Consider the following 42,692-nt stretch of genomic DNA (forward strand, 5'->3'; position numbering starts at 1 on the left):
GCCGCAATCAGGATGAGCACCTGATCGAGGTTGGCAGCAAATGACTTGGTGCGGATCTCGTCCTGTCGGTAAAACAGGTTGCGCCGCTCCTTGACCTTTTCGATGGTACCTTCTTCGCCTTGGCCGGGCGGCGGTGCTTGCCACAGCACATGGTCGCCGACGACGGCCTGGCTTTTTTTACCACGGGGGTGGCAGATGCGGCGCTCCCCATCGGGGGTCTCGACCATGCAGTGGCGGCCATGGCTGGCCACCACGGTGCCTTCCATGAGGGCGCTGCGTTCAGCCATGGTGGGCCTGTGTCACAGCGAGACCAGCGCGTCGAACTGGGTGGCACACTCGAAGTCGGTGCTTGAGATGCCGTGCACGTCGTGCGTGTTCAGTCGCACCACGCAACGGTTGTAGTGCACCGACAGATCAGGGTGGTGGTCTTGCGCGTTGGCGATGAAAGCCAGGGCGTTCACGAACGAGATCGTCTCGTAGTAATTGGCAAAGTGGTAGGTCTTCTCGATGGCGACGTTGGCACCGTCACCACTGAGGCTCCAGCCCTCCAGCTTGGCCAGGTTTGCTACTACTTCTGTAGCTGTCAGGGCCCGGCGTATCAGCGTGGACCAATCTTTTTTCTTCAACATGGTAGTCATGGGTGGACAGGGGTTTGCATGCGCGCCAGTCGTTCAGTGGCGGGCGGATGCGAGTAGTAAAACTTCACGTATACCGGATCGGGTGTCAGCGTGGAGGCATTGTCTTCGTACAGCTTGAGCAAGGCCGACGACAGGTCGGCGCCGCTGGCCTGGGCTACGGCATACGCGTCCGCCTGGAATTCATGGCGACGCGATTGTTGCGAAAACAGCGGCGAGATGAAGAAGGTGAACACCGGCACGACGAGCATGAACAGTAACAGTGCCAGCGCATCATTGGGTGCGGCGGCGATGACAGGGTCGAGCGAGATGTTGGGTCGCACGCCCAGCCCGGTGTAGAACCACACCTGGGTGGAGAGCCAGCCCAGCAACGCAAAGCCCGCCAGGCTCAGTGCGAACAAGGTCACGATGCGCTGGATGATGTGGCGGTGCTTGAAGTGGCCCAGCTCATGGGCGAGCACGGCTTCGACCTCGCCAGGCGCCAGCTGGCGCAGCAGGGTGTCGTAAAACACCACGCGCTTGGCGGCACCAAAACCGGTGAAATAGGCGTTGGCGTGCGCGCTGCGGCGGCTGCCATCCATCACGAACAGCCCCTTGGCCGAGAAGCCGCAACGCTGCATCAGCGCAGTCACGCGGGTCTTGAGCGACTCGTCTTCGAGCGGCTGGAATTTATTGAACAACGGTGCAATGAAGGTGGGGTAGATCACCATCAGCAGCAGGTTGAAACCCATCCAGAAACACCAGGCCCACAGCCACCACAGCGGGCCTGCAGCGCCCATCAACCAGAGGATCAGCGCGGCAATGGGCAGCCCGATGATCGCGCCCACCAGCAGCCCCTTGAGCGCGTCCGCCAACCACAGGCGCCAGGTCATCTTGTTGAAGCCAAACCGTTCTTCCACCACGAAGGTCTGGTACAGCGACAGGGGCAGGTCGATCAGGCCACTGATGGCGGCAAAGGCCACCAGCAATGCTATCTGTTGCCACATGCCGCCGCCCAGTGCGGCAAGCAGTGTCTGGTTCAAAGAGTCCAGACCGCCCAGCAAGGTCCAGCCCAGCAGCACGGCCGCGCCCAGCGCCATCTCCAGCATGCCCAGCCGGGCCTTGGTGATGGTGTAGTCGGCCGCCTTCTGGTGCGCCGCCAGGGCGATGCGCTCGGCAAACGGTACCGGGACCGCAGCGCGATGGCGTGCTACATGCCGGACCTGGCGCGTCGCCAGCCAGAACTTGAGGGCCAGGCCCAGCAGCAGCGCGGCTGCAAAGGCCAGGGTGAACAGCAAAGAGGGGGAAATGTCGTCAGAGGTGGGCATGTGCGGCGAGTTTAGGCCATCGGCGACAATGCGCGCCATGTCAGAAGCCAACAACCCCACCCCTGCCACGCTTGCCAAATCCGACCAGAACCTGGTCTGGCTGGACTGTGAAATGACCGGCCTGGAGCCCGACACCGACCGCCTGCTGGAGATCGCCGTGGTTGTGACCGGTCCGAGCCTGGAACCCCGCGTCGAAGGCCCCGTGTTCGCCATTCACCAGCCGGATGAATTGCTGAACAAGATGGATGCCTGGAACAAAGGCACGCACGGCCGCAGCGGCCTGATCGACAAGGTGAAGGCGTCCACGGTGACGGAGGAGGAAGCGGAGCAGAAGATCCTTGCTTTCCTGGCCCAGTACGTGCCCAAGGGCACCGCGCCCATGTGCGGCAACAGCATTGGCCAGGACCGGCGGTTTCTGGTCCGCTACATGCCCAAGCTCGAACGGTTCTTTCACTATCGCAACGTAGATGTGAGCACGCTCAAGGAGCTGGCCAAGCGCTGGAAGCCTGAGGCTTACACCAGCTTCAAGAAGGCGCAAAAACACACGGCCCTGGCAGATGTCCACGAGTCCATCGACGAGCTGGCGCATTACCGCCAGCACCTATTGGCCGTGGATGTGAAAACGTCCTAAGTTGCTGCTCCTCTTTCTTGGTGGGGAAGGGAGGAGGGCAGTAGTTCCGCGTGATGTCCGCCCCTGGGCGCGCGTGCATTACGAAGGCGCGCGAAAGAATTCGGCGCAATCGAGGTGGTTCCCCCGGTAAAAGCAAAGGGGGTATTGCGGGCAAACCCTTAATCGTGCAATAATCGCTGGCTGCGCAGGAATTCCTCGCAGATTGTGCATCTCCCCTCACACACCGGGCTTGCCAGCCGACTGTCCATCGACAGTGCAGGACTGGCGAATAATGCCCACCCGCTCCGGCCTTTTCTGCGCCAGCGCAGGTTTCGTTTGATGGTTGATGTTTTTTAACCATTTGACGAAGCCAATCGTGGGCTGCGCCCGCGACCGTCTTCGTGAGAGAAAAATCATGACCGACACCTCTTTGGTGCAGGGCGAATTCGCGCCTGCAGATACTTCCTTTGCTGCCGACATTTCCGTGCAGTCTTCCCCCCTGGACGCCGTGGCATCTGCTGTCGAAGCCGACGCTTCCGTGACCGCTGAACCCAACGGCTTCATTGAGCTGGGCCTGGCCCCTGAACTCGTGCAAGCTGTGGCTGACCTCGGCTACACCCAACCCACCAGCGTGCAGCTCAAGGCCATCCCCCTGGCGATGGGCGGTGGCAATGACTCCACCAAGTTCATTGACCTCATGGTCTCCAGCCAGACTGGCAGCGGCAAGACCGCCGCCTTCCTGCTGCCCGTGCTGCACACGCTGATCAACCAGCAAGCCGCTGCCGAAGCCGAAGAGCGCGCCGCTTTTGAACGCGCCGTGGCCGAAGCCGCTGCCCGTGGCGAACCTGCTCCCAAGCGCGCCAAACGCAAGGACCCTACCAGTTCGCGCAACTTCAAGGCTGCCACCCCAGGTGCCCTGATCCTGTGCCCGACCCGTGAACTGGCGCAGCAAGTCGCGCACGATGCCATCGACCTGGTCAAGCATTGCCGTGGCCTGCGTGTGGCCAACGTGGTGGGTGGCATGCCTTACCAGCTGCAGATCGCCAAACTGCAAAACGCTGACCTCGTGGTGGCGACCCCTGGCCGCCTGCTGGACCTGCAGCGCTCGATGCAAATCAAGCTCGACAAGGTGCAGTTCCTGGTCGTTGACGAAGCGGACCGTATGCTCGACCTGGGCTTCTCGGATGACTTGGCTGAACTGAACCAGCTGACCGCGCAGCGCAAGCAGACCATGATGTTCAGCGCCACATTTGCGCCCCGCATCCAGCAACTGGCCATGCGCGTGATGCACGATGGTGGTTCGTCTGTGCAGAAGGTGACCATCGATTCTCCGCAAGAGAAGCACGCCAACATCAAGCAAGTGCTGTACTGGGCCGACAATGCCCAGCACAAGCGCAAGATGCTGGACCACTGGCTGCGTGACACCACGATCAACCAAGCCATCGTATTCGCCAGTACCCAGGTGGAGTGTGACGGTTTGGCCAACGACCTGCAGCAAGAAGGCTTCTCGGCCGTGGCGCTGCACGGCGCCCTGAGCCAGGGCCTGCGCAATCGCCGTTTGATGGCGTTGCGCGCTGGTCAGGTTCAGATCCTGGTGGCCACCGACGTGGCCGCGCGTGGTATCGACGTGCCCACCATCACCCACGTGTTCAATTTCGGCCTGCCCATGAAGGCTGAGGACTACACCCACCGCATTGGTCGTACGGGCCGTGCGGGCCGCGATGGCCTGGCCATCACGTTTGCCGAGTTCCGCGATCGCCGCAAGATCTACGACATTGAGTCGTACAGCCGCCAGCAGTTCAAGGCCGAAGTGATTCCGGGCATGGAGCCCTCGCAGCGCGCGCCGCAGGCACCTCGCGGTGGCGATTTCGGTGGTGGCCGTGGCGCCCCAGGCCGTTCATATGACAACCGTGACAACCAGTCGCGCGGTCGCTTCGGTGGTCCCGCACGTGGTGGCAATGATCGTGGTGGATTCGGTGGTGGCTTTGGCGGCGGCTTTGCTGGTCGTGACAACCGTGGCGCCCCTGCCCGTGGTGAAGGCGGCGGTGGTTTCGCTGGCCGTGATGACCGTGGCGGCGACCGTGGTTTTGCGCCGCGTCGTGACGGTGACGGTTATGGCCGCAAGCCTGGTTTTGGTGACACAGGCCGTGGTGGCTTTGCTCCCCGTGGCGATGCGGGTGCACCGCGCGGCGATTTCGCTCCTCGCAAGCCGGCGTTTGCCAAGCCTGCTGGTGGTGCTGGCAAGCCCTTCGTGGCCCACGACGCCCGCAAGCGTCCTGCACGCCCCGCGCGCTGATCGCTGACAGTTTGGTGGCCTAGCGCCACCGCTGTTGCAAAGGCTGGTACCGCAAGGTGCTGGCCTTTTTTCATGGTAGACGCCTTTTCAGCCGCAGATGCCATCGGCGACTCGTCAATAATGGCCGCCGGAGGAATCTGCTGTGTCGTCTTCTTTATCTTCGGGTGCGGACTTTGAGCACATGTTCGGGCTGGCGCCAGTGTCGCTCTGGTTGGAGGACTACAGTGCGCTCAAGCAGCTTTTTGACCAGTGGCGCGCCGAAGGCGTGACTGATATCCGCACGTATCTGGCCCAAGATCCGGCCCGCCTGCGGGCCTGCAGCTCCGCACTCAAGGTGCTCAAGGTCAATCAGCGCACACTGGACCTGTTTGCCGCCGAGAACCAGCGGGTTCTGGAGGCCAACCTGGACAAGGTGTTCCGTGACGACATGCACGACGCGGTGGCGCATGAGCTGTCACAGCTGTGGGACGGACAGCTGGAGTTTTCCAACCAGACTGTGAACTACGCGCTCGACGGGCGGCGGCTGGATGTGCAGATCCGTGCGCGTATCTTGCCCGGGTATGAGGACAACTGGAGTCGTGTGCTGGTGTCGCTTGAGGATGTGACGGGCACTGTACGCGCTGGTGCTGAACTGCGCCGCAGCGAGCAGTATGCGCGTGACCTGTTCGAGCATTCCCCGGTGTCCTTGTGGGTAGAGGATTTCAGCGCGGTCAAGAACCTGCTCGATGGCGTGCGTGCCCAGGGTATCGACGATTTCAAGACTTTCATCCGGGTGCATCCTGAGTTCGTGACGCGCTGCATGCACGAAATTCGGGTGATCGATGTCAACCAGCAGACACTGCGCATGTTTGGTGCCGCGAGCAAGGAAATGCTGCTGAACAATATCAGTCGAGTGTTTCGCGGAGAGATGCATGAGTCCTTTGCAGAGCAGCTGCTGGACCTGTGGGAAGGCAAGACCTTCCAGCAGCGGGAGGTGGTCAACTACTCCTTGTCTGGCGACGCGGTGCATATACACATGCAGTTCTCGGTGCTGGCCGACCACATGAGCGACTGGGGCCTGGTGCTGCTGTCGCTGGTGGACATCACGGCGCGCAAAAAGGCCGAGGCTTATCTGGAGTACCTGGGCAAGCACGATGTACTCACGCAGTTGCGTAACCGCGCCTTTTACGCGGAAGAGCTCAACCGCCTGACCCGCAAGGGCCCTTGGCCGCTGTCCGTTATCGCCATCGATCTCAATGGTCTCAAGGTCGTGAACGACGAGCAGGGCCACGCAGCGGGGGACTCCATGCTGCGCCGTGCCGGCGAGGTGTTGGCCAAGGCCGTGGATGCCCCGGCCTGCGCAGCCCGCATTGGTGGAGATGAGTTCATGGTGTTGCTGCCTGGAACGGACGAGCGCGGGGCCATGGCATTGCAGGAACGCATTTTGTCGATGCTTGAACTCAACAACCAGTTCTACCCCGGCCAGCATCTGAGCCTGGCCATGGGGATTGCCTGTTGCCAGTCGGGAGATGCGGTGGAGGCAGCGATCCACCGCGCAGACCAGGCGATGTATGCAGAAAAGAACCGGTATTACCAGCAAAAGAACGTGGACCGGCGTCAGTCCGGTCCTTGATCAATGTCCTGATCAGAGGTGGACTGGCGTACGACCTATCTCGGGCCAGCGATGGTGCAGATAGATCCAGGAAAGCATGCCGATGCACAACATCAGCAGCGATGACAGTGCCAGTAAAACGGTGGAGTGCATCACCAGCGGTGCTATGAGGCCCGCCACCAGCCCATTGGCCGAAGAACCGACAAACGCCTGCATGGACGAGGCCATGCCCCGACGCTCCGGGTAGAGGTCCAATACCAGCAAAGTCACCACGGGCACCATCAGCGCCCAGCCAAAAGAGAACATCGCGATGGGTGCCAGTGCCCACCAGGCGTGGGCGGTGAACAGCAGATTGGCTGCCAGGTTCAGTACAGCCACCGAAAACATGATGACAAACCCGTGGCGGATCTGGCGCTTGGGGGGGATACGCCCCGCGAGCCGTCCACTTAGCCACGCGCCGCCCATGATCCCCGAGATGGTGAGCACAAAAAACCAGAAAAATTGCGTGGGTGCCAGCGACAGGTGCTCTCCCAGAAATGCAGGGGCCGAGAGCACGTACAGGAACATGCCATTGAAGGGCACGCCACTGGCCAGAGCTAGCAGCACAAAGCGCGCACTGGTGCCCAGCTGTACGTAGCCGCGCATCAGGTGGCGCACATGAAAGGGCTGGCGCTGCTCCACATGCAGGGTCTCGGGCAGCAGTCGGAAGTTGGCCGTCCACAGCGCAACTCCCACCAGGGTCAGGAACCAGAAGATGCTGTGCCACCCAGTGTGGACAAACAGCCAGCCTCCGATGATGGGAGCAATCGCTGGAGCCACTCCAAAGTAGATGGTCACCTGGCTCATAACCTTCTGCGCTTGTGCAGGAGGGAACATGTCGCGGATCACCGCGCGGGAGACCACGATGCCTGCCCCCGTGGACAAACCTTGCAGGGCGCGAAAAAAGACCAATTGACCAATCGTTTGTGACAGTGCGCACCCGGCGGATGCCAGCGTGAACACGGCAATGCCCCACAAGATCACGGGCCTGCGCCCGAAGCTGTCCGCTAGCGCGCCATGGAACAGACTCATGAACGCAAAGCCGAACAGGTAGGCGGACAGCGTCTGCTGCATTTCCACCGGCGTGGCTCCCAGTGCCGCAGCGATGCCCGAGAAGGCGGGGATGTAGGTATCGATAGAGAAAGGCCCGAGCATGCCCAGCACAGCCAACAGGATCGCGAGCGCCCAGCGGGGTGCTTTCCAGAGCAGATGGGCTTGTGGGTTCATGGGTGGTGGCAGATGGGTGTTAAGGGCACGCGAAAGGACATCGCACCTCCGCAGCATCGCAGGATGGTGCGAGGTGCGGATAGATTATGCGGGACGTATGCGGCCGCTTGTCGAAGAGGGGGGGCTGTTGCGCAACCCCTCGTCACGCGCCCTTCAGGCTTTATGCCAACGCCGTCAATAGTTGTAGGGAACCCATTCGCCGTTCCCCGAGCGCATCAGGTACTTGCCCTCCATGTTGCGCATGACGATCACATCGGCGTTCTCTGACACAAAGGGGGTGGTGACCGGGGCCGCAAGCCGTTCCGCCAACGGGCGTGCGGAGTCGGCGTAAGGGTTATCGCGAATCAGATCGCCCAGCAGGGTGTACAAGCCCAAGTAGCTCATCGGCTGGTTCACGACTAGGGGGCCGGAGGGGGCGGATGCCTCCGACGGCTTCATGCCCACCAGCTTCACTGCCGCAGGGACAAGGGTGATGCGGGGGCCCGGAATCTCCCGCATGCCAGACATCTGGATCTTGTCTCCGCGCAGCGATGCTCCATGCTCGGGGACCAGCACCACGACCACAGGGCGGCCTGCTGCCTCCAGTTCGGCAATGAACTTGTCGAAGTCAGCCAACAGCTGCACCAGACGGGGCTTGAACGTCTCCAGGCTGTTGCGCGAAGCCATGCCAGGCACCCTGTTGCCATCGTGCAGGGATATGGTGTTGTAGTAGAGTGCCACGGGCCCTGCGCTTCGGTCATTGCTGCGCTTCTTCCACCACTGCGCCAGCAGGGCGTGGTCGTTATAGATGGGCGAGCCATCAAAATTCTGCATGTGCACAGGTGCGCCCTGATTGGACTGCAGCTTGCCAGCAAGGCCTCCGCGCTGTTCTAGCGCATGGGCAAACTCTTCGTACACACCGTCGTGGTTGAGCAGCGCAGCGGTCTGGTAACCCACTTTTTCCAGGTTGGGAAACACATAGCACTGCGGATCAATGCCCTCGTACAGCTTGTTGTGCGGCGTTTGCCCGCAGGTGCCGTGCAATACCCGCAGCGAGGCCGGCCCGCTGTAGCTGGCGGCACTGTTGAAGTTGGTGAACAGCACATCAAAACGCTTGAGGAACGGGTTGTCCCGCTGTCCTACAAAGTCCATGTCATCCCACGACAAGGAGCACACATGCAGAAGGATGATGTCGAATGCCGGGGGCGCATTGGGCGCGGTGAACTGGACGCGCCTTTGGCTTTCGCTGGCGTAAAAGCGCAGTAGTAGGGCATCAGGCGAGGTGTCCTGGCTGGCGTTGGGTGCGGCGCCTCGGTTCTTGCCGTCTGCCGTGGCCACGGTGGCCTGCGGGGTGGCTGCCTGCTCCTGCAAGGCCGCTACCACCGGCACACTCAACAGGGCCAGCAGTGCGAAGGTCCCTGCACGTACCCGTCGGGCCAATGCCAAATAAAGCACGATACCGACCAACCCCGCCACCAGCATTTCAGGGTTGAAAACCCGCTGGGCGAGCTCCAGCCAATAGTCTGCGCTGAATCCGCTCAGCGCTTTGAGCTGTGACAGCACGCGCCCTGGGCTGGGCAGGTACGAGTCTGCATACAGGAGCGCTACCGCTGCTGGCAGGGCAACTGCAGTGCGTGCACGTCGCCACCCAGCGTGTGGAATGGGAGGCAGCATGGATAGCCACAGCAGGAGGTTCAACCACCAGTTCAGGCCAATATAGCCACCGAAGTACAGCCCCACCTTGGCAAGGAAAATCAGGTGCCAGAAGCTCATGCCTGCAGCCCTTCCTGACTGCGCTGTTTGCTAAAGGGCCATCGGCTGCGTGCCGAATCTATCAGCGAAATCCAGAACTTGCGGTAGCCCAGCACACCCAGTTGCGCGATTTCCTGCAAGCCGTGCAGGGGGCGGTCGGTGTCATGGCTGTCGTTCCATTGCCGCCAGGTGTCTGGTCGAGCAAAGGTGCATTGCACCAGGTCGATTTGTTGTTCGCGCGTCATGGGGTCGAACTGAAAACCGGTGGAGCTCTGCCCCCTGTGCAGCATCGCCGTGGCAGGAAAGGTGCATTCCGTGTCGCTGCGCCACAGTCCAATCTGCACTTTGTCCCCCACGACCAGCGGGGTGCCTTCTGGCAGTTGTAGTCCCACGCCGGTCATAGAGAAGTCGATGCAAAGGGCCTGCAACACAGTGCCATCGTCCTTGTACAAGGTCGCAGGCAACTGCGTGGCGACGCGGTGCATTCGCCGCACCTGGCGCGCCTCGGACGCAACACCCAATGCAGCACCTAGCATGAGAATGCTGTACACCGTCCACAGCAGATTGAGGAGTACTGTGGCTGTTTCCTCGGTGTTCCAGAAGAACAAGCGGAGGAGTCCCATGCCAAAGGCCGCAAAGTTGAGCAGCACCAGCACGGTGTATGGGCGGGAGATCACCCAGTCGAAGTACGGCTCATCCACCAGCCCGCCCTTGGCAGTCACGTTGAACTTGCCCAGACGCGGGTTGATAAGCGCCACCGTGGTGGGCAGTGCCACGTACCAGGCCAGCACGGTTTCATAGACCTCGGCCCAGAAAGTGTGTCGGTGCTCGCCTTGCACGTGCGCGTTGGCAATGTTCGATTGCAAGATGTAGGGCAGCACATACAGGGCGATCATGATGGCGCCCGCGTTGATGATGTGCCATTCAAAGAACAGGAAGGCCATGGGAGCGGTGAGGAACACCAGCCTCGGAAGCCCGAAAAAGAAGTGCACCATGGCGTTGGCATAGCAGATGCGTTGCCAGACCGTGAGCCCCTTGCCCAGAAAGGGGTTGTCCACACGGAAGATCTGTGCCATGCCGCGCGCCCAGCGGATGCGTTGGCCCACATGGGCCGACAGGCTTTCTGTGGCCAGGCCAGCGGCCTGCGTCTCATTGATGTAGGCCGTGGTGTAGCCGCGCCGATGTAGTTTGAGCGCGGTGTGGGCGTCCTCGGTCACCGTTTCCACGGCGATGCCACCCACTTCCATCAGAGGGCCGCGGCGGATCACCGCGCACGATCCGCAGAAGAAGGTCGCGTTCCAGAAATCGTTGCCGTCCTGGATCAGGCCATAGAACAAAGCGCCTTCATTGGGCACGCGCCGGAAGGTGCCCAGATTGCGCTCGAACGGGTCGGGCGAGAAGAAGTGGTGCGGCGTTTGAAGCATGGCGCACTTCGGATCGCGCTGAAACCAGCCCACGGCCGTGGTCAGGAAGGATCGCGTGGGGATATGGTCGCAGTCGAAGATGGCGACCAGCTCGCCATCGGTTTTGCCCAGCGCATGGTTCAGGTTGCCGGCCTTGGCGTGGTTGTTGTCAGGTCGCACGATGTAACCCACACCCATCGATTCGGCGAATGCACGGAATTCCTCGCGCCGGCCGTCGTCCAGGATGAAGACCTTGACCTTCTCCCTGGGCCAATCCAACGCCATCGACGCCAGCACTGTGGTGCGCACCACGCTCAGCGGCTCGTTGTAAGTGGGGATGTACACGTCTACGGTGGGCCAAGACGCAGGCGTGCCTTGCAGTTCGGCTGGACGGCGGTGAAGGGGCCAGGCAGTCTGTATGAAGCCTAGCACCACCACAAGCCAGGTGTAGGCCTCTGCAGCCAGCAGGCCGTAGCCCAGGAAGGATTCGATGACCGAATCGAATTCGATGGAAGAGGTCAGTCGCCACCAGGCATAGCGCCCCATCGCGAGCAGGCTGATGGCGGCAAGCGCCAGCGATGGATAACGGCCTGGCAGGCGCCGCAGCACCAGGGACAGTCCCCAGCAAAGCAGCATGAACAACAGTTGCCCAAACCAGTTGAAGGGGGTGGTCATGACCACCAAGCCCGTCACCGCGCCCACGGCCAGGATCACCCAGCGCAGACCAGGGATTTCGAGGGCAGGTGTGAGCCACTGGTCGGCCAGCCGCATGCCCTTTCCCACGTTGACGTGGGTGGCCAGACGGTCCATGGCGCGCAGAAAAAGCCGGATGGGCCAGAAAAGCAGTGTCAGCGCCAGTGCCATGGTTCTCCAGAGCCAGCGCATGGTTGAGCAAAGTCCTGCCCAAAGCCCGCGCACTGGGCGCAGCAACCAGGGCCGCAGCGCGCGCTGCGGCGAGGGAGGCAGGACAAAGCAGCGCCAGAGCCACATCCACCAGGGAGCTCCGGGGTCAACCTCCAGCCAGCCTCGGAGCCAAACCAGCGCCCTGTGTGCGGAAGCTGGGTCTGTCATGGTTTGGCGGCTCCAGCAGCGGGTGTCGGCAGCGGCTGCAACGGGGGCGCCGCGGACAGCCAACGGAAGATGCCCTGGAGATCGTGCGAGGACTGCGCGTGCGGTGCCATGCTGTTTACGCACTGCGATGTTGCAAGCGCACGTGAGAGGTTTTCGTCTTCGTGCACGGTGTAGGGCAGCAATTGGCCTCCCCACTGCTGTCGCAGTGTGCTGAGCGCCTCACGGTGCGATGTCCGGCGTGGGTCAAAACGCGCCACCGCGATGCCCTGTGCATGGGGAGCTGCTGGTGATGTCTTCAGCATGGTGTTTACATTGTCAGCACTGGCGCATCCGCGTGCGGATGCTTCCAGTACCACCAACACCGTGTCTGCGCAGCGCAGCGCAGCATCCGCAAGAGGCGAGGGCCATTGCGGTGTGTCCAGCAGTACCGTGCAGTGTTCCGGCACGTCGAGCAGTTCCATCTGTTCTTGCAGCCACTGCGGGTTGGCCTCCAGCAGCTTGTGAAGCGACGTGATGGTTTTCGGCGCAGCCGGACCGAATGGCAGAACGCTGACGCCGTCAGCGTTGTCGAAGCTGCCGTCCGCCCACCATGAGCCCTGGGCTGCGAGTGCCGCCCACCCTTGTGTGGCGGGGCGGGGCATGCCCAGGTGAATGCCCAGCAGATTCTGGGCACAGAGTTCCACGGCCAACATGTTCTGGCCTTGATGGGCGCCCAGGGACGCCAGGTGTGCGACCAAGGTGGTACGCCCGGACCCACCGAGCGGCGAAACGACAGCAATCACACGCATGCAAACTCTTTGTTCATGGGGCCTTGTGCATCCCGCCTTGCGGAGGAATGAGGGATTCGCTTGGCGGTAGGTGGGGACGATATGGCTGTACGCAGCGCAGCGGTTGGCGAGCCTGCAGGACGCGGCGCAGGAGCCAGGCGCAAGGCCAGGCCAGCAGAGCACCCAGCAGCATGTAGACAAACATCCATCCTGTCATGTGGATGTCCTCCCAAGGGGGCGCGGAACGACACGCCGTCCGATGGGATGGAGGCGCATGGGCAGTCTTGTTGCAACTAGAGGCAAGGCTGTGGGCTGCAGGCTCTCTGCGCTGGCGTGCGAAGGCAGTGCGGGTACGTCCGCTGGTACCTGCGCCACAGGCTGTGCAGGAGGATGCACCAGAGCTGCAGGTGCGGGCGCGCTGATGGCGGTCAGGATGGCACTGTAGTCCTGCACACCCTTGCGCAGGGACTCCTGTAACTGGTCGGCCATCGCGCGTATGCCGGTCTCTGAGCAGTCCGTAGCCTGCGAGGTGAACAGCTGGGTCAGCGGCAGCGCAAATACACGCTGCAGTGCCAGCTCCACATCGGGCTCCCGGCAGGCAAACAGGAACACGTAGACAGCTTCGTGGTCCGCAGTGAACAGGTCACCGTCGCGCGAGGTATGGCATGCGCGCAACGCATCGAGGTGCGGAATCTGGTCCAACATGTTCAGCCGCACCAGGCTGTGTGACAGACCAATGCCTTGGGTACGGTCGAGCATGCCGCGTACCAGCGCGCAGAACCGTGCCGGGGCCTGGTAGCCGCGCTCGCGGGGAGGCATGAAGCTGTCAAGCGCCTGTGCGTAGTCAGGGTGCACTCTGCGGGTGTGGCTCTGTGTACTGATGTCTTGCAGTAGTTGCAGCAGTCTTGAGAACCCCACCTCTTTGTAGACCACCACGGTGGCGCCCAGATGCAGCAGGGCCTGTTCGCTGTGGGTGCGCAACTTGCCCAGGTTTTCGCGCACCACGATCTTGAGGGTGGGGGGGCGAGAAAGACGCAACTGGTGCACCAGGCGAGCGCGGGCTTCAAAGTCGCTAGCCGCGCCCGCGTCGATCAGCACAGTGGACGCCACGCTGTTGGCTGCCGCCACTTCGATGTCCTCCAGGTCGTCCACGATGCGCCAGTGGCCAGGCACACCGCGCTGACCCTCTACCGATGCCCGGGTTGCCAACACACTCCACTGGTCTGCTGCAGTGACCAGCTCGGGTATGGCACCCTGGGTACGGGTGCCGTCCGCTGTAAGGCGGTGTGTGCTGACGTCGTGGACCAAGCCAAAGGCGGTCTGAAAAAGGGCCCCCATGTCCGAACCCCAGCGGTCCAGATTGAGACGCCAGCGGTCAGCGTCGGCGTTCAGGGTGGCGATGTGCATGGACATCTGGCACAGGTTGCGCAGCGTTGGCAAGAGCGCAGTGGCGTCCAGCGGTGGCGAGAACGCTAACACCACCGGGCGCTGTCGCTGGCGGCACAGGGCGCTGAGCTGGTCACTGACCCGGGCGAGTTGGGTCATGCTCAATCCGGACAACAGGTTTTGTGCGTCGCAGAGATAGAGTGCGTGCTGTGGCAGCAGGCCAGTGCGTTCAAGCTCCTGCATCAGTGGGAGGAGACCATGGCGCTGGACGTGCACCTGCATGCCAGGCGATAGTACCCAGAGCTTGATCTTGCCCGAGCAGTAGGCCGCCCGCACTGCGGGGCGTTCCAGGAGTTCGTCCAACCACTGCGTGCTGGACGCCACCAGCCCCAAGGGGCCAGCGGCCAAAGCGTCTTCGATCAGCGCAGGGAACCATACCGCAGCGCTTCCGCTGTCGGCGGCAACCAGAGAGACGGGTACATGGGAGGGCAAGTGGCCAATGCCATCTGGCAGGTCTGCAATGCCGATGGTCGTCGTCGGTTGGACGGCGCTGGCAGTGCCCAACGAGGGCCTGAGGCGCATGGCGAGCGAGCGCAGAACACCCGGTGCAGGGGGGCTCTTGCGTTGTGATGCAGATGCAAAGGACATGTCAGAAGCTCGAATAGGTCTGCACCGGCCGTGGGCGGTTGTCCAGCGGAGCCCCGCCAGGTTCGAAACGGTAGCGGCCGTACACCATGAAATTAGTGGGTGCGTAGTAGGCCGAGCGGTCCAGCTCCAGCTGCGCACCCAATGCGAGGTGTGACGTGACCTGGTACTCCAGCGCACCCCGGAACGACCGCCCGAAACCCGAGCCCGAACTGCCCGCATAGACTGGAACGCTACCGTCGGTCGCCAGCCGCGCACGTGCCAGGGACTGCAGAAGTGCGCTTTGCGGAAAGTAGTCGCTATCGCCACTGCTGCTGCGTGAAACAGAAACGGATCCGCGAGCCAGCCAGGTCAATGCGCCGCGGCGTCCGCTCCACTCCAAAGGCAGTGCGATGGACGCGTAGTTGCGCGGACTGTAATAGCCCCCGTGGCCGAAGCTGTATTCGGACAGGTCCTTGCCATAGTGCCACGCTGACACGGCAACACCGAGGTTGACCACGCCATCGCGGTGGCGCCACACATCGCGGTCCAGTGCCCATCGCAGCTGGACGCGGGTGTTGGTTGCCACATTTTTGCCGGTGAGGGCTGCCAGGCTCAGGCTCAGCGAGGTGTTGTAGGGCCCAATGTCGGTGGAAAGGCGGCCCGCAGCGCCAGTCGCTACCACGCCGCCCCACACCTGGCCGGTGATGGGGTCGCGTGCCCCCGCATACGACAGCAGGCTGCCGGTGATGGGGCGCCGATACGCTTCAAGCTTGTAGCTGTAGCGGCCCAGATCACCGGTCTTGGCCAGGCCACCCACCACATTGGTCACCGGAAAGCCGACCCCGGTGGTCCCAATGTCCCACTCGAGGTCATCCCCCACATAGCCGAAACCAAGGTTGGTGCCCTGGCCGCGTTGGCGCCGTTCAGTGGCAAAAGGGGATCCTGGTGGCAATGCCGCCACTTGCCCAAAGGTGAGCAAGTCTGAGCCGTCAGTAGGGAGGTCACCCGCATCAAGCTGCACCCGATCCACGTGCAAGAAATAGTGTCCGTCATAGCCTCGCGGCATCCACGCCACTACGGGACGTTCCCAGCCGTGCAGGCTGGAGATGCCGTCGGTGGAGCGCTTGTTCAGTGCCTGGTGCCCTGCTTCGATCCGCGGCTGGCGCCTCGCCTCGATAGCGTCGATCTCGCCTTGGATCTTGGCGATAACGGCGGGATCTGCGGGCACGGACAGTGTGTAGCTCTGCTGAAGAACCAGTGGGCGCTCTGAGTCACTGGATGCCTGGGCTTGGATGTCAGGTGCCGTGGCGGGTGCAGCGTCCTTTCCGCGTGTCTCCAGCATGAGTGCGCTGCGGAAGAACACCATGGCCTGCGCGTAGTTGCGGTTGGCCCGCTCCAGGCGAGCCGCATGCAGCAGCACGTCGCTGTCCTGCGGGAAGGCCTCCAGCAATCGGGTCGCCATTGTCCGCGCCTCGTCCATGCGGCCGATACGTTGCCATATGCGCAGCAGCGCCAGTTGTTGCCCCGCATCGCCGGTTGGGATGTGCTCCTTCAACCACGTGGCTTCGTCGGCTGCGGCCCGCGTGTCGCCTGAGCCCTGGAGGCGTGACAGGGCGTCAGCCAGCGCTATGCGAACAGACAGGTCATCGGGTTGCGCGGATGCCAGAGGTTTGAGCAACTGTGCGGCATCGGCATATTCGGCCGCAGCTATGAGCAACCGGGCCTGGGCCTGGGTGCGTTGGCGCGGCGTAGAAAGTGTGTCAGGCAGCGGCAACGCCTTGCGCGCCAGACGCGAGGCTTCACTTGTTCGACCGGCCTGGCGCTGCTGTTCGATGAGCCGCTCCTGGTGCGCTGTGTACAGCGCAACCAGCCGGGCTTCTTGCTCGGTGGTCCAGCCCGTGGCTTGCAGCAGGCGGGGCAATTGCTCGGCCAGAACGGAATCGTCCTCCGCCCGGTTGAGCAATTGGGCGTAGTCCAGTTGGGTGTCCAGCGTCAGCGCGGGTACGCGGGCCGCCAAGCGGGTGAAAACCGCTACGCCTCTTGCAGGCTGCGCACGGCGAAACCAGGCATTGGCCACGGTGTAGAGCAGGTCTGCTTCATTGCCTGCTGTTTCCTCTGCCTGGCGTAGCAGTTCCTCGACGTCTGCAGGGGGCAGCGTCGTCAGGGCTTTGGTGACCAGCGACTTGACGCTCGAGCGCCGTACCAGCGCGCGCATGGAGTCTGTCTGATCGACGGTAGGTATCCGCTTCATGTCTGCCAGGGCTGCGCTGTCATCGTCCAGGGCCGAACGTATCAGGGCACGGGCATACAACATCTCGGCGTTGACTGCGCCTGACGGAATACGCGCAACTCCCTCATCCATGGCGTGCAGCGCTTCCTGGGGTCGGCCCAGGCGAACGTAAACACGCGCGAGGCGGTGCCGTATCCACGCATCGTCGGGGGCGAGCACCACTGCAGATTCCAGCGCACGCAGTGCGGGGCCGAGGCGCTGTGCCTGAAGGTCGTCCTCTGCTTGGGCCACCAGCACATCAGCCTGGGCGCTGGATAGTTTTGTGGCGAGTGTTGCATCGCGTGCGGCGGCCTCAGCCAGCAGTGCCAACGCTTGGGTGACGCGACCGGTGCGGGCATAGAGACTCGCCAGACCTTTGATGGCGGATGTGCCGTCTGGCTCCTGCTGCAGTGCTTTTTGGTAGAGGTCTTGCGCCAGCGCATGGTCGCCCTGCAGGTCGCGAATGCCGGCCAGAGTGGTCAATGCGTCGGCACTTTGGGGTTGCATCTGCAACGCACGCTCGGCCAGGTTGGCGGCGGTGCCCAGTTCATTTTGTTCGATAGCCCTGTCGGCCTGTCGCAACAGTCCCCAGAACCTGGCGGTGGCCTGTAGCTCCTGCCATCGGCCTTGGCGCGTCAGCATATAGGCTTGGCTGAACAGTTCCTGCGCTTGCGCATGCTGACCCTGGCGCAAGCGGATCAACCCCAGGTTGCCCAGGCTCTCGCCATCTTGGGGCCGCAACGCCAGCGTTGCCTGGATCTGTTCTTCAGCCAAGTCAATGTTGCCCTGGTCAAGGGCGGTGCGTGCTGCCTGGCGGGCTATGTTGGCCGGGTCACGGGCCAGGCGCGCTGCGCGTTCGACTGCTTGCTGCATGGCAGCCAGTCGTTCCACCATCGCGTTATCGGCCGGGTAGCGCTGCAGGAATGCGCGCACACGGGGCAGGTTGGCTGGAGTGTTGGCCAGCCGGTCCAGGGCGCGACGCCACAGGTCTTGAAGTTGCTGGGCATTCGTGTCGGGCTGCTTTGCCAGCACCTCGATTTCCTGTACCACGGCCGTTGGGTTTTCGCCCTGGTACATGCGCAACTCCAGTTGTGCCAGTCGGTAGCGAGACTCCCCGGTCTGCTGGTACAGCCTGGCCAACTGGCGTTGGGACTCGGTGCTCTTCTTGGCCGTCGATCCCATGATCTGATGATATTCCAGTGCCAGCCCGCCGAGCGTGGGTGGACCTTGTGGAAACAGCTCGCGCGCCAGGTCGGCGGCCTCGACCTTGCGGCCTGCACGCGCCATCAGGCGCATCTGGGCGATTTTTTCGCGGTCGGGGCCATACACGCGCACCAGGGTTTCCAGTTCCTGGGTCAGTACGTGACCCGGATGGCGTGCACGCAAGGTGGCCAGTACACGCTGGGCCTCATCAGTTTTCTTTTCGCGCAGTGCCAGATCACCCAGTGTGGCCAGGCCTTCCGGAGAGTTGGGGTCCATCGCCAGCAGCTTGTCCACCAACTGGCGGGCCATATCGGGGCGGTTTTTGCTGGCCCACATGCGCGCGCCGCTCAGCAATTCTGCTTCGATGGCGGGCGGAGTACTGGCAAGCACACCTTGCTGCGCGGGCAGGCAGGCCGCTGCAAGCAAGGTCAGTGACGGCAGCCAATGACGGGTGTGGTGTTTCACGGTGTCCACCGTACAGTGAGCTGCCCGCTTGCCGTGAAGCGATATTGCCCCTCCATGGCGCCGAGCCCAAACAAGCCCAGCACCTGCTCGTAGTAGGCGGTAGGGCGCAACGGGCGGGCCTCCAGGCGCATGCGCTGCGATTGCAGGGTACGGTCGTCCCCCACGGCCCGCAAGAACGGCAGCACCGCTGCAGAGAACCCTGAGGGTGCAGGGCCCGAGGCCTGTGCCGTCTGAATGTCGATGGACTCTGGCGGGTAACCCTGCTCGCGCACAAAACGTGCCATGGGCTGCAGGTTATCCAGCAGGGCCTTGCGGCCTGGTGCGTTGGCGTGCAGCGTGCCAGCCCATAGATAGACACGGATCGCGTTGTAGCTGCCCTGGCCTTTTTCCTTGCCCTTGTCGTCCACCAGAAAACCCCGCTTGGCGTCGTACACGGTCCAGTCGGGGGCAAAGCCCTTGGGCGATGCGCCCTGGATGACCCTGAGCGAGCTGTCCGCCAGTTGCTTCCATTCGGGCTGCGGGTCCACAGCCGCCAGCCAGTGCATCAGGTGCATGGGCATGTAGCTAGGGTTCAGGCGCCAGCGTCCGTCTCCTTGCACAAATCCCTGGGGCGCCGGTAGAAGGGTCAGCCCAAGGCCCGGCAGGTTGGCAGTTTCTTCGCGCAGGATACGGGCAGCCAGCAGGGCCGAGAGTGCGCGGAAACTACGCACGTTCCACAGACGACCTGCCTCGCCCAGTGCGTAGGCAATCCAGAGGTCGGCGTCAGAGGCTGCGTTGCTGTCGATGACCCCCCAGGTGCCATCGGGGCGTTTGCCCCATAGCCAGGCAGGCAGCCGGGCTGTCATGTCTCCGTCGCACAGGTTGTTTTCGGTCCATCGCAGCAACTTGTCAAAGGTGGCACGGTCATTGGCCACCAAAGCAAAAAACAAGGCGTATGCCTGACCTTCGGAGTAGGTCTGCCCGCCCTCGGCATCGTCGGAAACAACGCGGCCGCCTTCGTTGATGAACTGTGCCTTGAACGCTTCCCAGGCAGGCCACCCGAGTCGGTCTGCACTGGGTTTGGGCTGTGCGCGGAGGCTGGGCAGCCAGGACAGCAGCGCGGCACCACCGCCTGCTTGCAAGGCGGTACGCCGACGAATGGGATCAGTCATGCTGGGAGGCCAGTCGGCGGCGCGCCATGGTACGCAGGGCGCCATAGACAATGAATGTCAGCAGAAGGCCAGTGGCAATACCCGCCAACGCTAGCAGCAAGGGGTGGCTGTGCAGGTGGAACCACAGGCGTTGCCACCACGGCAGGTCGCCCACGTAGTAGACCGGCTTGATGCGAAAGCTCTCGATGGCGTCGCCCCGCATCAGGCCCAGATCGCCGCGCAGGCTCTTGATCTTGCCCGCATCGTTCAGGCTCTGGCTCAACAGCCCCATGGCTTCCTTGTCAGTGGCCGTGAGCGCCACCACACTGCGTCCGCTGTGCAAGGGCGACTCGAACCCTGTGACCGCCGCCAGCGGTCCCGTGCCCTGCAGCACGGCCTGTCCTCCGGAGGCGGACAGACGGTGCTCGGACTCCAGGTTGAACAGCTCGATGAACGAGCCCAGCGCGCGTTCCAGGGGCTGCACCGACCGGGCGCCAGCGGCCAGCAGGGCTGGCAGGTGGTTCTTCCATTGCTCCAGCAAACCATCGGCGTCTGCATGCGACACGATCAGGATGTCTGTGTCACCCGCCTTGTTGGCGTCCGCAGCGCGCAGCAGCTGAAAGCGGGTGCCTGGATAGCCAGTCGAGGCGCTCATGCGGCCTACGGAGGTCAGGAAGACCTCGATGTCTGCGGTGCTGGGCTGGTTGGGCAAGATGATGGAGGTCTGGGCCAGGTCGGGCACCCGGGTGAAGGGAAAGCCGCTGTTGGCATAGGCCGCCAGATTGGGCATGGCCAGGTAGTGGCGAAAACCTGTCAGGTCGATGGTGGACTGCGGATCAATGGCCGCAAACAGTTCGGTGGGGGGCGCGGACTTGCAGCGGCCCAAGTCGTTGGGTGGGATCTGGAACGCGAACTGCAGCTGGTTGTCGCCGCCGATCATGAAGGCGGGGATCTTCAGGTCCGAACGGTTTTGCGCGTTGCCATCGTCGAACAGGGGCAGCATCACGGTGTTCTTGCCGCTGGTGCGCTCATCGCGCGACTGCAGCGGGTAGGACTGGATGAACTGGTTGTTGATGGAGATGTTCAGGCTGCCATTGTCCGAAACGCTGCTGGGGGTGTAGCGGTAGGCCAGGTCTAGTGGCACGCCCTTGGCGTTCCAGGTGAACAGGTCTGGGGCCATACGGGTGTAGATGTTCACCGTGTCATTGAGCACCGTGCCGCGCAGTTGCAGGTCCGAGGGGCTGCCCACAAGCTCGGCCAGCTTCACGGGCCGCTGGGTGGTTATCCAGCGCGGGGCGTCGTAGGGCTTGGTCAGTGCGGGATAGTCCAGCGATTTGACTGCAATGGTTTGCCCAGACAAAACCGCTTTGCCCAGGGCCAAGGCGTCGGCCGCCATCTGCAGCTGGGCGTCGTCCTTGCCCAGCACCAGCAGCAGTTTGGCCCCCGGCACTTCGGGGTGGTTGACCATGGAGATCGTAGGCTCGGTCACCGGCGCCATGTCCTGCAGGAACGCGGGGCGTTGGCCGTTGGTGGCCAGCACCACGGCATGCGAGCGCGGCAACTGGTTCTCCAGCACGGGGAACTGGTTGCCTCGGTAGCCTGCGAGCATGCCGATCCAGCTGGCGATGGAGCCCGATGCCTTGAGCGTGCCGGTGCTGGGTTGGCTACCGAACACAAATGGCAGCTTCACGGGGCGGTTGTCGCGGGGGTCGAAAAACGGAGCAGGCAGCAGCGCGAGGTCGTTGCGCAGGGGGATCTGCCGCAACGAAAGCTCCAGCTGGCTATCGTTGCTGATGGTGGCCCACAGGCTTGAATGGGTGGGCGTCTCGCATTCCATCGTGTAGTGGCCGATGAACTGGAAGCGGAACCGGTTGTAGTCGGTGAAATAGCGCGGGTCAATGTTGAGTTCGACCGTCTGCGGCGTGCCCAGCCGCTCCTTGTCCAGCACCACGGTCTGCAAGGTTTCGTCGTTGAGCATCAGCTTGAGATGCGACAGTGACGGGATCAATGCGGGCGACAGCGTGAAGGTCAGGCGCAGTTTGGCGGCTTCCACGACCTCGTCACGCCTTACGCCCACCCCCACGCTGGCTTCACTCTCCACGCCGCGCAATGCGATTGGGCGCCCAACGCCCAGTTCCTTCAGGCTGACTTTCCACTGCCGTGCGGGTAGCGCAGGAGTGGTCAATGGATTGGTTTCGCGCGCGCTGTCGCTGGTCTGCACTGCGCGGGCGACCTCACGCTCCTGGCGTACCAGTGCCTTCTCTTTGGCAGCAGTGTTGCGGGCCTTGATTGTCTGGGCGTTGGCTTGCGGGGTGGGGGCAGAAATCAGCCCGGCAGTGATCAGCGCGATAAAAAGGGGGAGTGCACGGGTGGCGGAAATGGATTTCACAGTGTTCTTTTTACTGGCTCGTACCTGGCGGATGGGCGCATCGGATCCATGCCTGGGTGGTGTCACTTGTATGACAAAGTGTATCGAAGGGAGCGTGCCGTGCCGCTTCGCAAGACATTTGTTTGCAATTGCTGCCTCAGCATTGTTGCCGCCCGACTGAAACAGGTACGCGAAGAGTAGATGCCTGGATTCATGGTTCGAAAAAACGGTGCGCATCTGTGGCGCTGCCTGGTCACCATGGCATGGTGGGCTCACAGCGGGCAGAGCACGCGGCGGTTCTCGCAAAGACACATCCGTTGCCACCCGTGGAGGGCGGACACCGGGGCCGTGGGCCCCAGGCGGCCAGACGATGGTGCTGCCGGCGGACGACTCCGGGCCATGGGGCCGGGCTGCCGCGAGCGGGGAAGCAATCGGTCTGAAAACAAAAAAGCCTGCTACTTATGGGTAACAGGCTTTTTGTGCCTTGCGGCTTGATTTGGTGGGTCCTGAGTGACTCGAACACTCGACCTACGGATTAAGAGTCCGCTGCTCTACCAACTGAGCTAAGAACCCAAATCTTTTAAATTTGTCTGCATTGCTGCAGAGCCTCGAATTATGCACTAATTTTTTAGCACTCTGCAAGTCGTGCTCAAAAATTATTGCATTGCGTTGCGACTGGCCAGCTCTACAAAGAGACCGCTGTGGTCCAGTTCGCCCAGACCGTGGTCCACACCCTCGGCATACAGCGCCTCGAACAATGCGGTGATGGGGGCGTCGAAACCCGTCTCCCTGGCCGTGGCCAGAGCATTGCGCATGTCCTTGAGCTGGACAGCCATGCGGCCCCGGGGCGCAAAGTCGCGTTCCACCATGCGCTGACCATGCAACTGCAGGATGCGGCTGTCGGCAAAACCACCACTGATGGCCTCGCGGACCTTAGCCATATCGGCACCACCCTTGGCGGCAAAAAGCAGCGCTTCGGCCACGGCGCCAATCGTGATGCCCACGATCATCTGGTTGGCAAGTTTGGCCAGTTGCCCGGCGCCGTGTGGCCCCACATGCGTGGCGCGCCCCAGGCAGGCGAACACGGGCCGGGCACGGGCAAAGTCTTCAGGCCGTCCGCCAGCCATGATGGCCAGGGTGCCAGCTTCGGCACCGACGGTGCCACCCGATACCGGTGCGTCCAGGTGGGTCAGGCCCAGCTCGCCCAGGCGGGCCGCGTGGTCGCGGGCCTCGCTGGGCTGTATGGAGGCCATGTCAATGAAAAGAGCGCCTGGGCGCATCGCCCGGGCAGTGCCCTGTTCAAACAGGACCTGGCCCACGACCGGGCCGTTCTCAAGCAGACTGATGGCAATGTAGGCGTCCTTGACGGCATCGGCAGGGCTGCCGTGCACGGTCACCCCCCATTGCGTCAGCGGTTCTGCCTTGGCGCGGGTGCGGTTCCAGGCGTGCACCCTGTGGCCTGCTTCGCTGAGCCGCCTGGCCATGGGCAACCCCATCATGCCAATGCCAAGAACGGCGATGCGAAGCGGTGTGGTGGTCATGGCGTTGCTCTGCTGCGAAAAGGTATTCAAGGGCGTCTCTGTTGGCATCATGTGCCTTTTTGGCGCTGCAGCCTGTCACGGAGCTTGCAGCGTACGGCGATTGGCCAGATGATTCTGTAGCACCAGCGTCATTTCTGTGCCTGCCGAGCCTTCAGAGGGCGCACCCCACCGCGCGGAATGTAGCCTGCACTACACGGAGACCACTGCCCATGACCTTGCCCCTGTATGACCCCGCCTGGCTGGAGCGCATGTACAACAACCGCGCCCTGGTCCCTGACCACATGGACTACTTCCAGCGTTGGGCGCAAGACTCGGCCCAGGTACGCGCCAATGTCCCCTGTGCGCTGGATGTGACCTATGGCACAGGTGTCGGGGAAACCCTGGACGTGTTTCCGTCCACCCGCACCGCGGGTGGGCCGGTGCCGGTACTGGTGTTCATCCACGGCGGTTACTGGCGGTCGCTCGACAAATCCGATCACTCGTTCATCGCGCCGCCCTTCACCCAGGCCGGGTTTTGTGTGGTGGTGGTGAACTACGCGCTGTGCCCGGGCACTCCGCAGGCGCCGGTGACCATTCCTCACATCGCGCGGCAGATGGAGAAGGCTCTGGGTTGGGTGTGGCACCACATTGCTGCCCATGGTGGCGACCCCCAGCGGATCACCGTGGCGGGGCATTCTGCTGGCGGGCAACTGGCGGCGCTGCTGCTCACCAGCGTGTGGTCGCTCATCGGCAAGGGCTTGCCAGATGGCTTGGTGCGCAATGCGCTGTCGATCTCTGGGGTGCACGATCTCGAACCCGTCATGCATACGCCCATGTACCAGTCGGTGTTGCACCTGACCGAGCAGCAGGTACTGCAATGCAGCCCTGCGCGTTTGCTGGAGCCGCCCACCGGCACACTGTATTGCGCCGTCGGGGCCGATGAAAGCCCCGAGTTCCTGCGCCAGAACCAGCTCATGCAAGACGCCTGGGGCAGCCATTTCGTGCCCCGCAGCGTGGCCTTGCCGGGGTTGAACCACTTCAGCATCGTGGATGCCCTGGCCAAGCCCGGCCATGACCTGCACCACATGGCGCAGAACCTGCTGCGGGCCTGACCGCGCCGGAATCCGCGCCCGGCTTCTGGGTTACATCAGCAGGTGTTCGCCTGCGTTGTCGCCGCCCAGGATCACATAGTTGACCTTGCGCACGTCCATCAGCTTGGTGCCGCCCGAGTAGCTGATGGAGCTTTGCACGTCCTGCTCCATCTCGATCAGCGTCTCGGCCAGTTTGCCCTTGATAGGTTCCAGGATGCGCTTGCCTTCGACATGCTTGTACTCGCCTTTGTTGAAGTCGCTGGCCGAGCCGTAGTACTCCTTGAATAGCGCGCCGTCCACTTCCACCGTTTTGCCTGGTGACTCCTCGTGGCCCGCAAACAGCGAGCCGATCATCACCATGCTGGCGCCAAAGCGGATGCTCTTGGCGATGTCGCCGTGGCTGCGGATGCCGCCATCGGCAATGATGGGCTTGGTGGCCACGCGGGCACACCACTTGAGCGCGCTGAGCTGCCAGCCACCCGTGCCAAAACCGGTCTTGAGCTTGGTGATGCACACCTTGCCCGGGCCTACGCCCACCTTGGTGGCATCGGCGCCCCAGTTTTCCAGGTCGATGATGGCTTCGGGTGTGGCTACGTTACCCGCGATCACAAACGACTGGGGCAGGTGCTTTTTGAGGTAGCCAATCATGTTCTTCACACTGTCGGCATGGCCATGGGCGATGTCGATGGTGATGTATTCGGGCGTGAGTCCCAAGGCCACCAGCTGGTCCACCGTGTCGTAGTCGGGTTGCTTGACGCCGAGCGAGATCGACGCGTAGCAGCCCTTGGCGTGCATGTCCTTGACGAACTGGATGTTGTCCAGGTCAAAGCGGTGCATGACGTAGAAGTAACCGTTCTGCGCCATCCAGGTGCAGATGGTTTCGTCCACCACGGTCTTCATGTTGGCGGGCACCACCGGCAGGCGAAAGCGGCGGCCGCCCAGCTCCACGCTGGCGTCGCATTCCGAGCGGCTTTCCACGCGGCACTTGCGAGGCAGCAGCAGGATGTTGTCGTAGTCGAAGATTTCCATGAGATTCCAAGCTCCATAAAGGGACGCCGCCAAACTATTTCGACGGCGGTGGGCGCTTGGCTGTCAGACCGGCTTTGCGAGAGTGAACGTGAGAGTCACTCCGAACCCTGCTGAGCGCAGGCACAAAAAACCGGGCGTCAAGAAACTTGGGCCCGGTGCTTGATTCTACCCGCCTGCCAAATGGCCGTCATAACGGCCCCGGTATTACCTGCATACGGATTGGGCGGCCGCCACGATGCTGCCCGAGGCATCTTGCACCCAGCCGACCAGATGCAGCCGCTCGGCCTGCGCGCCATCGGGGATGCGCATGGAGCGGGTCTCCATCCATGCCCACGGCTTGCCTTTGCTGCTTGCGGCCCGGTATGCCTGGGGCCAGGTGCCCTCGAACTGGTTGCGCACGATGAAACGGGGCACCACCGTGCCGTCGGTGCCTGTGGGGATGGCCTCCACCAGCAGCAGGCGAAAGGCAAGGGGCGTGGCAGCAGCCTTGCGCTGTGGCGCCACGGGGGAGGGGGTGAAGTTGATACCTGTGCCCACATAGTCATTGAACGCCACCCCGTGGGCCACGCGCAACCGGCCGCGTGCCGCTCCATCCACTGGTGTGACATACACATCGGTGGAAATGGGCGGCTTGCGCCCCAGGGCCTTCAGGCGCGGCAGAGCATCGGTTGTGGCCGCAGCCGACAAGGGGGCTTCATCGCCCGTCTTGCCGGGCACGATCCAGTCCAGCACCATGGCACCTGCGTTGGCCGACGGTGCCGGGGTGGCAGCATCGCCCCAGCAGGCCTCGCAGTCGGCGCTGATGAATCGCTCGAACACGGCCAAAGGCCTGGGGGTGCCGTCGCTGCTGCAACTGGCCTGGGCCAGCGCCTGGGGGGCATGCGCCAGTGCAAGCCACAGGCTGGCCAGGGTGAGGGCAATGTTTTTCATGGTGTGGGGCAGCGTGGGGCAGGGGCTTTCTACAATGGCTGGATGTTCCCACAAGACCCGTTTTCGGGTGTGCCAGATGCGCTGGTGCCCCCACACTCCGGTGCGCCCTCGGCTGCATCCCCCCTTCTGACTAACCTGAATGACGAGCAACTGGCTGCGGTGACGCTGCCCGCAGGCCATGCCCTCATCCTGGCGGGGGCCGGGTCGGGCAAGACCCGGGTGCTTACCACCCGCATCGCCTGGCTGCTGCAGAACGGCTACGCCACGCCGGGCGGTATCCTGGCCGTCACCTTCACCAACAAGGCCGCCAAGGAGATGGTGGCCCGTCTGTCGGCCATGTTGCCGGTGAACGTGCGCGGCATGTGGATCGGTACCTTCCACGGCTTGTGCAACCGGCTGCTGCGCGCGCACCACAAGGCGGCGGGGCTGTCGCAGTCGTTCCAGATCCTCGACACCCAGGACCAGCTCTCGGCCATCAAGCGCCTTTGCAAGCAGCACAACGTGGACGATGAGCGTTTTCCACCCAAGCAGCTGGCGTATTTCATTGCCAATTGCAAGGAAGAAGGCCTGCGCCCCGCCAACGTGGAGGCGCACGACAGCGACGCCCGCAAGAAGGTCGAGATCTATCAGCTGTACGAAGAGCAATGCCAGCGCGAGGGCGTGGTGGACTTTGGCGAACTGATGCTGCGCAGCTACGAGCTGCTGCGCGACAACGACCCCATTCGCGAGCATTACCAGCGCCGCTTTGCGCACATCCTGGTCGATGAGTTCCAGGACACCAACAAGCTGCAGTACGCCTGGCTCAAGCAGCTGGCGGGTAACGACGTGGGCGGGCGCTTTGAAGCGCGCGGCAGCGTGATCGCAGTGGGCGACGACGACCAGAGCATCTACGCCTTCCGTGGCGCGCGCGTGGGCAACATGACCGACTTTGTGCGCGAGTTCGATGTGCAACGCCAGATCAAGCTGGAGCAGAACTACCGCAGCTACAGCAACATCCTTGACTCGGCCAATGCCCTCATCAGCCACAACAGCCGCCGCCTGGGCAAGAACCTGCGTACGACGCAGGGCGCGGGCGAGCCCGTGCGTGTGTACGAGGCCAGCTCCGACCTGGCCGAGGCGCAGTGGATGGTGGATGAGATCAAGCAACTGGTGCGCAATGACGGCTTTGAGCGCAAAGAGATTGCAGTGCTTTATCGCAGCAACGCACAAAGCCGGGTGATCGAATCGGCACTGTTCAATGCCAGCGTGCCCTACCGCGTGTATGGCGGCCTGCGGTTTTTTGAACGCGCTGAAATCAAGCACGCACTGGCCTACCTGCGTCTGCTGGAGAACCCGCACGACGACACCAGCTTCACGCGCGTGGTCAACTTTCCGCCGCGTGGCATTGGCGCGCGCAGCATCGAGGTGCTGCAAGACGCTGCCCGCGCCGCGGGCTGCTCGCTGCACGACGCGGTGAGCGCCGTGCCCGGCAAGGCGGGCGCCAACCTGGGCGCGTTTGTGGCCATGGTGGATGTGCTGCGCGAGCAGACGCAGGGCCTGAACCTGCGCGGCATCATCGAGCAGATGCTCGAATCCACGGGCTTGGTGGAACACTTTCGCACCGAAAAGGAAGGCGCCGACCGCATCGAAAACCTGGAAGAACTGGTCAACGCCGCCGAGAGCTTTGTCACGCAAGAGGGCTTTGGCCGCGATGCCGTGGCGCTGCCGCTGGATGAGCATGGCACGCCGCTGACCCAGAGCGCGGTCAGCCAGGGGCTGGACCCCAACGCACCGGTGCTGGACGAACCTCTGAAACCCGCCGTGCCCGGCATTGTGGATGCCGACACCGGCGAAACCCTCTCGCCCCTCGCAGCCTTCCTGACCCATGCCGCCCTAGAGGCGGGCGACAACCAGGCCCAGGCCGGGCAAGACGCTGTGCAGCTCATGACCGTGCACGCCAGCAAGGGGCTGGAGTTTGACTGCGTGTTCATCGGTGGCATGGAGGAGGGCCTGTTCCCCCATGAGAACTCCGCCAGCGACCGCGACGGCCTGGAGGAGGAGCGCCGCCTGATGTACGTGGCCATCACCCGCGCGCGCAAGCGCCTGTACTTGAGCCACTCGCAGACGCGCATGCTGCACGGGCAAACGCGCTACAACATCAAGAGCCGGTTTTTTGACGAGCTGCCCGAAGCGGCGCTCAAGTGGATCACGCCCAAGCAGCAGGGGTTTGGGTCTTACCAGCCGGGTTCTGCTCCTTATTCAGGAGCATCCGGGGCATATTCGGCTAGCGCAAGAGGCCAATTTGGCTTCAAGTCCGAGACGTTTGCCAGCCCCCCCGTGCCTGCGCAGAAGGCCGCGCCGTCCCACGGCCTGCGCGCAGGGATTGCCGTGTTCCACACCAAGTTTGGAGAGGGCAAGGTGCTGGCCATTGAAGGCACGGGCGACGACGCACGTGCACAGGTCAACTTTCCGCGCCACGGCACCAAGTGGCTGGCGCTGTCGGTGGCCAAGCTGACGGTGGTGGAGTAAATCCAATACCCGAGCCACGGGTTTGGCTGCAGTGGTTGGCGTGTGCCCGACCCGTGGCTGCCCACCAAGGTCGGGGCTTTTGCTCCGGGGCTGTAAGGTTACACGGCTGCCCTGCTGCCACATCGGCACCCTTGCCGCTAGTGCTGCACAGGTCTGTGGCCCCGTGCAGAGCAGCGAGGCTGTTGTGGGTCAATCCACCTTGATGTTGCGCGCCTTGACCACGCGGCTGTAGATGTCCGCATCGCGGCGCACCATTGCTGCCATTTCGGTGCGCGACACGCCCAGCGGCTCGCTGTTGAGGTCCCGGATGCGGCGCGACAGATCGGGGTCCTTGCTCGCCTCCACCAGCAGCGCATTGAAGCGGGTCAAAATAGGCACTGGTGTGGCGGCCGGCGGCCAGATGCCGTGCCAGGACATCATCGAGAAGCCGGACATCACCTCGGACAACGTAGGCACATCGGGCAGCGCGGGGTGGCGTGTGGGCCCCGAGTAAGCCAGCGCCTGTACCTTCCCGCTGCTGATCAGTGGGTAGCCCGTGGCAATCGGCTCCATGAGCGTGTCCACTTGCCCACCCACCAGGTCAGCGATGGGGCTTGCACGGTAAGGCACATGCAGCATGTCGATACCCACCTCGTCCTTGAGGGATTCCACGATCAGCTGCGACGGGCTGCCAGCTCCGTATGAAGCGTGCGAGTAGACGCCCGGCTTGCCCTTGGCGGCCGCCACAAGGTCCTTGATGGTCTTGGCCGGGAATTTGTTAGTGGCGATGAGTACCAGACCCTGACGCATGGTCGTGGCCACCGGCACCAAGTCCCTGTCGGGGTCGAAGGGCAGCTTGCTGTAGATGTACGGGTTGATCGTGAACGCCGTGGACAGGTTGTACAGGAAGGTGTAACCATCCGGTGCCGATTTGGCCACGGTGTCTGACGCGAGGTTGCCGGCCGTGCCGGGTCTGTTGTCAATCACCACGGGAACGCCGAGTTTTTTGCCCGCGTACTCGCCGTACATGCGGGCAAAGATGTCGGGTGGGGTGCCCGGAGCGAACCCCACCACGATCTTGATGGGCTTGTTCGGCCACTCAGCGCCTTGCGCATGGGCGGGCGCGGTCAACAGGCTGCTGCCCAGGCCTACGACCAGGCTAGCTGCCAGGCCCACAGTCATCCGGATTCTCAAACGCATTCTTGTCTCCTTGTGCGGGTTCGAGCCCGCTATGTTGTTGCTTCGTCTCTTGCACTGCGTGCGGGGCGTTCGTGGGTGGGGCTCCCGGCCTCGCCAGAATTCACATCGCCCCTGTCTGCATCGTCTTGGGTCAATCGATGGCGTTACTCCTTTCGGGCAGCGCTGTGCCTGGTCACGCTACGGCGCAGGCTTGTGAAAAATCGAGTCTGACTGCGCGGGGGCGCGCCGGAGCGCCCGCGGCGAAGCCGACGTTGAGGAGGAAATCAACCTCCCAGCGCCCATCACTGAAAAAGCTGTCGTTCACCCCTTGGGCATCGAAGCCGCTCATCGGGCCGCAGGCCAGCCCCAGCGCACGCGCGGCCAGGATCAGGTACCCGCCGGTGAGCGTGGCATTGCGTTGCGCGGTGGCGCGCGCAAGCGCTGGGTCGCGCTCAAAGTTTTCTTGCGTACCGGGCATGTGCCACAGGGTGGGCATCCACTCGTAGAAGCGGGTATCGCGCGCCACGATCACGGTGACCGGTGCTGCGCTCACCTTGTCGCGGTTGCCAGGCGCCACATGTGGCAGCAGCCGCTTGCGCGCCACTTCGCTGACCACAAAAACAAAACGCGCGGGCTGGCAGTTCATGGAGGTGGGGCCCAGGCTCGCCAGTGCATACAGCTGTTCCAGCGTGGTGCGGGGAATGGGCGTGGGGTCGAACTGCGCGCAAGTCCGGGCATGGGTGAACAGTTGCGCCAGAGCCTCCGCGCTGATCCCTGCAGGCGGGCTGGTGGGGTGGGGGTGCATAGCCGTCTCCTGGCGTCAGTCGACCTGCGCGCCCGAGCGCCGCACCGCCTCGCCCCATTTAGCGATCTCCGCCGCGGCAAAGCTGGCCATTTCTGCGGCACTCATCGTTGTGGGTTCAATGCCTTGCGCCACCAGTTTCTCGCGCACCTCTGCCTGGACCAGCGCAGCCTGCGTGGCCTCGCGCAACGGGTCTCTCAGTGCAGCGGGCATCGTGACGGGCGCATACAGCATGAACCAGGCCACCAGGTCGAAGCCGGGAACGCCTTGCTCGGCGAGCGTGGGGACGTCGGGTGCGGCTGTGCTGCGTTGGGCGCTCGATGTGCCCAGCGCGCGCAGTTTGCCCGCGCGGATGTGCGGTAGCACGGCCGCCGGGTGGTAGAACATGAACTGCACGTTGCCGGCCATCACCTCGGTCAGTGCCTGCGCGCCATCGCGGTACGGCACATGCACAAAGTCCTTGGCGAGGCGGAGATTGAGCGTTTCGCCTGCCAGGTGGCCCGAGGTGCCGTTGCCTGCAGAGGCGAAGCTCACGGCCTTGCCGCTGGCCTGGCGCAGGTCAGCCACGCCCTTCCATGGTGCACTGGCAGGCACCACCAGCAGGGTGGGCGTGGCGCCCACAAAACCCAGTGGCACAAAGTCACGCAACGGCTGGTAGGTCAGCTTCTTGTACAGCGACGGGTTGATGGCGTGTGTGCCTACAGTGCCCAGCAGTAGCGTGTTGGCGTCCGCACCGGCACGCGCCACCATCTCGCTGCCGATGGTGCCGCCTGCGCCGGGCTTGTTCTCCACGATCACGGTCTGCGCGAGCTGCCGCCCCAGGGCCTCAGCCAGTATGCGGCCCACGATGTCGGTGGAGGTGCCGGCCGCAAACGGAACCACCAGCCTGATGGGACGGCCATTGCCCTGGGCCAGGGCCCCGTTGGCCAGCAGGGCCAGGGCGGTGGCTGCAAGGATTTGGCGGCGCCCAGTCATGCGACTTCTCCAAATCCTTCGGGCACGCTGCCGTCGTACTGCAGTTCGCGCGTGGCCTGGTAGGACAGCGCAAAGCCGCTCGGCGTTTCGGCCTCTTCGGCCAGATGCGCGATGAGGCCCGCCGTGCGCGCCAGGATGGGCACGCCGCGCAGCGAGGCCACCGGGAAACCCACGCCCATCAGCACCGCAGGGATGGCGGCCGAGACGTTCAGACGCAGCTCCTTGCCCACGATACCGGGGATCACCCTCTCCAGCGCTTGGGCGATCTGCACGTAGCGTAAGTCGGCGTCTGCTTCGGTGGCCACGGCAATGAGTCGGCCGACACGCGGGTCCATTTCCTTGTGCAGTGGGTGGCCGTAGCCTGGGATGGAGCGGCGAGCTGCCTTGAGCTCGGTGACCACCGCAGTGGCCGCCTCGTCCATTGTGGCGCCGGAGTCCATCCGCGCTGCCACGTCGGCGAACATGCGGCCCGCGGTTTCCGACGCGCCGAGAATCACTGAACCGCAGCCCAGAATGCCAGCGGCCACCGCGCCCTGCAGCGCGTCGGGCGCTGCCGCAAAGGTCATGCGGCTGGCCTGCACACTAGGCACCAGACCATGTTCTGCAATCGCCACCAGCGTGGCGTTGAGCACCGCGCTGCAGGCCCTATCCGGCCGGCGGCCGGTGAGCAGCAGGAAGAAGTAGTCGGCAAACGAGATGTGGCCGATCAGGTCCTGGCACAGGTTCTCGCCGCGCACGACGATGGTGTGCTCGTTGGAGGTGCAGATGGCGGTGCGTGGGACGGTAGATTTTCCGATTTTCATGGTGTGGCTCCCGGCGTCTTCTTCAGGCGTGGTGGGGTTCGAGGCGGAAGTCGTAATGCGCTGACCAGTAAGGCTGGCCCTGCACGCTGCCGTCGGGGGCTTTGCCGGCGGGGTGCTGCTCGAAGTCCACAATCAGGCTGGGCCGCACGCCGAATACGGCGTCCGAGTCGATGTAGGGGCTGTTGGCCACGAACAGATGGGTGGTGACCCGTGCATGCCCGGGTGCGGACACCATCATGTGAATGTGGCCCGGACGGTTGGGGTGGCGGCCCATGCCGTCGAGCATGCGGCCCACAGGCCCATCCACCGGCACGGGATAGAAGCTCGGGCGGATGGACCAGAACCAGTAGCGGCCCTGCGTATCGGTGCGGATGCGTGCGCGCGCGGCCATGCCAGAGCCCTCCACCTGCATGTCGTACACGCCCTCGCCGTCGCCCGACCAGATGTCGAGCAGCGCACCTGCCAGGGGCTGGCCGTGTGTATCGGTCACGCGGCCGCTGTAGAAGGTGGGCTCGCCCTTCACGCCTTCGGACAGGTTGGCGCCCAGCGGCAGTTCGGGTGCACCCTCCCAGTAGTAGGGCCCCTGCACCGTGGCCTCGGTGGCTTCGGTCACGCGCTGGCTACCCTTGGCATGGGCCGTGGCGCGCAGTTGGTCAAGCATCACCACCATCATCGATGCGCCCAACGTATCCGACAGCAGGATGAACTCCTGCCGCTGGCCAGTGCAGGCCTTACCCACGGCGGTCAGGAACTCGATACCTTGCATCCATTCGTCCGGCTTCAGGTCCACCTCGCGGATGAATGCATGCAGGTGCGTGACCAGCGATTGCATGATCTCTGCAAAACGCGGATCGCTGGCGCCATCCAGGCGCTGCAGCACGGCCTGGGTCAGCTCGTTCTCGTTCGATGGGGTCATGGTGTCGTGTCTCCTTGTCTGTTCTTGTGCTCGGCTTGCGGGTCAGAGCGCTTGCCCGAGGCGCTGGCGTATCGGTCCCACGATGGCCTCGTTGTCCGCCCCCAGCGTGGGTGGTGCACTGACCTCCAGTGCGCGCTCGCCGTCAAAGCTCAAGGGCGAGCGGATGGTGCGCCACTCGCCGCCTTCGGGGTGGGGCGCGCTCACCTCCAGCTGCAGGTGCAGGGCCTGCGGGTCTTGCATGGCCTCGCGCGTGTCGTACATCGGGGCGTGGGGCACGTCCTGCGCCTGCAGCCGGGCACACCAGGTGTCGCGTGTCTGCTGGCGGAACAATTCGCCCAGCAGTTCGATCAAATCCTCTTGGTGGGTGATGCGCGCCTCGCGCGTCGCAAAGCGCGGGTCGTCGAAAAGGTGCGGCCGCTCGATGGCGTTGGCCAGGCCCTGCCAGAACTTCTCGGGCGAAGACATGTGCAGCGCAATCCACAGGCCGTCAGCACATTCGAGCACGTACGACTGCGAGACGCTGGGCCGGCTGTACGGGCCCATGATTTCGTTCTCGGAAAAGTAGTGCGTGAACGCGTCGAGGTTGAAGTGGCACATGGCTTCCAGCATGGACACTTCGACCTTGCGGCCTACGCCCGTTCTGCCACGTTCCACCAGGGCGCCCAGAACGCCATAGGCCGCGTAGAAGCCCGTCATGGCATCGGCGAGGGCCGGCCCCACCACGCGGGGGTTGGCCGGGTTTACCAGCAGCTTGAGAAAGCCGCTTGCGGCCTGCGCCACCGTGTCGTAGGCGGGGCGACCGGCAGCGGGGCCACTTTGCCCGAAGCCGCTGATCGCGCAGTACACCAGGCGCGGGTTCAGGCCGCGCAGCCGGGTCTCGCCCGCACCCAGCCGTTCGGCCGCGCCGGGGCGAAAGTTCTGGATATACACGTCCGCATCCTTGACCAGCTCGTCGAATACGGCTGCGTCCTCGGGCAGCTTGGGGTTGAGCGTGATGCTCCGCTTGTTGCGGTTGTACGTCTGGAAGTGGGGGCTATAGAGCCCTCCCCGAAAGGCTCGGAACGGGTCGCCCGCGCCTGGCTGCTCGATCTTGATGACCTCGGCTCCCAGGTCGGCCAGGAACATGCCCGCCGCGGGTCCCGTGATGAACGTGCCTTGCTCCAGCACTTTGATGCCACTGAGGACTTTTTGCACCGCTTGTCTCCTGTTGTGTGGTCGGTCCGACCGGTAGGACCGGTGGGAGCCACTGAGCCCTGATAGGGTTTGCGGTGGACTGTAGGGGACGCGCAGAATATTTGAAAATGATTGTTTTTCATCGTTACCATCGATGACATCGATCACAGGCGGGCAATCATGGAACTGAGGCATCTGCGCTACTTCATCGCTTTGGCGGGCTCACTCAATTTCACGCGGGCGGCTGAGCGGCTGCATGTGACGCAGTCAACGCTGTCGCACCAGATCAAGCAGCTCGAAGACGAGATCGGCGCGGCGCTGTTCGATCGCACGGGTAAGCGCGTGGCGCTGACCGAGGCGGGCGACGAGTTCCTGCACCACTGCACCAAGGCCCTGCAAGAGATCGACCTGGGCCTGGGCGCCCTGCGACAGAACAGCTCGGAAGTGACGGGGGAACTGCACATTGGCTCCACCCATACCTTCAACCTGGGATTCATTCCTGGGTGTATCGCCAGCTTTCACGAGCGCCATCCGCGCGTGAAGGTGGTGGTGGAAGAACTTTCGGCCGACCACATCGCCACGCGCCTGCAGCAGGGCACTCTGGACCTGGGCATTGCGTACCGACCCGCGGTGCCGGGGCCGCTGCAGTTTGAGCCGCTGTACAACGAAGAAATGGTGCTGGTGGTTGCCAAGGACCACCCCCTTGCACGGCGCAAGCGCCTGCGCATGGTGGAGCTGCACCGCATGCCCATGGCGCTTCTGCCCGCGAGTTTTGCCACCCGGCAGATGCTGGACGAGTGCTTTCGCTCGTGTGGCGCAGAGCCCCAGGTGGTCGCCGAAATCAATACCCTGGCACCCATGATGGAACTGGTGGGCAAGACACGGCTTGCGTCCATCGTCGCGGCCAATCTGGTTGCACCCACCTCGGGGTTGGTGATGGTGCGGCTGGAGAGCCCAACGCCCGTTCGCACCCCAGGTATGCTGTGGTCGCCGATGGCGCGGGAATCGGCACCCACCCGCGCTTTCTCTGCCATTGTGCGCAAGCTGGCGTTGCGTACCAGCCTTCAGGATGTGGCCCAGCGCTCCGGAAAGATGCGCTAGAGCCTGTTTGCAATATCGCCTCTGACCGCCTTCCTCATCCACGCCGCGCTCTAAGCCGGTGACAACCACGCCCAGGTCGGGCAAGACGCCGTGCAGCTCATGACCGTGCACGCCAGCAAGTGGCTGGCGCTGTCGGTGGCCAAGCTGACGGTGGTTGAATAGTTGGATGAATGTCTAATAGGACGGTAGCGATACTGAAATATGCTTGAGTAGCTATTAATTCTATAGCGTAATGCGCCAACAACAACGGGGCCCTGAGGCCCCGTTGGTCGTTCAAGCGGGCTGCGCCTGACGCAGCCCGGTGCTCAGCCCTGGTTCAGGCTGGGCTGCTTGGCAGCTGCCGTCAGGTAGCCCACGGCCGCGCCGTTCTTGTTCTTGTAGTTGGCCTTGATCATCGGATCGAGCGTATCTTTCACCACGCTGTGGATGGCGCCCCAGTCACCGGCGTGCTGGAAGTTGCTCATGATGTACGTCCAGCCGTTGATCTCGTCCACGGCGTGCAGACCGGTGGATTCGCCGCCCGCAGGGATCGACATCACGCGCGACAGCTGCTTGGTGTCCACGTTGTAGGCCCACAGGAAGTTGTTGACGTGCTGGCCACTGTCTTCGCCGATGAACAAGGTGCGCATCTTTTCGGAGAACTTGAGGTTGTCCGGGTTGGCGATGTTGTTGGGGTTGGCCGTGTTGCCCAGGGCGTCGGCGGTGATGTCTTCACCGGCCAGCAGCACCTTGGTGTCCACGGGCATCCATTCGCTGTTGATGGTGCCGCCGGCGGTGTCCTTCTGGCCACCCTTGAGGTTCAGCGCCATCACGGCGCCGGCCACCAGTTGCTTGGGCACCGAGATGCCGTTGCCCGGCACGTTGGCGGCGTTGCCTGCCACCATGGACGATTGGATGTTCTGCAGCGCAGAGTAGGCAATCTTGTCCTTGGCGTTGACGGTGGTGCCTTCCATCTTGGTGAAGCCCAGGCTGGCGCCGAGGTAGGCGGCGTAGCGATGGGTTTCCAGGAAGGCTGCGGCCTTCTCCATGCCGGGGTTCAGCTTGACCCACTCGGTCTTGCCGTTGGCCACAATCTTGGTGTAGCTGGCATCGGCCGGGTCTGCGCTCTTGACGGTCATGATGTCCGTGGGCTTGAGCGTGTTGGCCAGGTTCTCGATCTCGGCGCTGGTGGCCGAGCCCATCTTGATCCAGGTGAGGGGCGCCGCCGTGCCCACCTTGGGGTCGATGGAGAAGCCGCTGCCCACCTTGGCAACGTACAGCGTGCCGGACGACAGGTCTTTCTCCTTGTCGGCCACAAACACAAAGTAGCCGCTGTTGGTCGCGTCGTCGCCCATCAGCGCGGTGCGGTTGTCAGGCATCACCTGCACCAGCTCGTGCGAGATGCGGCCCATGCAGAAGTGCTTCTTGATGCTGGCAGTGCCGTCGGGGTTCACCGTCACTTCGGGCATGTGGCCGTAGTGGTAAGGGTTGGCCTTGGTTTCGTCGCCGTACAGGTTTTGGCTGTAGGCCTTGAACATGGCGTTGCTGGCGATGCTGAATGCGTCGGGCTCGTACTCTTCGCTCGACAGGTGGGTGCCCCACGGCGATAGGCTGGCGCCGCAGGTGATCCACAGGCCGTGCACCTTGGAGGTGTCCACGTTGTGGTACTTCACCAGGCTCAGCTTGCCGGTGGTCTGGTCCTGGTCCAGCGTCAGCACGGCAATGGGAGAAGGCAGCTTGCCGTACATGTCGGTCTTGCCGTCCTGGGCCCAGGTGGTGTATTCAAACTGCACCACGGCAAACACGGCCTTGCCCTTGAGGCCGGTCACGGTGGGGTTGGCCACGGTCAGCAGCGAGGTGCCGTCGGGTGCGTCGGAGTAGAAGTGGCGTTCTTTGCCCGCCACGGTGGCGTCGATGATGGGCTTGTTGTTGATGTCGTAGTAGCCACCCGACAGGATGGTGCCGCCCTTGCCGTCGGACACCATGTCGCCGGTCACGAAGAATGGCTGGTAGGCCAGTTGGTACGCGCGCACCGAGTCGTCGCTGAGCTTGATGTTGAGCGTGGAGCCCACGGTGGTCGTGGCCATGGCGGCGGCGTTGGCCAGGGTGGGGGCAGCCATCGACGTGAAGCTGGCCGACACAAAGCTGGGTGCTGCAGAGTCGCTGCCACCGCAGGCGGTCAGCAAGGCGGCCGAGGCACTGGCGCTGAGCGGCAACATGGGAACGCCGGCCAGCAGTTGCAGGGCCTTGCGGCGGGTGGGCATCGTCGGTTGGGTCATTTCGGAGTGTTTCCAGGTGGGTATGCGAACGGGCATGCCACGCCTTGATCCGACCTGGAGCCTTGTTGGAAAGGCGTGATGGGCGGGTGGCATGGAATCCAGCCCGCGATCCTAGGAATGCCTCGTGACAATGGTTTGACGTTTGTGTGACGGTTTGACGCCATGCCCAGCACATGGCGTGGCGACACCAGGGCACACCAGGGCATACGGGCGCAGCCGTCGCTGCACCTGTCCGGACGGTCAGTGTCGCTCAGTCTCTGGAGCCGGGTGGACCATAGGAGTTGCCCGTTCCGTAGGCGTTGCCGGGTGCGGGCGCGCCACCGCTGCCGTCCTTGATGCCCTTGCGCCCCGACACCTGCCATGCGGTGCGCTGGTTGACCAGCCCCGCCAGAAACTCCATCTCTTCGTCCGTGTGGTTGATGGCGCCTGCCGGTGTCAGAAGCCGCCCGTTGCGCGGCGCGGGTTCGGCCCAGAACGACTGGTGGTAGCTGGACTGGCTCACCAGGCGTTCGCCGCCCGCCGTCAGCTCCACCGTGCCGTAGCAGTTGCACAGGTAGCCGCGCTGGTCCTGGTTGGCAAACACTTCGGCGTACACCCCCGTGCCGCGGATACCAGCCGTGGCGGTGGGCAGCGCAATCTGCCGGTCGGGGCCGCGCCCCCACACCGTGGCCACCGCACCGCTGAGCAGGCGCAAGAGCTTGACGGCCGTGGGGGTGTCACTCTCCATTGCCATGCGCGAGTTCTGCCGCACCATGATGGCGCTGTCGCCCACCGAGAACACCAGGCTGGCACCGGGCCCAGTTTCGATGTGGTCGTTGGCGCTGATGGTGTGCTGCGCGGTCAGGGGCTCGCCATTGCGCAGCACCTCGCCCCGCACCTCCACGATGTTGCTGCGCGCCTGGGCATGGGCGGCGGCCCAGCCACCGCCTGCCACCCACAGCGCGGCGGCCTGTACCACGCTGCGCCGCTGGAACCAGACCAGCTCGTCGTCAGAGCGGCCCTGCAGGGGGGGTGTCGGGTGGATTGGGGGGCGGGTTGTCATGGGGCGCCTCTTCTTGCGCAGGGGTGGATGGGGGCTCGAAGCAGTCGCGGAAGGTGAAGACCACCGAGGTGAAGAACATCGCCGCCATCATCATGGCGGCGCCCACCATGATGCCACCGGCCATCGATCCCGCCAGCCCCGCCACGGCCAGCAGTGCAGACACGATGCTGACCACCAACCCGCCCAGCAGAAACACCCCCAGCCAGCCCAGTCCATAAACCAGGAACGCGCCAAAGTTGCGCACGCAGGCCACGATGCTGAAGAACAGTGCCTTGACCGGCGGCACACCATGCCAGTGCACCAGCCCCGGTGCATGCCAGAACAGCAGCGACAGCGGCAGGTACAGCACCATCGACAGCCACATGGCGCGCTGGAAGTCCGGGTTCTCTGCGATCTCCTTGGTCATGGGCGCGCCACCCAGGTACACCTGTGCAAACTGCCCGCCGTCGAGCAGGGCCGACAGGCCCATGATGCCGAGGAAAGCCACCGCATACAGCACACCCAGTGTCAGCATGTCGCGCAGCCGCTCGCGCCCGGTGCGAAACGCCACCAGCAGCACCGTGGGCATCGGAAACCGCCCTTGCGATGCCTGCGCCGCCGCCACCATCATGGCCAGTGTGGCCGACGGCAGCAGTACCAGTGCAATGGCTGGGCCCACCAGCGGGATCATCGTGGCCAGCGACATCGCCGCCATGGTCATGAAGAACAGCGCAGCCAGCGCCATGGGCTGCCGCCAGAACGCCCGGACGCCGAGCTTGACCCAGGCCATGCCGGTGCGTGCGGGAACGATGTGGAGTTTCATGAATACGTTGGAAAGGAGGAGAGGCCCAGCACCGCTGGCTGCGCCCCGGCGCCAATAAGGGGCGCCGAGCGGCTTTCGATGCTGAGTGGGCGAATAAGGTCGAATTTACCCCACTGCCCCAAACCGGTGGCTGGGCCAGGGGTTAGAGGCTGCCCGTCCGTTGTGGGATCAGCCCGCGTGCACGGGCAGGGCCAGTCGCCCGCGCAGCACGCGCTCGAAGTGCGTGGGGTCGTGGGGCTTGAGCATGGAGGCCTCGCGCGGCAGGTAAAAGTCCCACAGGCGCGAGATCCAGAACCGCAGCGCCCCGGCGCGCAGCATGGCGGGCAGCAGCTCGCGCTCGGCGGCCGTCAGCGGGCGCACGGCCTGGTAGGCGTCCAGCATGCGCGTGGCGCGCTCGGCGTCGTGGGTGCCGGTGGGCAGGTCGATACACCAGTCGTTCAGGCACACGGCCAGGTCAAACAGCCAGGTGTCCACACCTGCAAAGTAGAAGTCGAAGAAGCCTGTCAGCTCTTCACCCTCGAACATCACGTTGTCGCGGAACAGGTCTGCATGCACGGGCCCGCGCGGCAGGGCGGCATAGGCGGAGCTGGCGGCCACGTGGTTCTGGTAGGCCAGCTCGGACCGCAGCAATGCGGCCTGGGCGTCGTCAATGTGGGGCAGCACCACCGGCACCGTCTCGTTCCACCAGGGCAGCCCGCGCAGGTTGGGCTGGTGGCGGTCAAAGTCGCGGCCTGCCAGGTGCATGCGGGCCAGCATGGTGCCCACTGCGGCGCAGTGCACGCCTTGTGGCGCCAGCTGGCTCTTGCCGCGCAGCTTGTTGACCACGGCGGCAGGCTTGCCACACACGGTGTGCAGGATGTCGCCGTTCTTGTCGGCACGCGGGTCAGGCACGGGCACGCCGCCGTGCGCCAGGTGCTTCATCAGGTACAGGTAAAACGGTAGTTGCTCGGCCGTCAGGCGCTCGAACAGCGTCAGCACGAACTCGCCCTGGTCGCTGGTCAGAAAGTAGTTGGTGTTCTCGATGCCACCCTCGATGCCGCGCAGCTCCACCAGCTCGCCCAGTTGCAAACGGCGCAGCAACTCGCGCGCCTCGGGATTGGAGACTTCGGTAAAAACGGCCATCGCTCAGGGGTCGAAGAAATGAGAAGGAGAGGGGCTAAACAGCAGGCGGCGGGAGGAGGCTTAACCGGTGGCAGCGCAGTGTGTGCGTGCCACCCTGCAGACCATCAGAACTTGAACACGTTCCAGACGCGGGGTGCCGTGGTGGTCTCTGCGCCATTGTTGCCGCCAGCGCGGCTGCGCGCGCCGTCAGGCGACTGCACTTCGTAGGCGGGCAGGCTGCCGGTTTTGGGCTGCACCGAGATATTTTGGGTCTGCCCGCCTACCCGCAGCTCATCCACACGGCTGCCTGCGTCTTCGATCTGGATGCGCTCCGTGCGCTGGTTGGTGCGGCCAGACAGGGGCTCGGGATCGGGCAGCGCCTCGCGCTGTGCGCCAGTGCCTGAGGCGGTCGGGGCAGGGGATGGAGACGGGGTTTGGGCCAGGGCATTGCCGCAGGCCATGCCCAGCAGCAGGAGAAGGTGAACAGCGCGCATCGGGCGATTGTAGAGCGCCGCCCGGCGGGCGCTGCCCGTGCACAATTGCCGCATGAGCAACAAAAAGACCCTGGTGCTGGTGGATGGCTCCAGCTACCTCTACCGCGCCTTCCACGCCATGCCCGACCTCCGGGCCGTGCCGGGCGACCCCAGCAGTGCAGCCACAGGCGCCATTCGCGGCATGATCAACATGATGCAGGCCCTGCGCAAAGAGGTGGTGGCCGACTACGCCGTCTGCGTGTTCGACGCCTCGGGCCCCACCTTCCGCGACGCCCTGTACACCGAATACAAGGCCACGCGCTCGCCCATGCCCGACGACCTGCGCAGCCAGATCGAGCCCATCCACCAGGTGGTGGACTTGCTGGGCTGGAAGGTAGTGGCCGTGCCCGGCGTGGAGGCCGACGACGTGATCGCCACCCTGGCCCACATGGCCGCAGCGCAGGGCATTGAAGTCATCGTGTCCAGCGGCGACAAAGACTTGAGCCAGCTGGTCAACGAGCACATCACCATCATCGACACCATGAGCGGCAAGCGCCGCGATGTGGCGGGCGTGACGGCAGAGTTTGGCGTGCCACCCACGCTGATGGTGGACTACCAGGCCCTGGTGGGCGACACCGTGGACAACGTGCCCGGCGTGACCAAGGTAGGGCCCAAGACGGCCGCCAAGTGGCTGGAAGAATACGGCTCGCTCGACAACCTGATTGCCAACGCCGACGCCATCAAGGGCGTGGCGGGCAACAACCTGCGCGAGGCGATTGCCAGCGGCCAGCTGGCCTTGAGCCGCCAGCTCGTCACCATGAAGACCGACTGCGCGCTGGCCGACTACATCCCCGGCCTGCCTGGGTTTGATGACATCACGCTCGA

At 63.8% G+C, this 42,692-nt stretch carries 32 protein-coding genes, 1 tRNA gene and 1 pseudogene; 7 read left to right on the forward strand and 27 right to left on the reverse strand.

Annotated features, from left to right (window positions below; all coding sequences use genetic code 11):
- The 3 genes and pseudogenes from ISS20_RS07825 to ISS20_RS07835 form a co-directional block, all read right to left on the reverse strand.
- Positions 1-287: pseudogene (locus tag ISS20_RS07825) on the reverse strand (ribosome small subunit-dependent GTPase A); the annotation flags it as partial.
- Positions 288-299: 12 nt separating this feature from the next.
- Positions 300-638, reverse strand: coding sequence for a 4a-hydroxytetrahydrobiopterin dehydratase (locus ISS20_RS07830; RefSeq protein WP_099729612.1), 339 nt, complete (start codon positions 636-638; stop codon positions 300-302).
- Entirely contained in the window at positions 635-1,942 is a 1,308-nt protein-coding gene (locus ISS20_RS07835) for a M48 family metallopeptidase (protein WP_291435375.1), read from the reverse strand. The genes ISS20_RS07830 and ISS20_RS07835 overlap by 4 nt, the downstream gene beginning before the upstream one ends.
- 37 nt (positions 1,943-1,979) lie before the next feature.
- Between ISS20_RS07835 and orn the strand changes: the two genes are divergently transcribed.
- A complete protein-coding gene (gene orn / locus ISS20_RS07840) occupies positions 1,980-2,573 on the forward strand; it encodes an oligoribonuclease (RefSeq protein WP_056062110.1) in 594 nt (197 codons plus the stop codon).
- 216 nt (positions 2,574-2,789) lie between these two features.
- Here orn and ISS20_RS07845 read toward each other — a convergent pair whose 3' ends face one another.
- Complete coding sequence (locus ISS20_RS07845; RefSeq protein WP_143227242.1) at positions 2,790-2,969, reverse strand: hypothetical protein; 180 nt, start codon at positions 2,967-2,969, stop codon at positions 2,790-2,792.
- Between ISS20_RS07845 and ISS20_RS07850 the strand changes: the two genes are divergently transcribed.
- Both ISS20_RS07850 and ISS20_RS07855 read left to right on the forward strand, forming a co-directional pair.
- The gene (locus tag ISS20_RS07850; protein WP_099729613.1) at positions 2,968-4,848 is read left to right on the forward strand and encodes a DEAD/DEAH box helicase; all 1,881 of its coding nucleotides are present in this window, start codon (positions 2,968-2,970) and stop codon (positions 4,846-4,848) included. The genes ISS20_RS07845 and ISS20_RS07850 overlap by 2 nt on opposite strands.
- Positions 4,849-4,990: 142 nt before the next feature.
- A complete protein-coding gene (locus tag ISS20_RS07855) occupies positions 4,991-6,460 on the forward strand; it encodes a GGDEF domain-containing protein (protein ID WP_291435379.1) in 1,470 nt (489 codons plus the stop codon).
- A 12-nt stretch (positions 6,461-6,472) separates the two neighbouring features.
- Here the strand turns inward: ISS20_RS07855 and ISS20_RS07860 are convergent, their stop codons facing one another.
- From ISS20_RS07860 to ISS20_RS07905, 10 genes are all read right to left on the reverse strand, one after another.
- Positions 6,473-7,705, reverse strand: a complete 1,233-nt coding sequence (locus ISS20_RS07860; protein ID WP_291435381.1) for a multidrug effflux MFS transporter — start codon at positions 7,703-7,705, stop codon at positions 6,473-6,475.
- Positions 7,706-7,879: 174 nt separating this feature from the next.
- Positions 7,880-9,457, reverse strand: a complete 1,578-nt coding sequence (gene bcsG, locus ISS20_RS07865) for a cellulose biosynthesis protein BcsG (RefSeq protein WP_291435382.1) — start codon at positions 9,455-9,457, stop codon at positions 7,880-7,882.
- Complete coding sequence (gene bcsA / locus ISS20_RS07870; protein WP_291435384.1) at positions 9,454-11,703, reverse strand: UDP-forming cellulose synthase catalytic subunit; 2,250 nt, start codon at positions 11,701-11,703, stop codon at positions 9,454-9,456. The genes bcsG and bcsA overlap by 4 nt, the downstream gene beginning before the upstream one ends.
- 203 nt (positions 11,704-11,906) lie before the next feature.
- Positions 11,907-12,698: a cellulose biosynthesis protein BcsQ gene (gene bcsQ / locus ISS20_RS07875; protein ID WP_291435385.1), complete on the reverse strand. Its 792-nt coding sequence runs from the start codon at positions 12,696-12,698 to the stop codon at positions 11,907-11,909.
- Between the two features lie 192 nt (positions 12,699-12,890).
- Positions 12,891-14,711, reverse strand: a complete 1,821-nt coding sequence (gene bcsE / locus ISS20_RS07880; protein WP_291435387.1) for a cellulose biosynthesis protein BcsE — start codon at positions 14,709-14,711, stop codon at positions 12,891-12,893.
- A 1-nt stretch (position 14,712) separates the two neighbouring features.
- Positions 14,713-18,627, reverse strand: coding sequence for a cellulose synthase subunit BcsC-related outer membrane protein (locus tag ISS20_RS07885; protein ID WP_291435389.1), 3,915 nt, complete (start codon positions 18,625-18,627; stop codon positions 14,713-14,715).
- Positions 18,624-19,778: a cellulose synthase complex periplasmic endoglucanase BcsZ gene (gene bcsZ / locus ISS20_RS07890; protein WP_291435391.1), complete on the reverse strand. Its 1,155-nt coding sequence runs from the start codon at positions 19,776-19,778 to the stop codon at positions 18,624-18,626. The genes ISS20_RS07885 and bcsZ overlap by 4 nt, the downstream gene beginning before the upstream one ends.
- Positions 19,771-22,146 (reverse strand): cellulose biosynthesis cyclic di-GMP-binding regulatory protein BcsB, encoded by a 2,376-nt coding sequence (gene bcsB / locus ISS20_RS07895; protein WP_291435393.1) that lies wholly within the window; start codon positions 22,144-22,146, stop codon positions 19,771-19,773. Before bcsB ends, bcsZ begins: the two co-directional genes overlap by 8 nt.
- Before the next feature lie 476 nt (positions 22,147-22,622).
- Positions 22,623-22,698, reverse strand: a tRNA-Lys gene (locus ISS20_RS07900).
- 83 nt (positions 22,699-22,781) lie between these two features.
- A complete protein-coding gene (locus ISS20_RS07905) occupies positions 22,782-23,666 on the reverse strand; it encodes an NAD(P)-dependent oxidoreductase (protein WP_291435394.1) in 885 nt (294 codons plus the stop codon).
- 209 nt (positions 23,667-23,875) lie between these two features.
- On the opposite strand from ISS20_RS07905, the gene ISS20_RS07910 reads away from it, so the two are divergent.
- The gene (locus ISS20_RS07910; protein WP_291435395.1) at positions 23,876-24,757 is read left to right on the forward strand and encodes an alpha/beta hydrolase; all 882 of its coding nucleotides are present in this window, start codon (positions 23,876-23,878) and stop codon (positions 24,755-24,757) included.
- Between the two features lie 30 nt (positions 24,758-24,787).
- Here the strand turns inward: ISS20_RS07910 and ISS20_RS07915 are convergent, their stop codons facing one another.
- Both ISS20_RS07915 and ISS20_RS07920 read right to left on the reverse strand, forming a co-directional pair.
- Positions 24,788-25,765, reverse strand: a complete 978-nt coding sequence (locus ISS20_RS07915; protein WP_291435397.1) for a GMP reductase — start codon at positions 25,763-25,765, stop codon at positions 24,788-24,790.
- A gap of 204 nt (positions 25,766-25,969) precedes the next feature.
- A complete protein-coding gene (locus ISS20_RS07920; RefSeq protein ID WP_291435399.1) occupies positions 25,970-26,695 on the reverse strand; it encodes a hypothetical protein in 726 nt (241 codons plus the stop codon).
- A gap of 42 nt (positions 26,696-26,737) precedes the next feature.
- Between ISS20_RS07920 and ISS20_RS07925 the strand changes: the two genes are divergently transcribed.
- Positions 26,738-29,203 (forward strand): UvrD-helicase domain-containing protein, encoded by a 2,466-nt coding sequence (locus ISS20_RS07925; RefSeq protein WP_291435401.1) that lies wholly within the window; start codon positions 26,738-26,740, stop codon positions 29,201-29,203.
- Positions 29,204-29,392: 189 nt separating this feature from the next.
- Here ISS20_RS07925 and ISS20_RS07930 read toward each other — a convergent pair whose 3' ends face one another.
- From ISS20_RS07930 to ISS20_RS07955, 6 genes are all read right to left on the reverse strand, one after another.
- A complete protein-coding gene (locus ISS20_RS07930) occupies positions 29,393-30,382 on the reverse strand; it encodes a tripartite tricarboxylate transporter substrate binding protein (protein WP_291435403.1) in 990 nt (329 codons plus the stop codon).
- Positions 30,383-30,554: 172 nt separating this feature from the next.
- A complete protein-coding gene (locus ISS20_RS07935) occupies positions 30,555-31,166 on the reverse strand; it encodes a malonic semialdehyde reductase (RefSeq protein WP_291435405.1) in 612 nt (203 codons plus the stop codon).
- A 15-nt stretch (positions 31,167-31,181) separates the two neighbouring features.
- Complete coding sequence (locus ISS20_RS07940; protein WP_291435407.1) at positions 31,182-32,138, reverse strand: tripartite tricarboxylate transporter substrate binding protein; 957 nt, start codon at positions 32,136-32,138, stop codon at positions 31,182-31,184.
- Entirely contained in the window at positions 32,135-32,941 is an 807-nt protein-coding gene (locus tag ISS20_RS07945; RefSeq protein WP_291435409.1) for a citryl-CoA lyase, read from the reverse strand. Before ISS20_RS07945 ends, ISS20_RS07940 begins: the two co-directional genes overlap by 4 nt.
- A gap of 22 nt (positions 32,942-32,963) precedes the next feature.
- On the reverse strand, positions 32,964-33,857 hold the full coding sequence (locus tag ISS20_RS07950) for a dioxygenase (RefSeq protein ID WP_291435411.1): 894 nt from the start codon (positions 33,855-33,857) through the stop codon (positions 32,964-32,966).
- A gap of 42 nt (positions 33,858-33,899) precedes the next feature.
- Positions 33,900-35,051, reverse strand: a complete 1,152-nt coding sequence (locus ISS20_RS07955) for a CoA transferase (protein WP_291435413.1) — start codon at positions 35,049-35,051, stop codon at positions 33,900-33,902.
- 159 nt (positions 35,052-35,210) lie between these two features.
- Between ISS20_RS07955 and ISS20_RS07960 the strand changes: the two genes are divergently transcribed.
- Positions 35,211-36,131, forward strand: coding sequence for a LysR substrate-binding domain-containing protein (locus ISS20_RS07960; protein ID WP_291435415.1), 921 nt, complete (start codon positions 35,211-35,213; stop codon positions 36,129-36,131).
- A gap of 305 nt (positions 36,132-36,436) precedes the next feature.
- On the opposite strand, the gene ISS20_RS07965 is transcribed toward ISS20_RS07960, so the two are convergent.
- The 5 genes from ISS20_RS07965 to ISS20_RS07985 form a co-directional block, all read right to left on the reverse strand.
- Complete coding sequence (locus tag ISS20_RS07965) at positions 36,437-38,389, reverse strand: alkaline phosphatase PhoX (protein ID WP_291435417.1); 1,953 nt, start codon at positions 38,387-38,389, stop codon at positions 36,437-36,439.
- Positions 38,390-38,639: 250 nt separating this feature from the next.
- Positions 38,640-39,431, reverse strand: coding sequence for a FecR domain-containing protein (locus ISS20_RS07970; protein ID WP_291435419.1), 792 nt, complete (start codon positions 39,429-39,431; stop codon positions 38,640-38,642).
- A complete protein-coding gene (locus ISS20_RS07975; RefSeq protein ID WP_291435421.1) occupies positions 39,379-40,233 on the reverse strand; it encodes a BPSS1780 family membrane protein in 855 nt (284 codons plus the stop codon). The genes ISS20_RS07970 and ISS20_RS07975 overlap by 53 nt, the downstream gene beginning before the upstream one ends.
- A 168-nt stretch (positions 40,234-40,401) precedes the next feature.
- Positions 40,402-41,355: a homoserine kinase gene (locus ISS20_RS07980; protein ID WP_260666724.1), complete on the reverse strand. Its 954-nt coding sequence runs from the start codon at positions 41,353-41,355 to the stop codon at positions 40,402-40,404.
- A 104-nt stretch (positions 41,356-41,459) separates the two neighbouring features.
- Positions 41,460-41,828, reverse strand: a complete 369-nt coding sequence (locus ISS20_RS07985; protein ID WP_291435426.1) for a hypothetical protein — start codon at positions 41,826-41,828, stop codon at positions 41,460-41,462.
- Between the two features lie 52 nt (positions 41,829-41,880).
- On the opposite strand from ISS20_RS07985, the gene ISS20_RS07990 reads away from it, so the two are divergent.
- A partial coding sequence (locus tag ISS20_RS07990) for a 5'-3' exonuclease H3TH domain-containing protein (RefSeq protein ID WP_291435428.1) occupies positions 41,881-42,692 on the forward strand: 812 nt, incomplete at its 3' end.

The organism is Acidovorax sp. (assembly GCF_016783915.1).
Classification (GTDB): Bacteria; Pseudomonadota; Gammaproteobacteria; order Burkholderiales; family Burkholderiaceae_C; genus Acidovorax.

Excerpts from the sequence above, each read along its gene's own strand:
- ISS20_RS07830 (WP_099729612.1), bottom strand. The coding sequence starts at position 638 with ATGACTACCATGTTGAAGAAAAAAGATTGGTCCACGCTGATACGCCGG.
- ISS20_RS07835 (WP_291435375.1), bottom strand. The coding sequence starts at position 1,942 with ATGCCCACCTCTGACGACATTTCCCCCTCTTTGCTGTTCACCCTGGCC.
- orn (WP_056062110.1), top strand. The coding sequence starts at position 1,980 with ATGTCAGAAGCCAACAACCCCACCCCTGCCACGCTTGCCAAATCCGAC.
- ISS20_RS07850 (WP_099729613.1), top strand. The coding sequence starts at position 2,968 with ATGACCGACACCTCTTTGGTGCAGGGCGAATTCGCGCCTGCAGATACT.
- ISS20_RS07845 (WP_143227242.1), bottom strand. The coding sequence starts at position 2,969 with ATGATTTTTCTCTCACGAAGACGGTCGCGGGCGCAGCCCACGATTGGC.
- ISS20_RS07860 (WP_291435381.1), bottom strand. The coding sequence starts at position 7,705 with ATGAACCCACAAGCCCATCTGCTCTGGAAAGCACCCCGCTGGGCGCTC.
- bcsG (WP_291435382.1), bottom strand. The coding sequence starts at position 9,457 with ATGAGCTTCTGGCACCTGATTTTCCTTGCCAAGGTGGGGCTGTACTTC.
- bcsA (WP_291435384.1), bottom strand. The coding sequence starts at position 11,703 with ATGGCACTGGCGCTGACACTGCTTTTCTGGCCCATCCGGCTTTTTCTG.
- bcsQ (WP_291435385.1), bottom strand. The coding sequence starts at position 12,698 with ATGCGTGTGATTGCTGTCGTTTCGCCGCTCGGTGGGTCCGGGCGTACC.
- bcsE (WP_291435387.1), bottom strand. The coding sequence starts at position 14,711 with ATGTCCTTTGCATCTGCATCACAACGCAAGAGCCCCCCTGCACCGGGT.
- bcsZ (WP_291435391.1), bottom strand. The coding sequence starts at position 19,778 with ATGACTGATCCCATTCGTCGGCGTACCGCCTTGCAAGCAGGCGGTGGT.
- ISS20_RS07905 (WP_291435394.1), bottom strand. The coding sequence starts at position 23,666 with ATGACCACCACACCGCTTCGCATCGCCGTTCTTGGCATTGGCATGATG.
- ISS20_RS07910 (WP_291435395.1), top strand. The coding sequence starts at position 23,876 with ATGACCTTGCCCCTGTATGACCCCGCCTGGCTGGAGCGCATGTACAAC.
- ISS20_RS07915 (WP_291435397.1), bottom strand. The coding sequence starts at position 25,765 with ATGGAAATCTTCGACTACGACAACATCCTGCTGCTGCCTCGCAAGTGC.
- ISS20_RS07920 (WP_291435399.1), bottom strand. The coding sequence starts at position 26,695 with ATGAAAAACATTGCCCTCACCCTGGCCAGCCTGTGGCTTGCACTGGCG.
- ISS20_RS07925 (WP_291435401.1), top strand. The coding sequence starts at position 26,738 with ATGTTCCCACAAGACCCGTTTTCGGGTGTGCCAGATGCGCTGGTGCCC.
- ISS20_RS07930 (WP_291435403.1), bottom strand. The coding sequence starts at position 30,382 with ATGCGTTTGAGAATCCGGATGACTGTGGGCCTGGCAGCTAGCCTGGTC.
- ISS20_RS07935 (WP_291435405.1), bottom strand. The coding sequence starts at position 31,166 with ATGCACCCCCACCCCACCAGCCCGCCTGCAGGGATCAGCGCGGAGGCT.
- ISS20_RS07940 (WP_291435407.1), bottom strand. The coding sequence starts at position 32,138 with ATGACTGGGCGCCGCCAAATCCTTGCAGCCACCGCCCTGGCCCTGCTG.
- ISS20_RS07945 (WP_291435409.1), bottom strand. The coding sequence starts at position 32,941 with ATGAAAATCGGAAAATCTACCGTCCCACGCACCGCCATCTGCACCTCC.
- ISS20_RS07950 (WP_291435411.1), bottom strand. The coding sequence starts at position 33,857 with ATGACCCCATCGAACGAGAACGAGCTGACCCAGGCCGTGCTGCAGCGC.
- ISS20_RS07960 (WP_291435415.1), top strand. The coding sequence starts at position 35,211 with ATGGAACTGAGGCATCTGCGCTACTTCATCGCTTTGGCGGGCTCACTC.
- ISS20_RS07965 (WP_291435417.1), bottom strand. The coding sequence starts at position 38,389 with ATGACCCAACCGACGATGCCCACCCGCCGCAAGGCCCTGCAACTGCTG.
- ISS20_RS07970 (WP_291435419.1), bottom strand. The coding sequence starts at position 39,431 with ATGACAACCCGCCCCCCAATCCACCCGACACCCCCCCTGCAGGGCCGC.
- ISS20_RS07975 (WP_291435421.1), bottom strand. The coding sequence starts at position 40,233 with ATGAAACTCCACATCGTTCCCGCACGCACCGGCATGGCCTGGGTCAAG.
- ISS20_RS07980 (WP_260666724.1), bottom strand. The coding sequence starts at position 41,355 with ATGGCCGTTTTTACCGAAGTCTCCAATCCCGAGGCGCGCGAGTTGCTG.
- ISS20_RS07985 (WP_291435426.1), bottom strand. The coding sequence starts at position 41,828 with ATGCGCGCTGTTCACCTTCTCCTGCTGCTGGGCATGGCCTGCGGCAAT.